Annotated in this window: 70 protein-coding genes (1 of these 70 cut by a window edge); 50 read left to right on the top strand and 20 right to left on the bottom strand. The window is 72.0% G+C overall.

Annotated features, from left to right (window positions below):
* On the top strand, nucleotides 1–964 hold the 3' portion of the coding sequence (locus ACIOJE_RS27415; RefSeq protein WP_400779588.1) for an HNH endonuclease. 575 nt of this gene lie to the left of the window's left edge; the window shows 964 of its 1,539 coding nt (coding positions 576–1,539); the start codon falls outside the window, past its left edge; the stop codon is at nucleotides 962–964.
* A gap of 44 nt (nucleotides 965–1,008) precedes the next feature.
* Here ACIOJE_RS27415 and ACIOJE_RS27410 read toward each other — a convergent pair whose 3' ends face one another.
* From ACIOJE_RS27410 to ACIOJE_RS27370, 9 genes are all read right to left on the bottom strand, one after another.
* The gene (locus tag ACIOJE_RS27410) at nucleotides 1,009–1,671 is read right to left on the bottom strand and encodes a DciA family protein (protein ID WP_400779586.1); all 663 of its coding nucleotides are present in this window, start codon (nucleotides 1,669–1,671) and stop codon (nucleotides 1,009–1,011) included.
* A 687-nt stretch (nucleotides 1,672–2,358) separates the two neighbouring features.
* A complete protein-coding gene (locus ACIOJE_RS27405) occupies nucleotides 2,359–2,733 on the bottom strand; it encodes a transglycosylase SLT domain-containing protein (RefSeq protein ID WP_400779584.1) in 375 nt (124 codons plus the stop codon).
* A gap of 618 nt (nucleotides 2,734–3,351) precedes the next feature.
* On the bottom strand, nucleotides 3,352–3,639 hold the full coding sequence (locus ACIOJE_RS27400; RefSeq protein ID WP_400779582.1) for a hypothetical protein: 288 nt from the start codon (nucleotides 3,637–3,639) through the stop codon (nucleotides 3,352–3,354).
* 219 nt (nucleotides 3,640–3,858) lie between these two features.
* The gene (locus ACIOJE_RS27395; RefSeq protein ID WP_400779580.1) at nucleotides 3,859–4,404 is read right to left on the bottom strand and encodes a hypothetical protein; all 546 of its coding nucleotides are present in this window, start codon (nucleotides 4,402–4,404) and stop codon (nucleotides 3,859–3,861) included.
* 185 nt (nucleotides 4,405–4,589) lie between these two features.
* Nucleotides 4,590–5,264, bottom strand: coding sequence for a hypothetical protein (locus tag ACIOJE_RS27390; RefSeq protein WP_400779578.1), 675 nt, complete (start codon nucleotides 5,262–5,264; stop codon nucleotides 4,590–4,592).
* Between the two features lie 76 nt (nucleotides 5,265–5,340).
* Entirely contained in the window at nucleotides 5,341–5,880 is a 540-nt protein-coding gene (locus ACIOJE_RS27385) for a hypothetical protein (RefSeq protein WP_400779576.1), read from the bottom strand.
* Between the two features lie 45 nt (nucleotides 5,881–5,925).
* Entirely contained in the window at nucleotides 5,926–7,422 is a 1,497-nt protein-coding gene (dnaB, locus tag ACIOJE_RS27380; RefSeq protein WP_400779746.1) for a replicative DNA helicase, read from the bottom strand.
* Between the two features lie 90 nt (nucleotides 7,423–7,512).
* Nucleotides 7,513–8,337: a DciA family protein gene (locus ACIOJE_RS27375; RefSeq protein WP_400779574.1), complete on the bottom strand. Its 825-nt coding sequence runs from the start codon at nucleotides 8,335–8,337 to the stop codon at nucleotides 7,513–7,515.
* Nucleotides 8,337–8,684, bottom strand: coding sequence for a hypothetical protein (locus ACIOJE_RS27370; RefSeq protein ID WP_400779572.1), 348 nt, complete (start codon nucleotides 8,682–8,684; stop codon nucleotides 8,337–8,339). Before ACIOJE_RS27370 ends, ACIOJE_RS27375 begins: the two co-directional genes overlap by 1 nt.
* A gap of 562 nt (nucleotides 8,685–9,246) precedes the next feature.
* Here ACIOJE_RS27370 and ACIOJE_RS27365 point away from each other — a divergent pair.
* Both ACIOJE_RS27365 and ACIOJE_RS27360 read left to right on the top strand, forming a co-directional pair.
* Complete coding sequence (locus ACIOJE_RS27365; RefSeq protein WP_400779570.1) at nucleotides 9,247–9,831, top strand: hypothetical protein; 585 nt, start codon at nucleotides 9,247–9,249, stop codon at nucleotides 9,829–9,831.
* A 363-nt stretch (nucleotides 9,832–10,194) separates the two neighbouring features.
* Nucleotides 10,195–10,530: a hypothetical protein gene (locus tag ACIOJE_RS27360; RefSeq protein ID WP_400779568.1), complete on the top strand. Its 336-nt coding sequence runs from the start codon at nucleotides 10,195–10,197 to the stop codon at nucleotides 10,528–10,530.
* 99 nt (nucleotides 10,531–10,629) lie between these two features.
* Here ACIOJE_RS27360 and ACIOJE_RS27355 read toward each other — a convergent pair whose 3' ends face one another.
* From ACIOJE_RS27355 to ACIOJE_RS27330, 6 genes are all read right to left on the bottom strand, one after another.
* Nucleotides 10,630–11,478 (bottom strand): GIY-YIG nuclease family protein, encoded by an 849-nt coding sequence (locus ACIOJE_RS27355; RefSeq protein WP_400779566.1) that lies wholly within the window; start codon nucleotides 11,476–11,478, stop codon nucleotides 10,630–10,632.
* 129 nt (nucleotides 11,479–11,607) lie between these two features.
* The gene (locus ACIOJE_RS27350; RefSeq protein WP_400779564.1) at nucleotides 11,608–12,456 is read right to left on the bottom strand and encodes a DciA family protein; all 849 of its coding nucleotides are present in this window, start codon (nucleotides 12,454–12,456) and stop codon (nucleotides 11,608–11,610) included.
* Nucleotides 12,453–13,085, bottom strand: a complete 633-nt coding sequence (locus ACIOJE_RS27345) for an NAD(P)-dependent oxidoreductase (protein WP_400779562.1) — start codon at nucleotides 13,083–13,085, stop codon at nucleotides 12,453–12,455. Before ACIOJE_RS27345 ends, ACIOJE_RS27350 begins: the two co-directional genes overlap by 4 nt.
* Complete coding sequence (locus ACIOJE_RS27340; protein ID WP_400779560.1) at nucleotides 13,082–14,347, bottom strand: hypothetical protein; 1,266 nt, start codon at nucleotides 14,345–14,347, stop codon at nucleotides 13,082–13,084. Before ACIOJE_RS27340 ends, ACIOJE_RS27345 begins: the two co-directional genes overlap by 4 nt.
* 1,137 nt (nucleotides 14,348–15,484) lie before the next feature.
* Entirely contained in the window at nucleotides 15,485–16,024 is a 540-nt protein-coding gene (locus ACIOJE_RS27335; protein WP_400779558.1) for a GNAT family N-acetyltransferase, read from the bottom strand.
* Nucleotides 16,021–16,800 carry a GntR family transcriptional regulator gene (locus tag ACIOJE_RS27330; RefSeq protein WP_400779556.1) on the bottom strand — a complete coding sequence of 260 codons (780 nt, stop codon included), beginning with the start codon at nucleotides 16,798–16,800 and terminating at the stop codon, nucleotides 16,021–16,023. Before ACIOJE_RS27330 ends, ACIOJE_RS27335 begins: the two co-directional genes overlap by 4 nt.
* A gap of 359 nt (nucleotides 16,801–17,159) precedes the next feature.
* Between ACIOJE_RS27330 and ACIOJE_RS27325 the strand changes: the two genes are divergently transcribed.
* From ACIOJE_RS27325 to ACIOJE_RS27150, 36 genes are all read left to right on the top strand, one after another.
* Nucleotides 17,160–17,747, top strand: coding sequence for a hypothetical protein (locus ACIOJE_RS27325; RefSeq protein ID WP_400779554.1), 588 nt, complete (start codon nucleotides 17,160–17,162; stop codon nucleotides 17,745–17,747).
* Between the two features lie 122 nt (nucleotides 17,748–17,869).
* Nucleotides 17,870–18,235 carry a hypothetical protein gene (locus tag ACIOJE_RS27320; protein WP_400779552.1) on the top strand — a complete coding sequence of 122 codons (366 nt, stop codon included), beginning with the start codon at nucleotides 17,870–17,872 and terminating at the stop codon, nucleotides 18,233–18,235.
* Nucleotides 18,235–18,429: a hypothetical protein gene (locus tag ACIOJE_RS27315; protein ID WP_400779550.1), complete on the top strand. Its 195-nt coding sequence runs from the start codon at nucleotides 18,235–18,237 to the stop codon at nucleotides 18,427–18,429. Before ACIOJE_RS27320 ends, ACIOJE_RS27315 begins: the two co-directional genes overlap by 1 nt.
* Before the next feature lie 173 nt (nucleotides 18,430–18,602).
* The gene (locus ACIOJE_RS27310) at nucleotides 18,603–19,016 is read left to right on the top strand and encodes a hypothetical protein (protein ID WP_400779548.1); all 414 of its coding nucleotides are present in this window, start codon (nucleotides 18,603–18,605) and stop codon (nucleotides 19,014–19,016) included.
* 5 nt (nucleotides 19,017–19,021) lie between these two features.
* A complete protein-coding gene (locus ACIOJE_RS27305; RefSeq protein WP_400779546.1) occupies nucleotides 19,022–19,150 on the top strand; it encodes a hypothetical protein in 129 nt (42 codons plus the stop codon).
* Between the two features lie 249 nt (nucleotides 19,151–19,399).
* Nucleotides 19,400–19,654 (top strand): hypothetical protein, encoded by a 255-nt coding sequence (locus ACIOJE_RS27300; protein ID WP_400779544.1) that lies wholly within the window; start codon nucleotides 19,400–19,402, stop codon nucleotides 19,652–19,654.
* A 109-nt stretch (nucleotides 19,655–19,763) separates the two neighbouring features.
* Nucleotides 19,764–20,039 (top strand): hypothetical protein, encoded by a 276-nt coding sequence (locus ACIOJE_RS27295; protein ID WP_400779542.1) that lies wholly within the window; start codon nucleotides 19,764–19,766, stop codon nucleotides 20,037–20,039.
* 128 nt (nucleotides 20,040–20,167) lie between these two features.
* Nucleotides 20,168–20,425 carry a hypothetical protein gene (locus ACIOJE_RS27290; protein WP_400779540.1) on the top strand — a complete coding sequence of 86 codons (258 nt, stop codon included), beginning with the start codon at nucleotides 20,168–20,170 and terminating at the stop codon, nucleotides 20,423–20,425.
* Between the two features lie 118 nt (nucleotides 20,426–20,543).
* Nucleotides 20,544–21,140 (top strand): hypothetical protein, encoded by a 597-nt coding sequence (locus ACIOJE_RS27285; RefSeq protein WP_400779538.1) that lies wholly within the window; start codon nucleotides 20,544–20,546, stop codon nucleotides 21,138–21,140.
* 141 nt (nucleotides 21,141–21,281) lie between these two features.
* Entirely contained in the window at nucleotides 21,282–21,875 is a 594-nt protein-coding gene (locus ACIOJE_RS27280; RefSeq protein ID WP_400779536.1) for a hypothetical protein, read from the top strand.
* A gap of 134 nt (nucleotides 21,876–22,009) precedes the next feature.
* Nucleotides 22,010–23,689: a hypothetical protein gene (locus ACIOJE_RS27275; RefSeq protein WP_400779534.1), complete on the top strand. Its 1,680-nt coding sequence runs from the start codon at nucleotides 22,010–22,012 to the stop codon at nucleotides 23,687–23,689.
* A gap of 112 nt (nucleotides 23,690–23,801) precedes the next feature.
* Nucleotides 23,802–23,957 (top strand): hypothetical protein, encoded by a 156-nt coding sequence (locus ACIOJE_RS27270; RefSeq protein ID WP_400779532.1) that lies wholly within the window; start codon nucleotides 23,802–23,804, stop codon nucleotides 23,955–23,957.
* 124 nt (nucleotides 23,958–24,081) lie between these two features.
* Nucleotides 24,082–24,654 (top strand): hypothetical protein, encoded by a 573-nt coding sequence (locus tag ACIOJE_RS27265; RefSeq protein WP_400779530.1) that lies wholly within the window; start codon nucleotides 24,082–24,084, stop codon nucleotides 24,652–24,654.
* Nucleotides 24,655–24,795: 141 nt separating this feature from the next.
* A complete protein-coding gene (locus tag ACIOJE_RS27260; RefSeq protein ID WP_400779528.1) occupies nucleotides 24,796–26,964 on the top strand; it encodes a hypothetical protein in 2,169 nt (722 codons plus the stop codon).
* Between the two features lie 3 nt (nucleotides 26,965–26,967).
* Nucleotides 26,968–27,342, top strand: a complete 375-nt coding sequence (locus ACIOJE_RS27255; protein ID WP_400779526.1) for a hypothetical protein — start codon at nucleotides 26,968–26,970, stop codon at nucleotides 27,340–27,342.
* A 9-nt stretch (nucleotides 27,343–27,351) separates the two neighbouring features.
* Nucleotides 27,352–29,616, top strand: coding sequence for a type IV secretory system conjugative DNA transfer family protein (locus ACIOJE_RS27250; protein ID WP_400779524.1), 2,265 nt, complete (start codon nucleotides 27,352–27,354; stop codon nucleotides 29,614–29,616).
* Nucleotides 29,617–29,673: 57 nt separating this feature from the next.
* On the top strand, nucleotides 29,674–30,210 hold the full coding sequence (locus ACIOJE_RS27245) for a hypothetical protein (protein WP_400779522.1): 537 nt from the start codon (nucleotides 29,674–29,676) through the stop codon (nucleotides 30,208–30,210).
* 153 nt (nucleotides 30,211–30,363) lie between these two features.
* Nucleotides 30,364–30,882 (top strand): AAA family ATPase, encoded by a 519-nt coding sequence (locus ACIOJE_RS27240; protein ID WP_400779520.1) that lies wholly within the window; start codon nucleotides 30,364–30,366, stop codon nucleotides 30,880–30,882.
* Between the two features lie 120 nt (nucleotides 30,883–31,002).
* Nucleotides 31,003–31,407: a hypothetical protein gene (locus tag ACIOJE_RS27235; protein WP_400779518.1), complete on the top strand. Its 405-nt coding sequence runs from the start codon at nucleotides 31,003–31,005 to the stop codon at nucleotides 31,405–31,407.
* A gap of 78 nt (nucleotides 31,408–31,485) precedes the next feature.
* Nucleotides 31,486–31,833: a hypothetical protein gene (locus ACIOJE_RS27230; protein ID WP_400779516.1), complete on the top strand. Its 348-nt coding sequence runs from the start codon at nucleotides 31,486–31,488 to the stop codon at nucleotides 31,831–31,833.
* Between the two features lie 125 nt (nucleotides 31,834–31,958).
* Nucleotides 31,959–32,582, top strand: coding sequence for a hypothetical protein (locus ACIOJE_RS27225; RefSeq protein ID WP_400779514.1), 624 nt, complete (start codon nucleotides 31,959–31,961; stop codon nucleotides 32,580–32,582).
* A 64-nt stretch (nucleotides 32,583–32,646) separates the two neighbouring features.
* On the top strand, nucleotides 32,647–33,837 hold the full coding sequence (gene dnaN, locus ACIOJE_RS27220; RefSeq protein WP_400779512.1) for a DNA polymerase III subunit beta: 1,191 nt from the start codon (nucleotides 32,647–32,649) through the stop codon (nucleotides 33,835–33,837).
* A gap of 84 nt (nucleotides 33,838–33,921) precedes the next feature.
* The gene (locus tag ACIOJE_RS27215) at nucleotides 33,922–34,281 is read left to right on the top strand and encodes a hypothetical protein (protein WP_400779511.1); all 360 of its coding nucleotides are present in this window, start codon (nucleotides 33,922–33,924) and stop codon (nucleotides 34,279–34,281) included.
* 41 nt (nucleotides 34,282–34,322) lie between these two features.
* A complete protein-coding gene (locus tag ACIOJE_RS27210; protein WP_400779509.1) occupies nucleotides 34,323–34,655 on the top strand; it encodes a hypothetical protein in 333 nt (110 codons plus the stop codon).
* Between the two features lie 11 nt (nucleotides 34,656–34,666).
* Complete coding sequence (locus ACIOJE_RS27205) at nucleotides 34,667–34,918, top strand: hypothetical protein (protein ID WP_400779507.1); 252 nt, start codon at nucleotides 34,667–34,669, stop codon at nucleotides 34,916–34,918.
* 102 nt (nucleotides 34,919–35,020) lie between these two features.
* The gene (locus ACIOJE_RS27200; RefSeq protein ID WP_400779505.1) at nucleotides 35,021–35,341 is read left to right on the top strand and encodes a hypothetical protein; all 321 of its coding nucleotides are present in this window, start codon (nucleotides 35,021–35,023) and stop codon (nucleotides 35,339–35,341) included.
* A 401-nt stretch (nucleotides 35,342–35,742) separates the two neighbouring features.
* A complete protein-coding gene (locus ACIOJE_RS27195; protein WP_400779503.1) occupies nucleotides 35,743–36,504 on the top strand; it encodes a hypothetical protein in 762 nt (253 codons plus the stop codon).
* Between the two features lie 40 nt (nucleotides 36,505–36,544).
* Nucleotides 36,545–37,144: a hypothetical protein gene (locus tag ACIOJE_RS27190; RefSeq protein ID WP_400779501.1), complete on the top strand. Its 600-nt coding sequence runs from the start codon at nucleotides 36,545–36,547 to the stop codon at nucleotides 37,142–37,144.
* Nucleotides 37,145–37,503: 359 nt separating this feature from the next.
* Nucleotides 37,504–37,938, top strand: a complete 435-nt coding sequence (locus ACIOJE_RS27185) for a DUF3307 domain-containing protein (protein WP_400779499.1) — start codon at nucleotides 37,504–37,506, stop codon at nucleotides 37,936–37,938.
* Between the two features lie 16 nt (nucleotides 37,939–37,954).
* Nucleotides 37,955–38,374, top strand: coding sequence for a hypothetical protein (locus ACIOJE_RS27180; protein WP_400779497.1), 420 nt, complete (start codon nucleotides 37,955–37,957; stop codon nucleotides 38,372–38,374).
* Between the two features lie 100 nt (nucleotides 38,375–38,474).
* A complete protein-coding gene (locus ACIOJE_RS27175; protein WP_400779495.1) occupies nucleotides 38,475–38,984 on the top strand; it encodes an AAA family ATPase in 510 nt (169 codons plus the stop codon).
* A gap of 128 nt (nucleotides 38,985–39,112) precedes the next feature.
* Entirely contained in the window at nucleotides 39,113–39,568 is a 456-nt protein-coding gene (locus tag ACIOJE_RS27170) for an NUDIX domain-containing protein (protein WP_400779493.1), read from the top strand.
* 123 nt (nucleotides 39,569–39,691) lie between these two features.
* Entirely contained in the window at nucleotides 39,692–40,441 is a 750-nt protein-coding gene (locus ACIOJE_RS27165; protein ID WP_400779491.1) for a hypothetical protein, read from the top strand.
* Nucleotides 40,442–40,537: 96 nt separating this feature from the next.
* Nucleotides 40,538–40,795, top strand: coding sequence for a hypothetical protein (locus ACIOJE_RS27160; protein WP_400779489.1), 258 nt, complete (start codon nucleotides 40,538–40,540; stop codon nucleotides 40,793–40,795).
* A gap of 73 nt (nucleotides 40,796–40,868) precedes the next feature.
* A complete protein-coding gene (locus ACIOJE_RS27155) occupies nucleotides 40,869–41,402 on the top strand; it encodes a hypothetical protein (protein WP_400779487.1) in 534 nt (177 codons plus the stop codon).
* A gap of 25 nt (nucleotides 41,403–41,427) precedes the next feature.
* Complete coding sequence (locus ACIOJE_RS27150) at nucleotides 41,428–41,865, top strand: hypothetical protein (protein ID WP_400779485.1); 438 nt, start codon at nucleotides 41,428–41,430, stop codon at nucleotides 41,863–41,865.
* A gap of 96 nt (nucleotides 41,866–41,961) precedes the next feature.
* Here ACIOJE_RS27150 and ACIOJE_RS27145 read toward each other — a convergent pair whose 3' ends face one another.
* Nucleotides 41,962–42,927, bottom strand: a complete 966-nt coding sequence (locus tag ACIOJE_RS27145) for a hypothetical protein (protein ID WP_400779483.1) — start codon at nucleotides 42,925–42,927, stop codon at nucleotides 41,962–41,964.
* Nucleotides 42,927–43,727 (bottom strand): ParA family protein, encoded by an 801-nt coding sequence (locus ACIOJE_RS27140; protein ID WP_400779481.1) that lies wholly within the window; start codon nucleotides 43,725–43,727, stop codon nucleotides 42,927–42,929. Before ACIOJE_RS27140 ends, ACIOJE_RS27145 begins: the two co-directional genes overlap by 1 nt.
* 367 nt (nucleotides 43,728–44,094) lie before the next feature.
* Here ACIOJE_RS27140 and ACIOJE_RS27135 point away from each other — a divergent pair, with 367 nt between their 5' ends.
* From ACIOJE_RS27135 to ACIOJE_RS27115, 5 genes are all read left to right on the top strand, one after another.
* Complete coding sequence (locus ACIOJE_RS27135; RefSeq protein ID WP_400779479.1) at nucleotides 44,095–44,358, top strand: hypothetical protein; 264 nt, start codon at nucleotides 44,095–44,097, stop codon at nucleotides 44,356–44,358.
* Entirely contained in the window at nucleotides 44,333–44,857 is a 525-nt protein-coding gene (locus ACIOJE_RS27130) for a DUF6879 family protein (RefSeq protein ID WP_400779477.1), read from the top strand. The genes ACIOJE_RS27135 and ACIOJE_RS27130 overlap by 26 nt, the downstream gene beginning before the upstream one ends.
* A gap of 24 nt (nucleotides 44,858–44,881) precedes the next feature.
* Nucleotides 44,882–45,730 (top strand): helix-turn-helix domain-containing protein, encoded by an 849-nt coding sequence (locus ACIOJE_RS27125; protein WP_400779475.1) that lies wholly within the window; start codon nucleotides 44,882–44,884, stop codon nucleotides 45,728–45,730.
* Nucleotides 45,731–45,992: 262 nt separating this feature from the next.
* Nucleotides 45,993–46,427, top strand: a complete 435-nt coding sequence (locus ACIOJE_RS27120; RefSeq protein WP_400779473.1) for an ATP-binding protein — start codon at nucleotides 45,993–45,995, stop codon at nucleotides 46,425–46,427.
* Nucleotides 46,428–46,651: 224 nt separating this feature from the next.
* On the top strand, nucleotides 46,652–47,785 hold the full coding sequence (locus ACIOJE_RS27115; protein ID WP_400779471.1) for a methyltransferase domain-containing protein: 1,134 nt from the start codon (nucleotides 46,652–46,654) through the stop codon (nucleotides 47,783–47,785).
* Nucleotides 47,786–47,932: 147 nt separating this feature from the next.
* Here ACIOJE_RS27115 and ACIOJE_RS27110 read toward each other — a convergent pair whose 3' ends face one another.
* Nucleotides 47,933–48,352, bottom strand: a complete 420-nt coding sequence (locus ACIOJE_RS27110) for a hypothetical protein (protein WP_400779469.1) — start codon at nucleotides 48,350–48,352, stop codon at nucleotides 47,933–47,935.
* A gap of 165 nt (nucleotides 48,353–48,517) precedes the next feature.
* On the opposite strand from ACIOJE_RS27110, the gene ACIOJE_RS27105 reads away from it, so the two are divergent.
* The 6 genes from ACIOJE_RS27105 (at nucleotide 48,518) to ACIOJE_RS27080 (ending at nucleotide 52,843) form a co-directional block, all read left to right on the top strand.
* Complete coding sequence (locus tag ACIOJE_RS27105) at nucleotides 48,518–49,201, top strand: hypothetical protein (protein WP_400779467.1); 684 nt, start codon at nucleotides 48,518–48,520, stop codon at nucleotides 49,199–49,201.
* Nucleotides 49,198–49,974: a hypothetical protein gene (locus ACIOJE_RS27100; RefSeq protein ID WP_400779465.1), complete on the top strand. Its 777-nt coding sequence runs from the start codon at nucleotides 49,198–49,200 to the stop codon at nucleotides 49,972–49,974. The genes ACIOJE_RS27105 and ACIOJE_RS27100 overlap by 4 nt, the downstream gene beginning before the upstream one ends.
* Before the next feature lie 456 nt (nucleotides 49,975–50,430).
* Nucleotides 50,431–50,709 carry a hypothetical protein gene (locus ACIOJE_RS27095; RefSeq protein ID WP_400779463.1) on the top strand — a complete coding sequence of 93 codons (279 nt, stop codon included), beginning with the start codon at nucleotides 50,431–50,433 and terminating at the stop codon, nucleotides 50,707–50,709.
* A 159-nt stretch (nucleotides 50,710–50,868) separates the two neighbouring features.
* Nucleotides 50,869–52,062 (top strand): helix-turn-helix domain-containing protein, encoded by a 1,194-nt coding sequence (locus tag ACIOJE_RS27090; RefSeq protein WP_400779461.1) that lies wholly within the window; start codon nucleotides 50,869–50,871, stop codon nucleotides 52,060–52,062.
* A 62-nt stretch (nucleotides 52,063–52,124) separates the two neighbouring features.
* Entirely contained in the window at nucleotides 52,125–52,526 is a 402-nt protein-coding gene (locus ACIOJE_RS27085; RefSeq protein WP_400779459.1) for a hypothetical protein, read from the top strand.
* Nucleotides 52,527–52,570: 44 nt separating this feature from the next.
* The gene (locus ACIOJE_RS27080) at nucleotides 52,571–52,843 is read left to right on the top strand and encodes a hypothetical protein (protein WP_400779457.1); all 273 of its coding nucleotides are present in this window, start codon (nucleotides 52,571–52,573) and stop codon (nucleotides 52,841–52,843) included.
* 133 nt (nucleotides 52,844–52,976) lie between these two features.
* Here ACIOJE_RS27080 and ACIOJE_RS27075 read toward each other — a convergent pair whose 3' ends face one another.
* The gene (locus ACIOJE_RS27075) at nucleotides 52,977–53,222 is read right to left on the bottom strand and encodes a hypothetical protein (protein ID WP_400779455.1); all 246 of its coding nucleotides are present in this window, start codon (nucleotides 53,220–53,222) and stop codon (nucleotides 52,977–52,979) included.
* A gap of 408 nt (nucleotides 53,223–53,630) precedes the next feature.
* Nucleotides 53,631–53,933 carry a hypothetical protein gene (locus tag ACIOJE_RS27070; protein ID WP_400779453.1) on the bottom strand — a complete coding sequence of 101 codons (303 nt, stop codon included), beginning with the start codon at nucleotides 53,931–53,933 and terminating at the stop codon, nucleotides 53,631–53,633.
* Nucleotides 53,934–54,115: the final 182 nt, after the last annotated feature.

Genomic DNA, 54,115 nt, shown 5'->3' with positions numbered 1-54,115 from the left:
CTTGGCGACCGTGGCTGCCCGTGTGAACGGTGGCACCATGACGAGTCCCCAGTCCGTCACCGCCTGGGCGCCGGACGGCTTTTCCCTGTACGTGAACGCCTACGACGGCAGCACCAGGAAGCCGGTGGTATGGGCTTACCTGACAGCCGATGGCAAGCCGACGGCGCCGCAGTTGGAAGTGATGGCGGCACTGGGCGAGGACGTGCGATCGGCGGCGGCGCTCATTGGCACCAGGCTGTCGTGGAATCCGGAGCGCAAGTTCAGTGTGTCGGCCAACTGCCCTGTCCCGGCCGTCGGCAGGTTCCCCGACGGCTCGGAGGCCGTGGCTGACGACGCCATCGAGTGGGCTGTCCGTACGGTCGAAGGCATCCAGCGTCACCTCCTCGGTCCGATCGCTTCGGGAACCCTCGAGCCCGCCTGCACACCGAAGCCCGGAACACGGCCGGCCGCACCTGCAGCCCCTCGCGATCCCGCGCCAGCGGTGCCGGTGCAGGTGCCTTCGTCCCCGGAAGCGCCACCGACGGCTCGGTACGGGCCCGCCGCCGTCCTGCTGGAGGCCGGCGACTACCGGGAGAAAACCGCCGCCTTGGAGTACACCCAGGCCGGGCGCTCCCGACGTCGCCGCGCTGCCGTTGTCCTGCGCCCGGTCCGCTCACCCGTCGCACGTGCGCTGGTCGTCGCCCGGTCCGAGCGCTCCTGTGAGAACCCGGCGTGCCTCAGTCCGGGGTTCCGTGCGATGACCGACGACGGGGATCCGATCGTGGAGGTCGACCACATCATCGGTTTGGCCGACGGCGGAGAAGACCACCCCGCCAACATGATCGCCCTCTGCCCCAACTGCCACGCTCTGAAGACCCGAGGTCGAGGCCGGGAGGCCATGCAAGAGTCCCTGCGGGAGGTCGCCCGCACCCGGCACGCCGAGGCCATGGAGGGGCGCCTCGGCATCGTGCAAGCGGGTCCGTAGCGACCATGCCGCCGCTATCGGCCCGAGGCCGGGGCGAGCGGCCGTCACGCAGCACCACTGTGGGGCATCGGCTGGCGGGTGGGGCGCAGCGGGATCGCGTCGGAGTTGGCGGTGCGTGCGGTGGCGAGGGCTGCGCGGTGGGACTCGCGCAGGCAAAGGGCGCGGGCAGCGTCGGCCAGGGCGAGCTTGTCCTCCACGTACGGCCGGTGGGCGCTCTCCGGCTCCCGGATCCGGTTGTAGTGGTCGAGGAGGATCTGCTCGCGGCGGGCGGCTTCCTCTTCGCGGGCGGCCTGGCGGGCCTGGGCCTGCTCGCGCATCTGCTGGCGGAGCTGCTGGTAGGCGGGGCTGCCGGCGAGCGGCGACGCGATCGGATCGGCGGCCTGCTCGCCCTGTCGCTGGGCCGGGACGGCCGGGTCGCTCTCGGTCGCCGGGGCGGTAGCGACCGGTCCGACGCGGATCTCCAGGGCGCGGACGGTGTCCGGGCGGACCCGGTTGAGGCGGCCGAGGATCTGGCGCTGTTCCAGGTGGAGCTTGGTGGTCCAGGCCGGGGAGTCGCAGGTGATGCGCAGGGTGCGGGTGTCCGGGTTGAAGCCGGCCAGGAACCAGTGGAGGGCGGCCTCGGTGCCGACGAGCTGAGCCCGGTTGTCGCGCATCGTGCCCCGGGCGGTGCCGAGCGCCCCGCCCTGCGAGGCGGTCATCGCAGGCACGACGGCGGCCAGGTTGGAGGGTTCGCGGGCGTCCCGGCCGCCACGTCTCTGCCGGTCGCGACGCCATCACCCAGCAGCGAGCCGCCCAGCTCGACATCGGTGCGCTCGCCCTCGAGGTCGTCCCTGCCTACATCTCCGACCGCCAGGCCGAGGACAACGGTCTCGCCCGCCTCGCCAACGACATCGGCATCACCACCGAGGAGATCCTCGCCTGCCGCCGCTACGCCCTCTCCGGGAACGTCCGGGCGATGGACGGCTGGTAGAACCGCAGGCCAGAGGGACGCGGTCGGCGGGCCGGGGATTTGTACCCGCCGCAGGACAATCGCTGGACACTCCCTTGCGGCTTTGAATGGTCCAAATTCTGACGGCCCGCCACGACCTGCCGCCTGAGTACCCGTGCCCAGAGGGGACCGGTATGGCTGGATCCAGAGTCGGAGATCCAGTCGTTGCGAGGGCGGAGTCGAGTAGTGACGGCCGCGGTGCGGGCAGCGGCCTCCTCCTGGTCGGCCTTCTCCGCGAGGCCCTGGGCGAACTCGTCCTCGGGTTCCAGGACAGATCGCGCGGCGTGGTCCCAGCAGGCCTGGAAACAGCACGAGGGCCTGTGTCCGCGCGTTCGCGCGGGCACAGGCCCTCGTGGGTCACCCCGGTGGTCCCTGTCCGGCCCCCGAGGCACGGGGGATGGTCGGCTTAGTACCAGTGGTGGGTCTGCCAGAACGCCCAGGCGGCGTTGGGGCTGCCGTAGCGGGAGTTCATGTAGTCCAGCGCCCACTTGATCTGGGTGCTCGGGTTGGTCTTCCAGTCCGCACCGGCCGAGGCCATCTTGGAGGCCGGCAGCGCCTGGCCCAGACCGTACGAGCCCGAGCTCGGGTTGGTCGCGGTCACGCTCCAGCCGGACTCGTGGGAGACGATCTGGCTGAACGAGGCCAGCTGGTCCGCCGGCACCATCTGGGCGGCGATCGCCTGCGGGGAAGCATCCGCAGCCGAGGCCACGGCGGGGACCACGGCGGCACCCAGGGCGGTCACACCGGCGGCGCCGGCGAGAATCGCGGCGGAGGTACGCATACGGAGCTTGAAAGCGGGCATGTAGAGCAAGACCTCAATCGGGTTGGGCCGGTGTCACGCCCCGTCTCGACCGTGGCCGGACAGGGGCCGAACGGTCGCGGGGTGTGACTCGGCGGTGAGCCGTTCACCGGCGGGACAGGAGCCGGTGTGGCTGACGACGAATGCCAAGTTGCCAGAGCGGATCGGCGGTCGCCAAGACCCCTCGTTACGATCCGCGGTCGTAGCCGAAGAGACCGGCACTGATTCGAGGGACGCGCCGCCGGAGCACGCCGATCCCCGCCGACCCCTCTCGGCCTGCGCAAACACCCCCAGCCGCCGGGCAAATACCATTAAAAGGGTGCAAAACGGACACTACTATCCGTCGTCGTGCACCACATCCGCGTGTGAGCGCACTCACGGCACAGGCCCCGGCGACATCACCGACCGGCCCACCGCCATTACGCTGAGTCAATACCAGGTGGCCGTCATTGAGACCCCCACCACACCTGGCTGGCAGGAGCGGCAGGGCGCGGGCTTGGGGTAGGCCAGGCCGATGATGGTCACGGGTTCCGTCCCAACCTCCCGGGTGCCGCCCTGTTGTTCCCGGCGCGGTAGTGGAGCGGGACGGCGCGGCGCGGCTCAGTCCTGCCGGGCGAGGTAGAAACCGAGCTCGAGGGTGTTCTGCTCGGCCAGGGCAGTCAGCGGTTCCATCAGGTTGTCCCACAGGGGGTCGATGTCCGGGTCGTCGGCCTCCGTCAGCCGGCACGCGGCCGCCTCTTCCCGGCCCAACGGCTTGTCCCGGACGGCGTCGGCAAGGCTGAAATAGACGCCCTCCACCGTGGTGAGCAGCTCCTTCTGTTCCTGCTGCTCGGAGGCCTGGAACCCGGCAGAGCGGGCGCGCCGCATGGAGGCGACGGGGATGGACAAGGCGGACTGGAGCTGGGAGAGGGGCGGTCCGCCGGGCGCTGGCTACGGGTGCGGGGGCGGAGCACGCCGCGCCTAGCCACCCACGCGGCCGCGGTCCGCATCGGTTCGCAGTTGCCGCCCGATCCCGGCCTGGTCGGCAGGGCAGGGGGCGGGCGTCCGGGGTGGGGAAGAGCGAAGGGGAGGCCGGCGCTCGCTCCCCTCGCGTGGCTCCGACGACTGCTACTCGCCGGCTTCGGCCTGCTCCCCGACGGCCGGGTACTCCTCCAGCAGGCGCTCGTACAGTGCGGACCGCCGGATCTGCTCCAGCACGATGTCGGCGACCGGCTTGGCCGCCTTATAGGCGCTGCGGCCCTTGTCCTGCTTGTCGAATGGCATGCCGCCGGGGCTCCCGATCTCGCGACGGCCGAGGTTGGCCATCACCTGCACCGCCGCGCGGGCCCTCACCGGGCCGCGGCCTTGCGGGTCTGCCGGGAGAACGAATTCGGCGAGCTGCGGGTTGGTGACCCAGGCGCCGGGCGTACTGCAGATCCGCCAGGCCGCGGCAAGCTGCTCGGTGTTGCGCAGCAGTTCCACCCAGCGGTGCAGCATCTCCGTGTCCCAGTGCTGGATGAACCAGCCACCGTGGTGGCTCCACACGGCCTGTGCCGACGTCCCGTTCACGGATACGCCTGGGGGCTCCTGGAGGTCCCCGAGGCCGTAGGCGGCGCGGACCACGGCCATGGCCTCTTCGAAGGTGCTCTGCGTGGTGTCGATGATGATCTGCACGACCGGCCTCCCCGTGCCTCTGCTTTCGTCCCCGAGGTCACCGTAGCGAGCGGGGGTGGGAGCGGGGCCCAGTTCGGCGGGTTCGCCGGCGGCGAGGGACGGGAGGGTGCGAACGTACGCTGATGCCCGGGCCCCTCGCGATTCGAGCGGTTTCTAGGGGCCCGGCCATCTTCCTCGGGCTGCTCTCAGGTGCGGGTGGCGAAGGCGATCTCGTACGGCATCTGAGTCGCCATCGCGAGGACGCCGTCGAGCAGCGCGATCCAAGGGGCGTCGCAGCCCTCGATCGCGGCAACGGACAGCTGGGACCCTGCCGCCGTCGACCGGTCGAGCCGCTCCTCGATCATGTCGTCGGTGAGAATTCCGTACGCCACCTCTACGCCGTCGAGCAGCCGCTGACGGCGCTCGTTCGCTCGGGCGAGCGCGTCGGCGTCGCGGGCGCCCAGCAGCTGGTCGACCGGAACCCTGAGCAGCGCCTCCAGCTCGGCCAGGGTCGGTTCCTCGCACAGCCGCTTGAGGCTCTCCTGGTCCAGCGGAGGCTTCCCGGTGGCCACGCGATCCAGCATGGTGATGCCCAAGGCCGCGCCTGCGCTGGCGTACCGCCACAGCAGTGCCTCGACTCCCCGCCCGTACACGAACGCGTGGTGGTAGAGCCCGCTCAGCGCTTGCGCGTGGGAGTTGAATGACGCCCCGTCGAGTCGGCGCTCGGCGCTGTCGCCCAGCGAACGGGCCCGGCGCTCGACCGCGATCGCCGAATGCCACTCGTGTGCGAGGTCGCCGACCGCCTCGTTTATCGTGGCCAGGGCCTCCAGTTCCAGCTTGCTCAGCACGCTGAGCTGGTCCTTGCTCGGGAACTCCGACATGGCCGTCTCCTTCTGTCACAACGGCGGGGCACGGTGGGGTGGTGGCCCCGCACAGGCAGGGCCACCACCGGGCGGTTCAGTTCAGGCGCCAGCCGTCGCGGAAGTCCTCCACCTGCTCGGTGTTCCTGGGGAGCTGCGAGGCGACCACCGCCGACAGCGCGGCCTGTTCGACGGCGGCGATCCACAGGTGCCCGGCTTGGGCACCCACACCGAGCCGCTCGCCGACGAGCTTGGCGAGGGCCTCCCGCCGGTCGTCGGGCACCTCGTCGAACCCGGAGAGCAGGAGCCCGGCGAGCGCCGTCTCGGTGGTGTGAGCGTAGGTGAGGCGCACGGAGTTCTGGAGGTTGCCCAGCAGGAAGTAGCCGTTGCCCGCTGCGGACCCGAAGGCCCGCCAGAACTCGGGGTCGTCCTTCGGAGTGGGCAGCGCGGCGAAGAGGGCCAGAAGCCGCTGGTTGGCGGCGTGGACAGTGGGCTGGGCGGCGGTGACGGCGGCGAACTGCAGGGCGTGGTCGACCGTCAGCTCCGACAACGCACAGTCCTCCGGGCAGTTCAGCTCCCGCCGGATGTACTCCTGGCGGAGCTCGTGGCCGTCGTCGTAGTGGTAGTTCGTGAGCATGGTGATCCCCTCGTTGGTGATCCGCCGCCGCAGGGCGGCGGTTCGTTATTCTCCGGCTGGCTCGGGCTGCGCGGAGGTGGTCGCCTCGTCGTTCCCGGGCACGGCCGGCTGCTGGTGCGGCACCGGTGTGCCCGGGCTGAAATCGACGAAGCGGGAGTAGTGGCCCTGGAAGGCGACGGTGATGGTGGCCGTGGGGCCTGCGCGGTGCTTGGCGACGATCAGGTCGGCCTCGCCGGCTCTGGGGGATTCCTTCTCGTAGGCGTCTTCCCGGTGCAGGAGGATAACCAGGTCGGCGTCGTCTTCGAGGGTGCCGGAGTCCCGAAGGTCGAACAGCTGTGGGCGCTTGTCGGTGCGGTGCTCGATTCCCCGGTTGAGCTGGGACAGCGCGATGATCGGGATCTCGAGTTCGCGGGCGAGGATCTTCAGGTGCCGGGAGATCTCGTTGATCTCCTCGTAGCGGCTCTGGAAGCGGCGGTGCCCGTAGTCGAGGAGCTGGACGTAGTCGATGACGGCCAGCTTGATGTCGTTGCGCTGCTTGAGCCGGCGGCACTTCGAGCGGATCTCGGTGAGCGTCAGTTTCGGGGCGTCGTCGATGAACAGCAGGGCTTCGGAGACGTCTGGCATGCGCCGGGCGAGCCGTGTCCAGCCGTCGTTGGTCATGTTGCCCGAGCGCATGTGGTGGAGCGGCACCCGGGCCTCGGCGCTGAGCAGCCGCATGGCGACCTCGTTGCGGCCGGTCTCGGTGCTGAACAGGACGGCGGGCAGGCCGTGGTGGATGGCGCTGCTGCGCAGGATGTCCAGGGCGAGGGTGCTCTTGCCCATGGCTGGGCGGGAGGCGATCACGATGAGCTGCCCGGGGCGTAGGCCGTTGGTCAGCTTGTCCAGGTCCTCGAAGCCGGTTGGCACCCCGAGGATGGTCTGGGAGGTGCCGATGGCTTCGATCTCGTCGAGGGTGCCCTCCATGACGTCGGCGAGGCTGTCCACGGCCGGCTGTTGGCTGGTGACGGCGAGGATCTCCGCCATGCAGTCCGCGAGGACATGGTCGATCGGGGCTTCGCTGTGCGCGAGCTGGTCGATCCGCAGGGCGGTCTCGATGAGTCGGCGACGCAGCGCGGTCTCGCGGACATGGTCGAGCATCGAGCCTGCGGCGGCGATGCTCCTGACGCCGTTGACCAGGGAGTGCAGGTAGGTGGCACCTCCGCACCGGGCGAGTTCGCCGCGTTTGGCGAGTTCGGCGGCGGTGGTGATCGGGTCGGCGGGCTCGCCCGCCGCATACAGGCTGAGGATCGCGCTGTGGATCAGTTCGTGCGCGGGCCGGTAGTAGTCGGCTGGTTGGATCGTCTCGACGACGTCGGCGATGAAGTCCTTGGAGCGCATCATCGCGCCGAGGACGGTCTGCTCTGCGGCCAGGTCGTGCGGCACATCGAAGATGACGCTGGCCGGCTCCGGAGCCAGCTCGTTCTCGCTCAACTTCTGGTTCTCCCCGTCGGGTTTCTGCCGGGGCTGTCCCCTGTACCCGGCATGCGCGAAAGGATCGCTGATCCGGTGGCGCTGTGTCTGGTGAATGGCGACATCGGCGCGGATCGATCGGGCACGATGGACCCGGCGTCTGCCGAGGCCCTGGTGCAGGGCTTACGCGGCCCCCGCGCGCGGCGGGACCGTCCGTGCCGGCTGCAGGGGGATCGCTCCGGCCCGGTAGGCACGGGCGACGGCGAGCGCGGCACGGTGTCGCTCGCGCTGTTCCTGGGCCCGGGCGCTGTCCGCGGTCTGGACGCGCTCGTCGGGCGTGGGGCGGTGTGTGGTCTCGGGTTCGCGCAGCCGGTTGTAGTGCCGGCGCAGGATGGCTTCCCGTTCGGCAGCGGCCTCGTCGAGGGCGGTCTGGCGGGCGGCGGCGGCCTCGCGCATCTGGCGGCGCAGCTCCTGGTAGGCGTGGTGCTCGGCGAGCGGGGGCCGGGCCGGCTGCGTGGTGGTCCGGACATCGGGTCGGGTGGGCCGGTCGTCGGGGTCCTGATCGTGCTGCGCCACCGGGGCGGGGCCGACGCGGACGTCGATGGCCATCACGGTGCCGGGGCGCAGCTGGTCGAGGGCGGCGAGGACGCGGCGGGTCTCGTAGCGCAGTTGGGCGGCCCGGGTCGGGGAGTCGGCGACCACGCGCAGGCGGCGGGTGGTCGGGTCGTAGCCGGCGAGGTGCCAGTGGGCGGCGGCGTCGGGGCCGACGATCGAGGGCCAGCGGTCGCGCAGGCCTCCGCCGGCGGTGCCGAGCGTCCAGCCGTGGGCGGCGACCAGGGCGAGGAACACGTCCGCGACCGGCATCGGCTCACGCGGCCCGCGGTCGCGCGGCGCGGCCGGCCGGACGGTGCGGGTGCGCTGAGCGGGGGCATTGCCGCTGGTGCGGGCGGCCTGGCGGGCAGCGCGCAGGGCGATGCGGGCCAGATCGGCACCGGTGGTCGCGGTCATCAGCGGCTCCCGGCGAGTGCACGCTCACGGCGGCGGGCGGCCAACTGCTCGCGGAAGGCGATGCCCTCGGAGTGGTCCTCGGTCATCCAGGCCGGCACCGTGACCGGGCGCAGTTCGGTGCCGCGGATCGCCCGGGGGACCTCGAGCACGGCGGGCTGGTCCAGCAGCGGCGCGCACAGGCCGCACGGCAGTACGGCCCGCACGTGCCGGTCGCAGTACGCCGGGCGCTGCTGCTCGACCTGGTCGACGAGGCCGAGGGCGTCCGCCGTCACCGGGGCCGAGGTGGTGCCGGACTCGGTGCGGGCCCCGCTTGGCCTGGCGGCGCATCGCGTGCCGGTGCTGGGCACCCTCGATGTGGTACGCGCAGGTCTGGCACTCACCGCCGAGCTCCACGTCCGTGCCGGACTCGCAGCTGGGCAGGTGGCAGCCGCGCCGGGGCAGGCCGCGGTTGCGTCCCGGGGCGGCGAGCCAGGCGTCACGGATCTCGTCGCGATCCAAGACGTACCAGCGCTCGAGCCGCTGGATGCGCTCGACGTCGCCGCCGACCTCACGGATCGCCTGACCGATTGCCCGGGCCACCTCCCGCTGCCCCAGCGGTTCATCCGGTCCACCAGGTCCGGCACCAGGCGCAGGACCTGGTGAACATTCGGCGCTTATGGGGCGCCGTCGGCGGTGGAGGTGGCCGGTACGTTGGCCGGGGCCTGCGGCGCGGGCACCACCGTCCCGCCGGGCGGCGGGCTCTCACCGTGGCGGCCCGTCCCGGGGCCGCCCGAAGGGGCCCTCCTGGTGTCCCAGGCCCCGCGACGTCCCGGGACACCGCCGTCGGGGTCGGTCCGTTCTCACCGGAGATTGACCGGTCATCGGACGCCCGAAATGCTGGGTCCCATCGATTACAACTGTGGGGACCGCATGCTGAGCTTCACCTTGGACACCAACTGCCTCATAGCGCTAGAAGAAGGCCGGCCTGCGGCATCCGGGGTGCTCGCTCTACTCGACCGGCACACCCGCGGGTCGGCCACCGTTCGACTCGCGGCGACGACTGCAGCGGAGTCTCAGCGCGACGGCACCGCCCCGCCAAGCTTCGAGATCTTCCAGTCAAGGCTGAGGGCCGTGGGCCTGAGCTGCCTCAGCATCCTTAAGCCGGTTGCGATCTTCGACTTGGTCTACTTCGACTGGGCTGAATGGCCGGAGGAGTCGAGTGATGCCGAGCTGCGCCGGATCCACCAGGTCCTGTTCCCCAGCTTCGCCTTCGAGTACGACCGGGCGGTACCTGAATCCCTGACCGAGGAACAGAAGGACAAGGCCGAACGGAAGTGGCGGAACTACCGGCTGGACGGCCTCGGACTGCACACCCACATCCGCGCGGGCGCAGACGTCTACGTCACGTCCGACAGGAACTTCTTCAAGCAGGCCAAGAAGGCTCAGCTTGCACAGCTCGGCGCGCCGGTCATCCTTCCGCCCGACGAAGCCGAGTCGTACGCGGCTTCGCGCTGAAGCCGCAAGGGACCGCCAGCTGCGCTGCAAGCACCAGTCAGCGGTCAGTCCTCGCCTGCTCGAGTCGGACAGCGAGATCGTTGAGATCGGAGAACTCCTCAACAGTCAGCCCTCGCGTGCCCAGGTCGGACTCACCACCACCATTGTGGCCAGACGGTCTCTCGGTCAGCCCTCGCGTGCCCGGGTCGGCCTCGCGGCGGTATGCGTGGGCAAGGTGCCCGGTCGGTCAGCCCTCGTGTGCCCGGGGCGGCCGTCCACACCGGCTGCCGCACGTCGCCCCAGGTCATTCCTGGCGGTGAAGGAGCCTCAGGTCGATTGACGGCCGGCTGTAGGTGAAGGCCGCCTACCACTACGGTGCGTGGCATGACGATGGAAGCGCATCCCTGTGCGGCGTGCTCATCACCGTGTGAGCATGTCCGCTTCTGTCATCGGTGCGACCTCTGCCAGGAAGAGATTGCCAACCTGCAGTTTGCAGTGAAAGTCGCGGTTCTGTTCGGGGGCAGCCAGAGCAAGGCGCTGGACGTCTGCGAGGGCTGCTTCGTCTTCCAGCCGGTGATTCTCGGAGACCTGGTCCACGGCGGATTTGAGGCCGATGAGGACGGCAAGGAAGGCGGGACCGGTTCCCATGCTGCGCTTCTCCTGCACCGGATCCGCAGTCTTCCCCGCCGCTTCGGGCCACGGTCCGCCAAGCAGGTGTAGGGCCGGCAGACGAGGGGACCGGCAGGTCGATGCCATGAGGGTTCGGCTTGTCCCCGCGCAGCGGGCCACCCGCACCACCACCGACGGTTCGGGCGCTCGTCAGCTCGGATTCGGGGCCGGGCACAGCAGGTCCTGCTCGAGGAGGGCGTCCAGCTCGGCTTGGACGGCCTCGATGGGCAGACGCCCGCCGATCGCCTCGGCGACTTCGGTTGCGCTCGTCGAGCCGTTGGCCTCGACCAGGTTGAGGGCGGTGAGGTAGAGGCCGAGGTCCCGCAGGACGAGCGTGCGGCCCTCGGGGTAGGCGCTCGGATCACCCAGCATGAGGCGGGCCAGCGCCGGACGCAGTGGTGAGGCGAGCCGGATTTCCTTGGGGAAGAAGGCCGGATGGCAGACCGCGTAGTCTGCCCGAATTCCGGTTTCGCGCCACTTTTCCATGGTCATCGGCTCCGGGTCGTATCCCATGCAAATACAGTCGAACCCGTATTCGACGGTTGCCGCGCAAAGGTACGGCGGGTCGTTTCTGACGTTCGGCCCCGAGTGCCGCAGGACGGAGTGGCCGCAGTTGCAGTCTGGGGAATTGCTGTCGAGGCCCGGCGCTACGGGGTGCTCCATTGGTTCGTCGGACTGCTGCACAGGCAGGCTGGCCTCCAGGTGGAGGACCGCGCCGTCCAGGGCCTGGCCTGCTGCGAGACCGCTGAGGTCGAACCATTCGCCGTGCTTCCTGCGGTCGGCGAAGTGCCGGTGGAGCTTGTTCTCGAGCTGTAGATCTTCCGTCTCGTGCTGCCAGATGACCGACAGGAGCAACGGGGACATCGTGCGAATCTGCAGCAGCCGCCGCGACAAATTCTTCGTGATTCCGATTTTCACCAGCGGCGAGGAGCTGCTGCCGATCGCGTAGACGATCCGCTTCATTGATGGAGTCGTCTCTGCGACGTCCTGTTCGTTCACGCGCATCCACCTCGCTGCTGATCTGGCGCGGCCCGGTTGGGGCCGACGAACGGGTTGGTCGCGGTCACTCTGCCGCCACCGCCACACGGTTGTCCCGCCTTTCCCCGAACGAGCGAGGGCAACTGCAGCTCATGCTGCTCCAGCCCGCCTCGGGGTCGGGCCGGCGGTGCGCAGCAAGAGCGCCCCGGTCCGGGTGGCGCGGGCGGCTGCGAGGGCGGCGTGGTGGCGGGCGAGCCGATCACGGGCGTGGACGCGGTCGGCGGCTTCTTGGTGTCGGATGTCTTCGGCGGTGGTGGGCAGGGTTCCCTCAGGCTCGCGCAGCCAGCCTCGGTGCCCGCGGAACCACTTGTCACGGTCGGCGGTGGCCTCGTCGAGCGTGACCTGGCGGGCAACGGCCTGGTCACGCATCTGTCGGCGGAGCTGCTGGTAGGTCGGGTTGTCGGCGACGGCCGGACCGTTGGGTGCCCAGGCCCGGCTGGCCTGCAGCTGGCCGGCTCCGGCGGCCTCGCTGGCCTCACCGGCTTCGGTCGGGGAGATGGCTCCGACACGGATGTCAATGGCGCGGACGGTGTCGGGCCGGGCGTGGTTGAGCTTGGCGAGGAGCTGGCGTTGCTCGAGGCGGAGTTTGGTGGTCCAGGCCGGGGAGTCGCAGGTGATGTGCAGGGTGCGGGTGTCCGGGTTGAAGCCGGCCGGGAACCAGTGGAGGGCGGCGTCGGTGCCGACAAGCTGGGCCCAGTTGTTGCGCATGGTGCCCTGGGCGGTGCCGAGGGCCCAGCCCTGGGCGGAGGCCATGGCGGGCATGACGAGGGCGATGGTGGAGGGTTCGCGGGCGTCCCGGCCGGCGCGTGCGATCTGCTGGCGGGTGGGCGGGATCTTCTTCGCGGGGGCGGTGCCGTTGAGGCGGGCGGTGCGGCGGGCGGCGCGCAGCGCGGTGCGGGCGAGGTCGGCGCCGGCGGTCTCCTTGGTGGTGCTGGTCATGCGGTGAACCTCCTGACGGGGATGCGGGCGTGCTCGGCGGCGTCGGCGATCTGCTCGTCCAGGGCACGGTTGTCGATGAAGGCGAGGACCAGGTCGGCGTCCGTGATAAGCCGGGCGATCAGTTCCTCGTCGGTGAGCGGCGGGTGGTGGTGGTCGGGGACGGGGCAGTCGCAGAGCCCTTCGCGGTAGACCGGTTCGGTCGGCTGGCCGTTGGCCTCGGCCCAGCGGCGGGCCAGGTCGCCGATCTCTCCGGCGGCCTCGACGTGGCGTACGGCCAGCAGGTGGAGCGGGCCGCGGTCCTGGACGATGTCGTGCCAGGTCTCCAGCAGCACGTCCTCGACCAGCTGCGGGTCGCTCCAGGTGGGCGGGCCGGTGACGACGACGCGGGCGGAGACGACCTTCGCGTGGAAGCCCGCGACCTCGGGTGCGCCGTCGAGCCGGTTGAGCTTGGTGAGCAGGGACCGGCCGACCAGCTTGACCATGGTCAGGTGGGCCGGGGTGCTGCACAGCAGCACCAGCTTGCGGGTCTCGCGGTCGTAGACGGGCACGGTGTGGGGCGCCAGCTTGGGGGCGACCATCCCCCACCAGGGAAACTCCCGCTGGAGTGCGGCGCGCAGGTCGTCGGTCATCGGGTCACTCCGAGCTGGATGTTCGGGTTGGCGGCGAGGGAGGCGTACTGGGCGACCAGGTCGGCGCCGAAGCGCCCGAAGGCCTCGTCGCCGGCGGCTTCCATCTGGGCGAGCGTGGCTGCGGGCATGTAGGCGGCTTGGAGCAGGTCCTGCCTGGTTGCCGGTGTGCTGGCGGCGGCCGCGCCGAACAGGCCGGCCAGGAACTTCAGCTCACCGGTTTGCTCGCGCACCGCGGCCACGGTGGTGTCCTCGACCCGGGCAGCCGCGTTCGCTGCCACCTGCTGGTCGTGCCGGTCCTGCTTGACGTCCTGGCGCAGGGCGTGGGCGATCAGGGAGTGAGGCCGCTCGGGACGCCACAGCAGGCCGGCGCACCCGTACTGACCTGCGATCTCACCCAGCCAGGCCATGACCCGGCCCTCGCTCCAGCCGCGTGCCACGACGTCGTTGAGGACCCAGCGCAGCTGGTCGTGGCTGGCCTGGCGTACCCACGGCACCCGCCGGTACGCGACCCGGGCGAGCTGGTCGCCGGCTGCCATCATCGCGGCCGTGACGACCTGCCCGAGCACCGTCCGGCGCCGCTCCCCGGCAGGCCTGCCCGCCTGCTTCCTCCTGGTGATCGAGCTCGTGTCACGGGCCGCGCCCGTAGTTTTTTGATCACCCATAGAGGAAGAGCCGACGTAGTGGGTGGTACCACCCCCCATTGGGGTGCAACGCGAGGTGCTGACGGGCTGTCCGGAGCGGCGGTGCCGAGCAGTACGGCGGGGGCGGCGGAGCTTCTTCGCAGCTTTCTGCCCGAGCTGCGCGATCAGGCTCCGACCCTCCTCCGAGATACCGGTCATCCGCCGCTCCAGACCCTCGCCCGCCGTGCGGATCCCGAGCGCCTGGTCGTAGGAGAGCGGGATCAGCCGCTCGTACTCGCTGGCGCGGCAGTCCACTCGGACCTGACCGGGCATCATCGGCAGCCTGGTGCCGACGGCGCGCCAGGCCAGCAGGCCCGTCGCCCGCAGGATCTCCAGGTGGTACTGCACCGTCCGCCGGCTGCACTGCATCGCGCGCATCAGGAAGGCGATGCCCGGCCGGCACGGAGTTAGCTCCGACAGGATCCGTGCGAGCCGCAGCGTCGTCTCGCTGAACTTCGGCCGACGCGACGGTGGGACGTATAGACCGGCACCGTGCACCCAGTGCACCGCCTGCATCCAGCTGTAGCCGTCCAGCACGATCCGCCCGGCCGTCCCCGACACCAGGTGCTGCTGCTCCGGCACCCATGCGGTCTTCTTCGCGGGGACCACTGCGGTGCTGGCTACCTCCTGGCGTTGGCCGGGAACCAGTGGAGCGGCCGGAACTACACCCGAAAGCCCGCCCACGGCACCCCCGACACCATCACCCGAACGTGTGATGTCCATCACAGACCTAGGTCTGGCGGCGGCCGTTCCGACAACCGGTCCCTGAACCGGTCCCTGGACAGAACCCAAGGCAGCACGGGGGGAGGAGAGATCTCCCCCCTCCCTCCCGGCATCCTCCGAGCTCAAACCGGGGACACCACCCGCCGCCACGGGGACACGGCGGGACTGGAACGGGCTCCTGACCTGCTGCAAAATGGCGTTGCTCCCTACAGCTACATGGGGACGCAGCGGCGCCCCCTCGGGGGTGTTCGTGAAAAGCACCCCTCGTGGGTGTTGGAAAGACCCCCTCCGGGGGGTGCCGAACTGCCTCCTCTCGGTCTCGTCTCGTGCGGGTCGTGGGTTGTCGTTCGGGTGCGGCCGAGGCCCCGGCAAGGGCCCCGACTGCGAACGGCTCCTGGCAAGGGAGCCGGGTACTGCGAGTGGCCCTTGGAAAGGGGCCGGTTGTGGTGCAACTGGGTAGTGCAGCTGGTGGTCGGTTGGAAGCCGATCTCCAGCGAGCCCCGCTCGACGGTTTGGAAGCCCGAGAGCGAGGTGGAGCAGGTGGCCGCGTTGATCCGGGTGGAAAGTCCGGGGAGCGGCCAGCGGAGCTAGACCCGTGGAACGGTCAGGCGCTGCAGACGAGGGCTAGGTCACGGAACACCCCCGCCTTGGGGGCCGCCGTGGCCGGCCACATACACGACGACGGCACCCCGCCGGAGCGAGACCCGGGAACTCCCGGTCGACTCCACGGCGGGGTGCCGCGCGTATGAGGGGGTGCCACTGCGGGTACCCTGCATCACGTCACCACCTCCTACGTGGCTGACCGGGACGGGCCCCTGGCAGGGGGCGCCGATCCACTTGAACGCCGTCCGGTCCCTCGGGTCCGGACGGCGAAGTGCATTTTGGATCACTGTCGGGGCAAGCGTACCCCTGCGGCCAACACTCGGAGTAGCGGCGAACGCACCGTGTCGATCTGATGTGCCAACGATCAGAAATGCCGACATGCTCGCCTGCTTCCTAGCCCGCTGTCCGGTCGTCGAGACCGTGAACGGTACGAAGAGCCTCGCGCTGTGCCAGCCAGCCGGAGACCCCCTGGTTTCCGATTCCGCCACCACTTACGGTCCGGACGTGGTGGTAGCCGTGGTTGAGCCAGAAGCGGTGTAGCTGGACGTTCGTGGTCCACGCGTTGATCCGAACCCATTGACCTCCGGCCCGTGCTGTTCGGTCGCCAGCCCAGTCGAGCAGTCGGCCGCCAAGGCCTTGGCCGGCGTAGGCTCGGGCGACTGTCAGCTTGTGCAGGTGCATGCACGGTTCCGCGAGTTCCTCCGGGGTCCAGAGGTTGGGCTCCGGGTTGTTGTCCAGCGTGACCGTCGCGGCTGGGGTGCCGTGGTCGTGAACCACGAAAACAGTGCCAGCCTCGATGCTCGCGAGCAGTACCTCTTCGGGGAAGGGATTGCTCCACTGGTCGATTCCTTGACCGGCAAGCCACTGCGCCGTCTCGCGACGGAACGCCAGAAGTAGAGCGAGGTCCGACGGGCGGGCTTGAGTGATGATCACTGGGCGTCGCCTCCTGGCGGCGTGTGGCGCGTGTCGATGTCGTACGTGACCTGATTTAGGTCGCCTCGGAAGGTGGTCACCGTGCTGCGGATGGCTCGGCCCGCGCTGGTGAAGCCGGTACGCGACCAGATCAGCACTGGAACCCCGGGTCCGACCTGCAACTCGCGCGCCTCAGTCGGCGTTGGCATCCGGGTCGACCACGTGTCGTGGTAACGCATCTGCTCTAGACCCAGGCCGTTGAGGTACCTCGTCGTCCCCTCGTCGATGTCCTGCGGTTCGGCGATCCGTGGGGCCTCACTCACCACCCAGGCCGGGTAGTGAGTCGCCTGCGTGCTCCACGGGACGCCGTCCACGTACCGGAGGCAGAAGCGGAGGATGGTCGACGACGTGACGTCGACCGACAATCGGGCGGCAACCTCGTCGGAGGCTGGCTGCAACTCGACGCGGAACTCCTGGTGTGGCCGGCGTCCTGCACGTCGCACCTCGTCCGAGTAGGCGTCGCCGTCCTGGTCTTCACCCAGCGTCAGGTTCTCGAACCGTGAGGCGTCCAGGGTGAAGAGGTCATGCGAGCGGACCTCATAGCCGCGTCCCTGGCTAGGAGCGATCAGACCCTCGGTGACCAGGACGTTCAAGCCTTGCCGCACGGTGTTGCGGGCGGCGTCGAACCGGATACTCAGCTCGCGTTCGGACGGCAGGGAGGCACCCGGCGGGTATACGCCAGCGTCGATCTCCGAGCGCAATCCGTCGGCGACTTGGCGGTACAACGGCTTTCTCATAGGGCCATCATGCCCTACATGCGCAACTGGTTCATACATGCCGTGTCCAATCGCTTGACGAGTGACGCTCTGCTGGTGCACGATCACTCTACAGCTGGTGCAGACAAGTTGCGCAAGAGGTACCACCTAAGCAACTTGCACCAGTTCCTCTGGGTGCTTTGTGCCCGGAAAAAACCACATAGCTCCACCTGACCGGGGCCCACCAAGGCACTGGGGTTGACGATCCACGAGGTCCCCCGCCGCCGGGCCACGGCAGTTCCTACGCAGCGGTTGCGCTGCCCGCTCTCCATGGCCCCTCCGGCCGTGGCGGTCGGAGAACTCAACCGCCCCCCGATGCTTCCGAGACCAGGGAGATCCCAATGCGTCACAACGGCAGGGCCGTCCTGAAGGCCTCACAGATCCCCGCCTCCAACATCACCCTCCACCCCGGCGAGCCCGTCACCGTGGTCTGCACCGACTGCCGCACCTGGCGCAAGCTCACCCGCTCGATGATCCCGGCGCACCGCTCCACCGACCTCGGCCGCGACCTGCGCGACGCCGACGGCAAGCAGATCAAGCGCGACACCCGCTGCCCCGGCAGCGGCCAGCGCATCGAGATCGACCTCACGCTCGCCCGGTGGGTGACGCGGATCGAGGACGGCCTCACCGAGACCGCGGCCTGCCGGCCGACCACCGTCCTGCGCAAGGTCAAGGCCCCGGCGCCCCGGGCGGTGCTCCACATCGCGCAGGACCGTCCGGCCGAGCCCACCGAGTCCGCCAGGCCGGCCGCGAGGAAGCGTGCCAAGGGCTGGGAGGCGGTCCGCGTCGGCGTGCTCGTCACGGACGCCCTGCGGGTGCAGCCGCTGTACGGCGCGCGCAGCCCGATCTTCTCGCTGCCTCTGCCCGATGGCGTGGCCACCGAGCCGCCCCGGAAGCACCGGAAGCGGAAGGGTCGCCTCGCCGCCTGACCCACCACCAGCAGCACGAACCACCACGGCCGCCGCCGACCCCGATCCGCGGGGTGGGCGGCGGCCGTCGTCTTGCCCCGTACATCAGCCCGTCCAGCGAGACCACCCCCGAGGAGACCTCGATGCCCGACACCCCCGCCGCCGTGCAGCTCGCTGAGGCCTACACCTGGTACGCGACCGGCCTGCGCGACCTGGTCCTGGAGCTGCTGGACGAGGCCGGCCTGGACACCGCCAGCGACACCGCCGAGGACCTGTGTGGCGACCTGTGGCTGCACGCGGCAGAGTTCACCGCCTCCCACAACCTCAGCTTCACCGAGGTCCTGGCTCTCCTGGACCGCAACGCCGACCTGCTGGTGAACCGCCTCCGCTACGGCCCGCCGGTGACCCCCGCGGGCCGGCTCGACACCGCACCCGGCACCGGCACCCAGCTGCTCCCCCGCTCGCGCCGCGCCGCCGAGAGCCCCCGCCCGCAGCGCGCGGCGGCCTGATGCGTACCCACCTGATCGCCTACCTGGCCCGCACCCGTGACGGGGCGCAGCAGGGTGTGGCCCGCGTCCTGTCGGCACGCGATCGGCCGTCGTGGCACGAGTGTGCGGCCGTCGTCCCCGGATACCTCATCGGGCAGTACCTCGGCGCCGCTCCCGGGCCGGACGAGACCCGGCGCGGGCGGCGCGCTGCCTGACCCGCCACCAGCAGGACGAACGACCACGGCCGCCGCCGACCCGGACCTTCGGGTGGGCGGCGGCCGTGGCTGCTCGTACGCAGCACAGAGCAGCAAGTAGGCCCCGGGGGCGCAATCCCCGGGGCCGAGCCGGTCGCACCACCCACCCCGCAGAGGACGAGAGGACCACGACCGTGGACACCATGATGGCACCCACCGCCACCCAGCCGAGCGTCGCCGATCTCGACGACCTGTACACGCGGTACGCCGGCCGACTGCGCGCCGCCGCCGCCGAACAGCTCGCCGACATCACCCCGGCCGCCGCCGACCTCGACGAGGACCTGGCCGACGCCGTCTGGGACGACGTCGCCACCGGCCACTACCCCGACGACGCCCGCGGCCTGGACGGCCTGCTCATCCTGCTCCGCGACAAGGTCCGCCGGGTCCGCGCCCGGGCCGCGGCCGCCAGCCGCGCGATCCGCGAGGTCGTCATCGACCTGGACGACCTCGCCGACGAGCCGATCACCGCGATCCGCACCATCCGGCCGCTCCCGGCCACCGTCTCCTCCGCCGTCGCCGACCTCCGCACCCTCCCCCTGGCCGGCTGACCCCGATGACCGATCAGGCCGCAGCCGAACTGCAGCGCCAGATCCAGGAGCAGCTCGCCCGCATCGAGGCGCAGCACGCCGCCGAGCGCCAGCTCGCCGAACAGCTCCGCCAGCAGCAGGGAGGACCGCAGTGACCATCACCCACGTCTGCCGCGCGTACGCCAACGGCAACGGCGGCGCGACCAAGCCGCCCGCGCCCCCGGCCCCGCCCACCCCGGCCGGCGGTGGCCGGTGAGCAGCCCCGAGGACCAGGCCTGGACCCAGCGGCAGATGGACGAGCTGCTCCGCCGGGCCCGCGAGATGCACGCTCGCGCCAAGGCCGATAAGGCCGGCGGCCAGCAGCAGTAGCCAGCACCAGCCACGACACGAGAGGGGAACGACCCGTGATGACGACCGAGGAGTACGACGCCTGGCAGGCCGACCTGGCCGCGATGCACGCCGCGTACGAGGAGGCCGACCAGGCCGAGCACGTGGCCTACATGGACGAGCTCGACGCCCGCGACGTCGCGGCCTGGGCCGACCCGGTCCTGGAGCAGCCGGCCGACGGTGGCGCGCTCCTGGAGCAGCGGCACGCCTTGCACGAGGCCGCCCACCCCGACCAGGTCGAGGCGCTGCGGCGCCTCGCCGCCCTGGCCTGATCGCCGCCGGACGCTGTCGTTCGCCGCCGCGCTCGCCCGTACACCGGGCCGAGCGCGGCGGCGTTCGTCGGTGCCCGACGCACCGCACCACGAGACGAGAGGACGTGTCATGGCCGAGGACCACTCCGCCGATCTGGAGAAGCTGGTCGCCGCGCTGGAGCGCGGACCCCTGGATGTCACCGACGAGGAGCGCGAGCTCCTCCAGCGCCTGCCGGAGACCATGCGGCTGGTGGCCCGCATGGTCTCCGGCAGGCGTTTCGACCGCGCCGTCGGGATGGCGCTGTCCGACGGCGCCATCGTGACCGAGCCGATGCTGGCCGGTCTCGGCGACTGGTTCGCGCAGGCTGCAGTGACCGCCGACGGCATGGCACTGCGGAGCCTGTGAGGCCTGACCGCGTCGGTCGGTTGTCGTTCGCCGCCGCGCCCCGCCCCGCACCGTCAGGGCCGGGCGCGGCGGTGTTCGACGGTGCCCGACGCACCGCCCATCCGCCCGGTTCACCGAGGAGTCCCCCGATGTCCCAGACCACGACCACCGCCACCCAGTCCAGCCGCCCCGCCGCCGAGCAGGGCACGCACTTCTACGTCCTGACCCTGCAGAAGCCGGACGGGTACGGCATGGCCACCGCCACCACCTCCGGCACCCACACCCCGCCCGCCGGGTGGACCACCTACGACTTCTACCTCGCCGTCCGCGCCGACCTGGAGCGCAACCAGCCCGAACTGCGCGGCGGCGTCGTCGTGCACTTCGACGTCCGGCCCAACCAGCTCTGAGCCGCCGGTTGCTGTCGTTCGCCGCCGCGCTCCGCCCCGGACCACCGGGTGCCGGGGCGCGGCGGTGTTCGACGGTGCCCGACGCACCCGTCCCTCTCCCCTATATAGGAGGACCCCCGTGAGCAAGCCGAACTGGATGGCCTCGCACCTCGGCGCGGAGCACTCCCCCGACCCGCTGGCGCAGCTGCTGGAGCTGGGCCGCTGGCTGGACGACCCGGCCCGGCGCTTCGCCTGGCGCACCGCCCGCAAGGCCTGCGAGGCCGCCGTCACCGACGCCGACCGCGCGCACGACGACGCCCAGCGCCCCAGCCGGTGCACCCCGGCCGCCCGGATCGCCGACCTGCACGAGCAGCTGGACCTGGCCCAGGGCCGCGCCGGCCTGCTCGCCCTGGTCGAGGAGCTCGCCGAGCGGACCCGGCTGCGGGCCACCACCACCGTCCTGTGGCCCAGCCCGTTCAAGGGCGCGTTCGACCCGCAGACGCTGCGCCTGCTGGCGACGCGCATCAGCACCGGCACCCAGCAACTGCTCACCGAGCTGGAGGCCGACTTCGTCTACCCCGACGAGGTGCACCGCAACGCGGAGGCCGCCCTCGCCATGCTCACCAGCCGCCGCCTGGCGGCGGAGGCCACCGGCGAGCCCGCCGTCCTGAGCGGCTGGGCCGAGGCGATCGAGTTCGCCCTGGCCGTCGTCCAGACCGCCTCCACCCGCGCCTGACCGGCACCGCCTGTCGCCGCCGTGCCCGCATGGACGGCGGCGGCAGCCGGCGCCCGACGTACCGCCCGCAGGCCGCGCCGAGCCGCCCACCACGGCAAACCCCGTTCCACCTGACGTCCCCTATAGAAGAGGAGAACTCCCGTGCTGACCATCGCGAGGACCACCGAGTTGGCGAAGCTGCGCGAGCAGGCCGCGCAGGCCAAGGACGCCGCCGCGCGTGAGAGCAGCGCGCGGCGCGAACTGGCGAAGCTTGGTGAGCAGCTGCGCGTCGCGCTTGTGGAGAAGAAGCAGGCCGAGGCCGAGACCGCGCGGGCCGAGGCCGAGGCGCGCGCGGTGCTGGAGCGAGTCCAGGCGGACCAGGTCGGTGTGTGCGCCGGACTGAGGTGCACGATCGCCGAGCTGCGCGCCGAGCTGCAGCAGCTCCGTAGCGCGCAGCCGACCGTCAGGGAGGAGCTGCCGGAGCACACGGTGCTCCGGTTCCGCACCGTCGGTGGCGGGACCACGGTGGTGACCGGGAAGCCGAGCACCTACTGGTCCTACTGCCAAGACAAGAACGTCCACGGCCACGACTACGCCTGGAAGTGCGTCACCTGCGGGGACGACAGCTCCTCCTACACGAGCCACGACCTGGCCGACATGCGTCGCCGGTCCAACGAGCACGCCGCCTCCTGCCGGGCGATCCCGGCCGGCCCCGGCGACACCGCCGACGCCGAGAAGACCGGCGCCCGCAGCTGACCGAGGCCGTGTTTCGGGCCCGGCCGCCTCTCCTTCGCCCCCAGCGGCGGCCGGTTTCGCAAGCGCGTGATCGCGTTTCGGGAGCACCGGCCGCCGTTTCGGAACCACCTGAACCGAGCCTTCCGGAGGCCCCTGTGACGATCACCGACCTGCCGCCGACGGCGGCCCCGCCCGGCCCGGCGCGCCCCGTGCCAGGCCCCGTTTCGGCTTCGCCCCGTCCCTCCCCGACACCGGCCGCCCCCGCCAGGGTGGCCCGGCACGTCATCACCCGCCAGGAATACGAAGCGGCAAAGACCGCCCTGGCCAAGCTGAAGAAGCTCGGCGACATGATCACCCGGTCGCTGATGTCGATCGGCGGCGGTGCGCTCGTTTTCACTTGCGCGAACGTCACGCTGTTCGCGATGAGCCACGACATCCCGGGCTGGATCGCCTGGATGCTCGACCCGATGGCCTCCCTCGCCCTGATCACCGTCCTGTACGTCGACGGGGTCCTGGCCGAGCAGGGCGGCGAGCGGGCCGGCACCTGGCCGTTCCTGCTGCGCTGGTTCGCCGGCATCAGCACCTGGCTGATGAACTCCTGGACGAGCCTGTACCCGGACGCGGTGTTCGCCCTGATCCCCGAGCACCCGGACGCCGGCGGCCTGCTGCTCCACAGTGTGGCTCCGTTCCTGCTCATCACGATGGCGGAGGCGTCCTCCGGCTACCGCAAGTACCTCGCGAAACGGCTCGGCGAACTGCGCGAGGTCATCCAGGCCTACGAGGACCAGCAGCAGGCGGCCAAGAAGGAGCGCGAAGACCGGGCGCTGGCCGAGCGCGAGAAGGCCGAGCAGGCCGCGCTCGATGCCGAGCGCGCCGAGCGCGAGGAGCAGCACGAGCGCGAGCGGGCGCAGGAGCGGGCCGCTGCGGCCGAGCGTGCCTCGAAGGCGGAGATCGAGCGGCTCCGCGAGCAGGGCCGGCTGGAGGCCGAGAAGGCCGAACGCGAGGACCGCAAGCTTCGCGAGGCCCGCGAGTTCGAGGCGCAGCAGCTGCTTCGCGAGAAGGAGCTGGAGGAAACCCGAGCGAAGAACGAGGCCGAGAAGCTCCAGCGCGAACGTGAGGCGGAAATCGAGCGCATCCGCGAGCAGCGCGAGCTGGAGAACGCGAGGACGCTTCGCGAGGCCGAGCAGGCCCGGATCGCCCAGGAAAACGAGGACGCGCGGGCCCGCCGCGAGCAGGAAACTGAGGCGGAGAAGCTGCGTCAGACCCGGGAAAACGAGGACGCCCGGCGGCGTTCGGAAGCCGAGCGCGAGGCGCTGCGGATCAAGGCCGAGGGTGAGGCCAAGGCGAAGATCCTGCTGGCGAACGAGCAGGTCAGGCAGCAGCAGGCGGCGGAGCAGGAGCGCCGGGAGAAGGAGGCCGCCGAGGCGGCCGACAAACGCCGCAAGGCCGAGGAGCGCGCGGCCGCGAGGCAGCAGCGCCTGACCTCGCAGACCGCTCGCACTCCCCGCACCGGCGCCTCGCGTGTCCCCTCGGAAATCGCCTCGCAGAACGGCGGCACGGTCCCTCGCGAACTGCGCTCGCGCCTTCGCGAGCAGGCCGAGCGCGAGGTCGCGCGGCTGATGCTGGAGGGCTCGGAGATCGACCAGAAGGCGATCGGCGAGCGCTACGAAAAGGGCGAGACATGGGTCGGAGACCGCATCCGGTCCGCGAAGAAGCGCCTCGCGAACGACCCGGACTTCGAGCTCGCGGTCATCTCCTCCGCGCTGGAGGACGAGATGCCGGTCTCCGAGGAGGCGCGCGACAGCGACACCCAGGCCGGCGACGAGGCGGCCTGACGAGAAGTCGGCCTCTCCGGTGGCCACCAGGTCGCGGATATCGCTCTGGTGACCGCCGAAGGTGCCGACGGCGCCTGCACCACCGTACCGAGCACGCCCGAAGGAGCCCCCCGTGAGCACCCTGGAGTACCTGATCGGCCTCGTGCTGGTCGTCCTGGCCGTCACCGCCACCGTGGCCACGCCGTTCGTGCTGGTCCACGCCCGCACCAGCCACGACCACGGCCCCGACTGCTGGTGGTGCCACCCCCGGCTGCGCCGCCGCCGCTGACGAGCCGTCCCACTCACCGAGATCCGGGCATCTCGGCTGGCCGCTGGGCCCCTGAACAGGGTTCCGGCGGTTGGCGAAGGCGTCCGGTCGGCGCCGAGTCCACCGAACAGAGAAGGAGCACGCCATGGCCGAGAGCGATTCGGTCTACAACGACCCCGCCTACGACATCAGCAGCATCCCGTCGTGGAAGCAGACGCCGCCGCTGCACGGCGCCTACGCCCCCAACGCCAGACTCTCCCCCCGTATGAAGGCGGGTGTGGCCTGCGGGGCGGTCGTCCTGGTCGCCACCGGGATGGTCGCCTGGTCGCAGTACGCCTCCGCCTCGGCCGACGCCGAGGTGAAGAGGGCGCAGATCGCCCTCGACAACTCCCGCCTCGAGCTGGAGAAGCAGAAGCAGGAGGCCTCGCTGGCGGCCGAAACCGCCAAGACCAGCGGTGTGGAAACCGACGCCCAGAAGGCCCGGAGGGAGGCCGTCCAGGCCTGCGTCGCGAAGGCCACCGGCGCCTACAACGCGATCGCCGACTGCGCCAAGGCGTACCCGGCGGTCGACTCTCCGGGCATGGTCAACACGGCCCAGAGGGTGGCCTCCGGTGGTGATGACGGCGGCTCGAACTCCGGTGTCGGCTTGGCCGTCCTCGGGGTCGCCGGTGTTGCCGTGGCCGGCGGCTGGCTGAAGAAACATCTCACCCGTAAGTAACCGTCAGTGACTTCCTTTCCTTTCCCTTCCCGGCCTGGGAACGGCGTCCCGCGTTCCCAGGCCCAGGTCATGCCCTCGGGAAGGGCATTCTCCGGGCGGGAAAGGAAAGGAAAGGAAGTCGCGGAGAGTAAGGATCTCGTGATGGTGACACCCTCCGCCGCAGCCGTCCCGCCCCGGCCCGAGCACCCGCCCGATGTGCCCGCGCCCACCGCCGGCGCGGCTCCCGCCCATGCCGCGGCCCCGGTCTCGGAGGCCGCTCCCGCCGCCGGACCGGAGCCCGCCAAACCCGCTGCGGCGCCCGGAACGGACGCCGCCCCCGGCGGCGTCGCCCACTTCCTCGCCCCCGTCCAGCCCGCCCGCTCCGTGCTCGGCACCACCGCCGACCTCGACCCCCAGGACGCCGCCGCCCCCGATGCCGGCGAGCCCGGTAAGAAGAGCGACGGCAAGAACGGTGCCACCGGATCCGACGGCAAGTCCGCCGGCGACGGCCCGCTCGGCGCCCTGGTCCGCGCCCTCGCCCAGCGGCTGGGCCGCACCGGCACCGCCACCACCATCAAGCGCAACCACGAGGTCAAGGAGACGAGGGTCTCCGGGAACTCGACCAACACCACCAACGCCAACAAGTCCGACCGGCTCGCGAAGAACGAGAACACGGCGCAGCACCGCTCCCAGCGCGACGCCAAGGTCGCCGACCTGAACAACAAGACCCACCAGCACCAGGGCAAGGACAACCGGGACGTCCGCAAGGCCGACAGCACCGACAGCAAGGCCGCGGCCAGCAAGGCCTCGAAGAACGACACGGCGTCGAAGACCGGCAAGGACAGCCGGGACAGCACCGACACCAAGTCCGCCGACAGCAAGGCCTCGAAGAACGACACGGCGTCGAAGACCGGCAAGGACAGCCGGGACAGCACCGACACCAAGTCCGCCGACACCAAGAGCTCCAAGAACGACACGGCGTCGAAGACCGGCAAGGACAGCCGGGACAGCACCGACACCAAGTCCGCCGACACCAAGAGCTCCAAGAGCTCCAAGAACGACAAGGACGACAAGCAGCACAGCGACGGCAAGTCCGCCAAGACGTCGGACGGCAAGGCGGCCGACGGCAAGGCGCCGAAGGACGATCAGGCCGGCGACGTGAAGGCCTTGAAACCGGAAAGCCCCGCCGGGGAGGCGAAAGCTGACACCAGCGGGAAGCCGGGCGGCGGGCCGGATCCGCGCAAGCGACCGGACGGCGGCAGTGACCCGAGGCCGGACAAGGGGCCCGCCGCTCCCAAGCCGGGCGGTCCAGTGGGCGCAGGCGGCGGCCAGGCGTCAGCGAAGACGGTCGACGCGAAAGGCAGCTACACCAAGTTCCGGGGCGCGAAGGTCAGCGGCCTGGTGGGCGCCGCGCCGGAGCCGGCCGCCCCGGCGGCGCCGCCGGACCGCAAGGGCCCGGACGACAAGTTCCGCACTCCCAAGACCACGCCGGACAAGCCGGTGAAGCCGGTGAAGCCGGTGAAGACCGGCGCCATGGTGGGGGACTCCGTCCTTATCAACACCGGTCCCCCGGGGCACCCCGGACCGGTGCGGCTGGTCGGCCACGAGGGCCGTCGGCCCGACAAGTTCCGCGCTGCCAGGGCCGGATCGGTCCCGGGTGCGAAGAATCCCCCTGTCCCTGTGAACGGTCCCGCCGCGCGGGACGGAAGGACGACGATGAACGACCCGAACACCGCAGCCGGGATGGTCCCGGTCAGCGGATCCACCGCCGACTTGGCGGACAAGAACCCACCTGGCGGGGCCGCGGCGCCGCCCCGCCCGGAGCAGCCGCCCGCGATCCCGGCCCAGGCTGGCCCCGCCGCGCCGACCGTGCCCGCGCGGGTCATGGCCGTCGGCAACGACGCGATCGTCTTCTCCGCGGACGGCGTCAAGAACAGCATGAGCCGCGGCGAGGTCCGCACGCTCAAGCAGTTCGAGCGCCGTATGGCCGCGAAGGGCGGGGTGCTGGCGAAGGTCGCCGAGGGCAGCAAGGACACCCGCGCCAAAGCCGTCGACCATGCGACCCGTGCCCGGCGCCTCGCGGAGGACGCCCGACAGGTCAAGGGCGGGGCCCGGCTTGTTGCCATCGTGCAGCGTCTGGCCGAGCGGGCGCAGACGCTGCGGGCCAAGGCGGAGCAGATCGAGAAGAACGCCAGCCGCGGCACGGAGGCCGTCAAGGTCCTGGCCGCCAACGCGGCCGTCCGACACGGCGTCATCTACAAGGCCGTCGTCGACAGCCCGCTGACCTCGCCCGCGGAGCGGGAGTTCTACCAGGACAAGCAGGGGAGCTGACCGATGGCGACGACGCTGACCTACCGCGAACTTCGCCGGCAGGTGCGGGCCCTGGCCAAGGAGGTCAGGCAGGCAACTGAGGCACACAAGAAGCTCGCGAGGACCCTCAACGCGGAGGCGAAGGACACCGGCCGGATCGCTGAGCAGATCGCCGCCCTCAAGGTCGACTCCTCCACGGTCGCCGAGACCCGCGAGGTGTCGCGGATCATGCAGGGCTTGTCTACCACCGCCCTCGCCTACTCGACCGCCGCCGACGAGGCCTCCCTCGCCGCCACCGCCGCCGACCAGGAGGCCGTGCGCCTGCACGACGGCATCCAGCAGGCCGCCGACCGCTCCCCCGTCCCCATGGCCAAGGCCAGCTGGTACACCCAGGAATAGGAGAAAGCCGTGACCACCCACCACACCACCCCCGCCGCCGAGGCGGTACGCAGTCCGTCCGTCGAGAAGGCCTTCGCCCTCGCGGAGGTGGCGGTGCCGGTGGCGACCGCCGCCCTCATGCCGCTGCTGCAGGCGCAGGCCATGACGACCGTGGACACGTTCCTCGCCGTGCCCATCGTGGTCGCCGGCGTGAACTACGCGGGTCTGATCGCCGACCGGACGCTGGAGGCGGTCCCGGGCGGCGACATCGTGCGCGCCCACCGCCGGCCCATGTTCGTGTCGGCGGTGGCCACCGCGACGGCGGCCGCCACCGCGACGGTCAGCGGCCTGCCCGGCATCGACGCCCTGGCCGCCGGGTGGATGGAGATGCCGTCCGTGTCCGGCGTGGTCTCCGTGGTGTGGTGGGGCAGCGTGGCGTTCGTCGGCTTCTCTCTGCGCCGGGTCCTTGGCGGCAGCCGCCGTCCCCGCCGCAAGACCGCCCCCGCCACCCAGCCCGCGCCGGACCAGCCCGCGCCTGCCGTCCGGAAGGTGCTGGAGTTGTGGCGCGCCCACATCTCCGGCGAGTACGGCGCGCACACCGGCGAGCAGCTCTCCCTCACCGCCCTCGGCCCGGCCGGGTGGGAGGGCATCATCGAGGCCCAGCCCGGACGGCCGATCACCGTCACCCCGGACACCATCTCCGGGGTGTACCGCATCCCCGCCGCCTGGGTGAGCATCAAGGAAGGCCCTCACACCAGCTCCAAGCACATCCACGTCGACCTCGTGCCCCCACCGGCCGGGCAGGCGCAGCACAGTGAGCTGGAGACGCTGTGGCTGCAGCGCGTGGCCCGCAAGGGCGGCTGCGTGCCCGGCACCCACCTGGAGGGCCTGGTCGACGACCCGGCCACCGGCGGTGTCGCCGCGTGGGTCGTCGCCGACGAGGACACCGACACCGTCACCGTCCCCGACACCTACCAGCTCGCCGGCGCTTTGCGGACCACGTCCCTGCTCGTGAGCTTCGAGCCGACGCAGGACCCGCGCCGCGCGAAGGTCCGCAAGATGCTGCGCTCGCCGCTGGAGGACGGCCGGCCTCTTCCCGGCGCGCAGGCGTTGCTCGCGAACAAGAACGGCTTCGTCGAGCTCGGCACCGGCATCTCCGGACGGCCCTCCCGCGTCCAGCTGTACGACCCCGCCGGCGGCGCCCGGCACGTGCTGGTCGTCGGTGTTACCGGCTCCGGCAAGGGCGGGGTGTTGCAACTCGTGTGCCTGTCGTACCACATCAACGGTGTCGCGATCATCTACGCCGACCCCAAGGGCTCCAGCAACCCTGACGTGGAGGACATGGCCGCCTACGCCGGCTGCGGCCGCGAAGGCGCCATGGGCGCCCTGCGCCTGGCGTACGCGATCCTCCAGCACCGCATCGCACAGTCTCAGGCGCTGAGGATGAAGAACTTCGTCCCCACGGACGAGATGCCGTTCATCGCGGTCGTCCTGGACGAGTTCGCCCAGCTCCTCGGCGACAAGTCCCCCTACCAGGACGAGGCGGCGACGATCATCGCCGCCTTTGCCGAGCAGGGCCGCTCCCTGGGCATGGCCCTGGTGCTGTGCGGGCAGATCCTCAACCTGGACAAGATGGGCGGCGACACCGCGATCCGCGACAACGTTTTCTACGGCGGCGCCCTCATCCTCCTGCGCTCCGACGGTGCGCAGAAACAGCGCCTCGACCTCCCCGACTCCTTCGACGGCATCGACCCCTCCCAGATCCCCGCGTTTTGGAGGGGCGCCGACGACTCGCTCATCTACGACCCGACCGTCCCCGAGGACGACCCCCGCCGCACGTTCGGCGTCGGCTACGTCGTCGGCCCCGACGAGCGCGCGGAGATGATGCGCGCCTGGATCCTCGAGTCCGCCGCCGGCCTCTTCGACCCGGCGAACATCGCCGTCCCGCTGGACTTCCCGGACTGGGACGACCGGGACCTGATCGCCGCCGCGCCCATCGACCCCACCGCCACCGGCGGCGGGGACAGCACCGGGTCGTGGGAGCCCGGTCCGGCACCGGCGGTCCTGACCAAGGAGCCCACCGCGAAGGAGAAGATCGTGCGCGCCCTGGAGGAGCAGCGCGACCCCATGAACGAGGAGATCGGCTACCTCAGCGTGGAGGCGATCACCACGATCGCCGGCGTCGCCCGCAAGACCGCCTTCAACGCCTGCTCCGAGCTCGCCCGCGACAAGACGCTGGTGCGCCGGGGCGCCGGCGAGTACGGATTGCCGCTGCACACGAGCGGCGACCACTGAGACCGGCGGCCGGTCGCTGAGCACCGCCCACGCTCCAGACGTAGAGGAGATCAAGAGATGCCTCACCGCGACGAATCCGAATCGGCAGTGCACGTCGCCTTGCTCGGCGGCACCACCGCATCCACGGCCCGGACGCTGCCCTTCGAACATCGGGAGCACGCCGAGCGCGTCGCAGCCCAGTGGGCGCAGGACCACAACCGGCCGGCCTCGGTCGAGGACTGGTCTCGGCAGCGCTGGCAGCAGTTCGGCCCCGGCGGGCTGTCGGCGATCCGGCTAACGGTGCCCGCGCGGCTGCGGGTGTTCGCCATGGGGCCGAGGTCGTGGGCGCCGGACGGCCGGGAGTTGCGGACGTGGATCAGCGACTTCGAAGGCTGGTCGTGGGCCTGGGAGTTCGAGACCGACAGCTACACGGACCAGCCGGTCGTCGAGCGCATCAAGTACCGCCCCGGCGCCAGCGCGCTGACCGAGGTCTCCGCCCGCGGCACCGACGAGGGCGCCGTCCGGGCCGCGTTCGCGCGAGCCTGCGCCGAGGCGCAGCGCACGTGCGGCCAGTCCCCGTACCGGGACCTGTGGGAGGCGGCCCGCAGCCGGTAGGCCCGTTCCGGACCGCAGCCATATGTCTGCAAGGGCTCCCCGGCCACGTCTCCGCCCGCCCCGCCATCTAGGCAGGGCGGGCGGACCGCGTCCCACACCCACCGACCATCCCGCCTGTCCGGCGGGACCACACCCCACCGAGAGGAACCCCGCATGTCCACGCACCTGATCATCGGCACCACCGGCTCCGGCAAGTCCCACACCCTCCAGCAGCTGATCACCCAGGCCGCCGACGACCCGGCCACCACCACCTGGGCCATCACCCCCCGCAGCGAACTGGACGCCGCCGACCGCCACACCACCCCCGACGGAGCCCAGCAGATGCTCAACCACGCCCTCGCCATCGTCGACCAGCGCAACACGGCCCTGCGCGACGCCCGCCAGCTCAACGAGGCCGAACCGCCCACCCACCAGCCCACCCGGACCGAGCCGCGCATCCGCCTGCTCATCGACGAGGCCGAACACCTCCTGCGCCGCAGGCCGCTCACCGAGCAGCTCTACCGCCTGGCCATCACCGGCCGCGCCGCCGCCGTCGAGACCGTCATCGCCGTGAGCGACCTGCGCCTCCTGCTCGACCTGCGCGAGCGCTACCTCGCCGGCACCGTCACCCAACTCCAGGACATCCGCACCGTGCCCGCCCACCAGGTGCTGGCCGACGTCACCCAGGACTGACCGGTCGCCCGGTCTCGCTCCCGGCCGCACACCGCCCGCCCCGCCGCCCGGGGCGGGCGGTGGCGCGTCCGGGGGCGGGGCCGGCCGACCGGCCGACACCACCACACCGTGGAGTACAGCATGGGCCGCCTGGACCCGAGCAACCCGTACGCCCTCGAAGAGATCATCCAGAACGCGATCAGGAACAAGCCCAAGCCGGGCTCCTACGTCCTCTACCGGGACATGGACCGCTACCTGACCGGCGAGGCCGGCCACACCATGGCCTGCCGCGTCCTGCCGCCCGACCACGGCGAGTACCTCGACCAGGCCAAGCTCCTCGTGCTGGCCACCAAGGAAGTCATCTCGTACGCGCCCGTCGCCCACATGCGGCACCTGGACCCGGCCGAGCTGATGCACGACATCGACACCGCCCCCCTCGCCCTGCTCGACGACGGACCCGCGATGACCGCCGCCGGCGCCTGGCTCCTCACCCAGCGCAGCGCCGCCGGCAACCCCAGGGCCCTGCAGCCCGCCACGCGCGACTGACCAGCCCCGCCCCCCCGCCCCGCCGTACGCCGCGGCCGGGGCGGGCGGGCCCGCATCAACCCGAAAGGAAGCACCCCAGTGACCACCACCCCGTCCGACCCTGCGGTATCGGCTCTCTGCCCGGACCTCCAGGTTGCCCCCGGTGAACTCCACCAGGACGGCTGCGACGTCGCGCTCTGCGCCCAGAACGGCCGCCAGTACCTGATGTGCGACCACGACGAGGACGACGAACGCTGCCGCAGCACCTGGACCGGCGAGTGGCCCGGCACGGCCGAGTGCCGCGAGTGGGGCTGGTACGTGCGCGACGTCCCCGGCCTGGGCCTGGTGCCCTGCCCCGCCGACGACCCCGACGCCGTCGAGGACCTCAACCGCTTGGTCACCGGCGCCCGCTGGGACGCCGGCACCCAGCGCTTCCAGCGCATCTGACCGGCCGACCGGCCTCGTTCCTGGCCACGCTCGCCCACCCCGCCGAACGTCGGCCGGGTGGGCGGAGCGCTTCCGGGGATGGGGCCGGCCGACCGGCCGACACCGCGATCCGCCTGGAGGACGTCGTGAGCATCACCGTCACCGTCACCGCCGACCCGGCCAGCCCTGAGGAGATGGGCGCCGCCGCGGTCACCGCCATCACCGAGACCATCCGTGCCGCGGCGAAGCGCCCGCAGATTGACCGTAGCGAGGGCTGGCGGATCGCCGGCACCCCCTACAGCGCCGCCCGCCTCACGGCGGGCGACCTCGCCGCCCGCATCGCCGACGTGCCCGACCAACTGCCGGTCGTCTTCGGTGTCCCGGACTGGAACTGCCGCGACATCGAGCCGGTGCGCTCCACCGTCTGGGACGGCGCGCTCGTTCTCAGCAGCGCCCCGGTCGAGCCCGACCCGCACGCCCTGGCCCTCGACCTCGCTCTGCCCGCACCCGCCTGCGCTTCCGGTGTAGCGCCGACCGCGCAGCCCGCCGCTCCTCGTCGTACGGCCCTGACCGGCGTGCTGACGGTCGGCGACCTCGCCGCGGTGCTGGCCGGCCTGCCCGACCACGCGCCGGTCATGGCCGTCGTCCACGGCTGGAACGGCACCGCCGAGCTCGTTCTGGACAGCGCCGACGACTACGGCGAGTGCCTGCTGCTGGACACCGACTACCCCACCTGCGACCCCGACTACATCGAGGACGCCGACGCCTGACCGGCCCGCCGCTCCACCGCCCGACCCGACATCAGCCCGGCCCCTCATCCTGAAAGGCACCACCGTGAAGCTTCGCCTGCCCGTCTCCGCCCTCGCCGACGCCGTCTCCTACACCGCCAAGGCCCTCCCGGCCAGCGCGCCGGTCCCGGTCATGCTCGGCATGCTCCTGGCCACCGGCGACGGCGGTCTGCGCCTGTCGGCCGCCGACGGCGAGGTCTACACGTCCGCCACCGTCTCCGCCGAGGTCGCCGACGACAGCACCGCGCTGGTCCCCGGCCGGCTCCTGAACGACATCTGCTCCCGCCTGCCCAAGACCGCCGACGTGGACCTGGAGCTCGTCGACAAGGGAGCCCGCCTGGTCGTCGGCTGCGGAGCGGCCCGCTTCACCCTCCCCGTCCTGCCGGTCGAGGAGTACCCGGCCACCGTCGCCCTGCCGGACGCAGTCGCCACCGTGCAGGCCGACGTCCTCGCCGAGGCCGTCGCCCAGGTCGCCGTCGCCGCGAGCACCGACACCGCCCTGCCCGCGCTGACCGGCATCAAGGTGCGCCTGGACGGCGAGCTGCTCCACCTGGACGCGACCGACCGCTACCGCATGGCCCACAAGGAGCTGACCATCCGTCCGACCGGCACCGTGCCCGCCCCGGCGAAGCGCGGCAGGAAGAAGGACGGCGACGACCAGGCCGCGGCGCTGGTGCCCGCCAGGAACCTCGCCGAGGCGGCGAAGGCGTTGGAGGGCGAGCACACCCTGACTCTGCACTGGTCGGAGGGCCTGCTGGGCCTGTCCATCCCGGGCGGGCGCACCTACATGACCCGCCTGCTGGACGGCTACGAGTTCCCGAAGATGGGCGGCTTCTTCGAAGGCGAGTGGCCGATCACGTTGAGCCTGCCGGTCGCCGAGGCCGTCGCCGCGATCCAGCGCGTCGCCCTGGTCGCCACCCGCAACACCCCCGTGCGCCTGGTCGTCGAACCCGGCGGCGAGCAGCTGCGCATCGAGGCCGGCTCCGGCGACGACGCGCAGGCCAGCGACCGCATCCCCGTCCACACCGCCGGCGCGGACGACGACGGTACCTGCGACGGCCTGGTCCTCGCCTTCAACCCGCAGTTCCTCGCCGACGGTCTCAAGGCGCTCGGCACCTCCGAGGCCGAGCTGCACGTCCGCCACCCGCACAAGCCCGCGTACCTGGCCGGCCGCCTCGGCGACGGCAACGACGCCACCTACCAGCACCTGGTCATGCCGGTCCGTCTCTCCGGCTGACCCATCCCGTCCTCTGCCGGTCCGGCCGCCTACCCCGCGCGGCCGGACCGGCCCCCGTTCGCACCCACCACGGAGGCACCCGCCGTGTACGACCCCTGGCCCGACGAGAGGCCCGTCAACGCGATGTGGCTGGACCTCGCCGACCGCGGCCTCCTCGGCTACGACCGCGACCGCTACCGCATCCACGGCGTCCCCAACAACGTCGTCGAACTCATCTGGGGCGGGCTGATCGCCGACCACCCCGACGGCCCCCGCCTCACCGACGCCGGCCGCGCCCGCCTCGCCCTCGAGCGCGCCCGAGACCACCACGACACCGGCGCCCGCCAAAGCGACGCCATGCCCCCACAGGCCGCCGCATGGGTGAGGGAGAACGTCGCGCCCGCCGACTCCCCCGGCCTGCCCGACCTCGCCCACGCGGAGCGCGAGCAGCTCGCCTTCTTCTGAACCAGCCCGCCCCGCCCCAAGCCGACCTTACGGAGACCACCGTGACCACCCCCGACATCATCCGCGCCCGACACGAGATCTTCCTCCGTCAGACCATCGCGCACAGCGTCGGCATCGCCCGCGGCCCGCGCGGCACCACCGGCGCCCATGCCGACGCGGCCGTCAACGCCTGGTGGGCGCACCGCCTTCTCGGGGCGCTCGCCGGCGTGATGCCAGCGGCCGACCTCTCGGTGTTGCTCGACGACATCAGCGAGGAGCTGGAGATGGGCGACGCGCATGAGGCCGCGTACGTCGACGCGGTCGGGATCGGGATCGACGTAGACGGGCTGACCGCGCACGCCGAGGCCAAGTTCACCACCCACCCCGCCGCCTGAGGAGTAGCACCGTGTCCCAGAACACCCCCGACCAGACCACCCGTACCGAAGGCCGCGCCCGCATCGCCGCGCTCAAGAAGACGCGCGACAAGATCCACGCCGATGCCGAGACGGCCAAGACCGAAGCGGACGCCGAGATGTGGTCCGCCATCGCGGAACTGATCCGCACCGGCCAGGTCCTCCAGGCCGACGCCGCCGCCGAGACCGGCTTCACCCGCGACCACGTCCTCAAGCAGACCAAGCGCTACAGCTCCGGCGACTGACCAGCCGCCAGCGCGTCCCGGCACCGGCCGGCGAGGGTTCACGACCCAGGCGCGCACCATCCGGGACACCGCGTCCCGGAGCAGCTCGGGGAGGGAAACCCGATGAGCAGCACCACCACCAGCACCGTGTGGACCGCCGCCTGGCCCGAGAACGTCCTCGCCCGCTACCTCACCGTCGGCGGCGCCCACGTCGACCTGACGAGCATCCGCTTCCGCACCAGGTTCCTCCCGAAGGGCCGCCCCTACGTCGGCGACACCTACCACGAGGTCGACGGCTTCACCTGGAAGTGCAACGGCTGCGGCACCACCGGCAGCGTGGGCTCCTTCGGCGACCCGTACCTGCCGAACGAGCGCCAGGACGCCCACCTGGACGCCAACGCCCACGCCAACGAGTGCCGCTCGATGCCTAAGCCCACCAGCTGACCCGCACCGCCGACAGGAAGGCACCACCATCGATGAGCTGGGCGATATCCCGCGAGGCCCGCATCGCAGCACTCTAGGAACGGCTCCACCACCGCTCCGCCATCCTGGCCGGCCTCACCCCCGGCAGCCCCTCCCACGCGGGCATCCAGGCCGAATGCGACGCCATCCACGCCGAGATCCGGCGCCTGGAAGCCGCCGTCAGCATCTCCCCCAAGGCCGTCCTGGCCATCATCGGCCTCATCCTGCTGATCGCCTGGAGCCTGCTCCACCACTGACGACCGGGCCCTGACGTTGCCCACCACGGCGCCCCGTTCCCCGCCCCAGCCAGGCAGCGGGGGCGGGGGCGCCGTGGTGCGCGGCGCGGCCGCCCGGCCGACACCACGAGCGAGAGGACCACCGCCGTGCGCACGAAGAAGCCCGCCACCCACTACCTGGCCACCGACGCGGACGGGATCATCCCGGCCAGCCTCGCCGCCGGCACCCCGGTCAACCTGGCCGACGCGGTCGGCACGACCATCGACCACCCCAACCCCTGCCAGAACCTCTGGTACGACGAGACCGCCTTCTCCTATTTCCGCACCGTCACCGCGCCCGGCGAGGTCCTGGCGGACGTGCCCGGCTGGCCCCGGCGGCTGTGGATCATCGAACCGCTCGGCACCACCGGCACCTGGGGCGGGCGCGACAGCGCGCACCGGCTGTTCGCCCACCGGATCCGCGTCGTACAGGAAACCGAGTCCTGGCAGGCGCTCGGCTCGCGCGGCCGCCAGGTCCTCGACCTGATCGACCACCAGCTCCCCGACCTCGCCCGCACCTGGGCCGCCACCCACACCGCCGACCCGGACCGCGTCCACCAGGCGTACGAGGACTGGCGGCTGTGCAACAGCCGCGAGCCCGAAGCCGCCAGCGGCATGAACGCCAAGCAGATGGCCCTCTCCGTCGCCGGCAGCTCCCGCTGCTCCGCCGCCCTCTGGACGGTCAGCCGGCTCGCCATCGACGCCGCCCACACCGCCGCCGACGAGTTCGGCCGCTCTGCGGCCCACTACGCCGCGATGCGCGCCGAGGCCCTCGCCTTCGCGGTCCTGCTGGAGAACCGGCTCCGCGACTACACGCTGACCGCGCTGCGCGGCGCCGCCCTCGACCAGGCCCTGACCGCCGCAGCCTGACCGGCCCGGGCGATCCCACAAGAACGGAAGGAGAGACACAGTGAGCAGCACCATGTCCGCCGAGCAGCAGCTGGCGCTGGCCGTGGAGTTCCGGGTGCCGATCCCGCAGGGCGAGGCCGGCGGCTACGGCGAGGTCGTCGTCCACCGGGACCAGGCCGGCGACGGCTGGGCGGTGACCAACGGCGCGATGGTCGGCCTGCGCGCCTGGATCGAGGACGAGGGCTGGCGACCCGTCAGGGACATCGGCCGCGCCGCCGCCTACAAGCACACCCGCGAGGAGGCGCTGGCCCTCGCCCACCAGGTCGCCGAGATCGAGGCCGCCTGCCACCAGGTGCTGCTCGCGGTCGCCGCCGACCCCCTCGGCCACGCCGTCCGCACCCGGCAGTACACGATCACCTGCCCGCGCTGCCAGACGCCGGGCGCCGAAGAGTACGGCGAGCCCATCCGCGACACGGACGACCACGCGGACTGCGCCCGCTGCCGCTCCTGCGGGCTCGAATGGGCCCTCGACCCCGGGGCCGACGCCTCCTGCACCACCTGCGGCGGCAGCGGCATCCCCGGCGCCGGACCCAGCCGTCGGCGCACCCCCGACGGCTGGCAGTCCGTCCCGAACTGCGAGTGCCACGAGTCCGGGCGCTGACCCCGCCCACCACCTCGTCCCGCCGCCGGGCCGCCCCCAGACCCGGCGGCGGGACGCCACCTGCCTGACCACGAAAAAAAGGGGCCCCGTGCTCGCCGCCACGTTCGCAGTCGTCTGGGTCCAGAGCTCCTGTCAGTCGGCCCGCAAGGGCATGCCCGGCCGGGCCAGCCGCTGGGCCTGCACCAAGCACGTCACCACTGTGCCCGCCAGCCAGGCCGGGACGGCAGGCGCCGCGGTGCACCAAGACCGCCATCGCCGTCCGGCCCGGGCCGGCCCCAACGAAGGCCGGTCCAGCGCTGGATTCGCCAGGCACCCCGCTCGTCCCTCATCAGCCGTCACCCGACAGGGAGGACCGACCGATGTTCGCAGACACCTTCGTCTTGCTGTTCGTCGCCCACTACCTGAGTGACTTCCCGCTTCAGACCGACCGCCTGGCCACCCGGAAGGCAGGGTGGACCGAGGGCGAAGAAGACCCGCACCCGGGCCGCCACCACCATGGATGGGGCGCCAACCTCGTCCACGCCGGCACCCATGTCGCCACCACCGCCGCCCTACTCGCCATCGGTGTCCTGGCCCTCGGCCTCGATGTGCGCCTGCCCGCTGCCGCCGCCGCCCTCGCCTGGGTCGGCCTGTCCCACTCCCTCATCGACCGCAGGATCGGCGTGCGGTGGTGGATGGAGCACACCGGCCAGAGCGGCTACCTCGAAACGGGCGGCGCCGCCCAGGTCGACCAGGCCGCGCACATCGGCCTCGGGCTGTTCCCGGCCGCCCTGCTGCTCACCGTCCTGAGCTGACCGCAGAAGGCGCGCCGTGATCCTGACCGACCCCGCTGGGCTGTTCGACGCCCTACGCGCCCTCGATCTTCCGCTGGGCCACTGGGTGGTGTGCGGGTCTGCCCCGCTGTACGCCCGAGGCCTGCGCTCCCGGCTGCACGACCTCGACATCCTCGCCTGCGGCCTCGCCTGGCAGCGCGCCCTCACCATCGCCCCGCCCCGGCCCGCCGAATCCGGACTCGGCCTGGCGATCCACCACCCCGAGGCCGCGATCGAGGTGTTCGACACCTGGCCCGCCGTCGACTGCGCGGACGTGATCGACCGCGCCGACCTGATCGACGGCATCCCGCTCCTGACCCTCGACGACACCGCGCACTGGAAAGCCACCGCCGCACGCCCCAAGGACGCCGCCGACGTCGAGGCCATCCGCAACCTGCAGAGCCGCTGGCAGGGCTGACCTGCCAGGCCCACACCAGCGTCCTCGCCGTTGTCACCGCTACGGCGGCCACCCCCACCGGCATCCGACCACCCACCAGACCACCCCGGAGACCACCGCCATGACCACCGCCATGACCACCGCCCAGACCCGAGTCCTCGAATCCGTCCGGCCCACCGGCGACCTGGTCGCGATGGTCGGACCCAGCGCCTCGGGCAAGACCACACTGCTCGCCGCCGTCCCGCCCCACCAGATCGTCTCCCTCGACCGGCTGCGCGCCGTCGTCTCCCAGCCGGGCGACCAGACCGCCACCCCCGACGCCGTCCTACTCCAGCACCAGATCCTCAGCATGCGGCTGCGCCGAGGTCTCACGACGTACGTCGACAACGTGAGCATCACCGCCCACCACCGAGCCCAGCTGGTGGAACTGGCGCACCAGCACGGCTGCCGCGCCGTCGCGATCCACCTGGACGTTCCGTTCCCGGACTGCCTCGCGCGGAACTCGCGGCGCCCCGCCGAGACGCGGGTGCCCGAGGACATCCTGCGCTACCAGCACCGCCTGGCCCGTGACACCCGCGAGCTCCTCACCTCCGAGGGCTGGGACGAGATCCACCACCTGCGCACCACCTGACCGGACCCCCGCGCTGCCCACCACCACGCCCCGCCACCCGGCCACCCAGGCCGGGCTGCGCCGGGCGTCGTGGTGCGTGGCGCGGCCGCCCGGCCGAACCCACCACACACCCACTCAGGAGAGTTGAGATGGCCGAAGAAGCCGTCGAGTCCATTCGCTACACCGCCGACGTGGTCACCACCACGCCGGACGGCCGCGTCCTGTTGATCGAGCGGGGCTGGCCGCCCTACGAGGGCGCCTGGGCTTTGCCCGGCGGTCACGTGGACCCCGGCGAGACGAGCCGCGACGCGGCCGCCCGGGAACTGGAGGAGGAGACCGGCGTTCGGGTGGACGCCGCGGACCTCCTCCAGCTCGGCGTCTGGGACAAGCCCGGCCGCGACCCCCGCGGCCGGTACGTCACCGTCGCCTACCTCGCCGTGATCCCGGCCGACACCCCGATCACCGCCGGAGACGATGCCCGCGCCGCCCGCTGGTGGCGGTTCGATGGCCTCCCGGAGCAGCTGGCGTTCGACCACGCCGCGATCCTCGCCACGGCCCTGCGCGGAGAGCCGGCCAATCCCGACCCCATCAGCACCGAACTCTGACCGGGCACTGACGCTGCCCACCACCGCGCCCGCCGCCCCCGAGCCATCCAGGCCGGGAGCGCCGGGCGTCGTGGTGCGCGGCGCGGCCGCCCGGCCCAACCCCACTCCCCTCGGAGGCACCTGATGACCGAGCAGACGACCCGCGCCCGCCTGCTGAGCAACGCCCTCGACACCGCCGACAACATCGCCATCGCCGCCGCGGCAGCCGCCGCCGGCCTCACCACCTACCGCACCCTCGCCGCCCGCCCCACCGAGACCCGCTTCACCCTCGCCGCAGCCGCCGCCGGCCTCGCCGCCTGCCTCGCCGACCAGGCCACCACCCAGCTCCGCCGACCGCTGCGCCACCGCCTCGGCGTCCCCGCCTACGGCTACGCCTCCGCCGCCGCAGCGCCGTCGAGGGAGCAGCTCCTCGCGGAGGTCGCCGCCGACGCCGCACACCGCGCGGCCGCCGGAGCCAACGGCCTCGACCGCATCGGCGGCAGCCTGACCGAGGCCGCCAACTGGGTCGGCGCGCAGGACGGCACCGCGACGTGCGAGCTGCCCGGCGGCGCTCACCTGCTGTGCGTTCCCTCCCCCGCCGACCAGCACGGCTACAGCACCCGCACCTACATGCTCGTGCGGGACGGCGAGCAGCAGATCCGGGTCAGCAGCATCAGCGAGCTGGTCGCGCTCCTGGACAGCCCCACGGCCGACGCGGCGCAGCCCGCCGACAACGAGGACCAGGCCGACGACCCGTGGTCCACCCTCGGCGAGGAACTCGCCATCGCCGAGCTCTGCCCCACCGCGGCCGCCGACGAGGACCAGGCCGCCGAGGACGACGAGGACGACAACCGCGACCAGGAGGCCGAGGCCCACGCCGCCGGCCTCCTGTAGTTCGACAGCAGCTCTCGGCGGCGGGCCGGCCTCCACCGAGGACCGGCCCGCCGCTCCCTCCCCCGCCCCGCTGTCCAGATCAGGGAGACCACAGCCATGGCCCGCACCGTCGCCCGCCGCCGTCCCGCCACCACCGACCACAAGCCGGTCCTGATCGCCCTCCCGATCGTCTCCTCGGACCCGTACGCCGGACCCGCCGGCCGTCGCCACTACACCTGCTCCTCCTGCGAGACCTCCTGGGCCGGCGGAGAACAGGACTGCTTCAACTGCGGCCAGCCAGCCACCGGCGAGCACCCCAACATCACCGCCGCCCTCCAGCTGCTCCTGCGCCGCCCCGCCGCCCGCCACGCCTGACCACCCGCCAGCACCCCAGCCCGGCCCTCGCACCCCAGCGAACCGGGCCGACCCGTCGAAGGAGACACACACCATGACGATCACGCCGATCCCCCGCCGCGGCCTCTACGCCACCAACCCCGACGAACGGCTGCGCCCCGGCACCCCGGACCAGCCCTGGGAGCTGTGGCTCACCGGCCCCAACGCCCTCCTGCCGATGCCCGACCTCGCCACCGCCCTGATGGCCGCCGCCGAACACAACGCCCTGTCCACCGACCTGGACGACGGCTCCCCGCTCCAACCCGTCAGCTACGCCGTCGTCCTCCAGAACGGCTACGCCTGGCGCCGTGAGGGCGCGGCCCGCTCTGGCGCCAGCATCGCCGTCCCGTCGCTGTGCTGGACCGCGAAGTGCTCGGTGTGCGGCGACCTGGTCGAGGACGAGTACATCCCCCACCACGCCAGCGCCGAGGACGCGGCCGCCGACGCCGTCGCCCGCGAGTGGCACGAGCTGCCCGACGGGCGCCTGGTCTGCGACCGCAGCGACGACGTCCACGACGACGCCCGCACCCAGGCCCGTGCCGAGGACACCCCTGAGCAGCCGGACGAGAACCAGCTCGCCTTCCTGTAGGCCCATCACCTCGATGGAGGACCACATGTACCGACCCGTCATCGCTCCCCGCCCCGACAGCCCGAGCAGCCAAGCTGTCGGGGTGGACTTCGACGAGACCCTGATGGCGATCGACGAGCGAGGATGGATGGGCGGCCAGGTGTACGGCGAGCCGATCCCCGGCGCCATCGAAGCGCTGCGCCTGCTCGCCCAGCACCGCGCCGTCTTCGTCTACACCGCCCGCCACCGTCGATTCCACGACGCCGTCGCCGGGTGGGTCACCCGACACAGCGGCCTGGTGACCCGGGTCAACGACGACCCCGACCGTGCCTACTGGACCGAGCACGGCACCGTCCTGGTGACCAACCTCAAACTCGGTGCAGCTGCGTACGTGTGCGACAAGGCCGTCTACTTCAACGGCGACTGGACCGCCACCCTCGCCACCGTCACCCGAGCGATCGGTCTGACTCAGGTCGCCGTCTGACAGCAGTACCCGAAGGGGCCCGTTCCTGGCGTGAGTAGCCAGGAACGGGCCCCTTCTGCGTTTCCGGGTGGACTAGCGCCCGTTACTGTCCGGGGGTCAGTCGACGATCTCCGCGTCCACTGGAGCTGCCGCCACTGCTGCCGCGGCCGTCTTTTTGGCGGTCGCCAAGCGCTTGCCTAGACGCTGCAGCTCGATGTCGAGGTCCTCGAGGTGCTGATGGGCTGCGGCCGGGTCAGCCTCCACTGCAGACTTCAACGCGCGGGGGGCAAGGAGTGAGGTCACCCGCTCTCGCAGTACGGCTGCAGAGCGGCTCAGGTCGCGCAGCTGGGCCACACCTGGCTGCTCCTCGTTCCCGAGGTCAGAAATTTCTGACCCCTGATCGCAGGGGGTGAGGTCAGAAATTTCTGACCCCGCCTTCTGCCCGGGAATGGATGGCGTCGTCAGCTCGGCGGCGAGCTCGACCAACCTGGATGCGGTAGGGCGCTTCTTGCCATGCTCGGCCGCTTCGGCGACGCCGAGCTCGACGACCGTGCGGGCCGTCTTCAGGTCATGCGAGGCGATGACCGCAGCCACCGCCTTGCGGGCCGAGGCGCGGCTCAGGTACTGGGTGAGTTCGGGCCCCAGCTCAGCGACCGCCCGCGCCCGAACCGCGTCCTGCATGAGCTCGAAGACGTACTTCTCGTCCACGTCCAGGACCCCAGACGCCCATACAGCGAAGTTCGAGTGGCCAGCGACCACGTGGAGTTCCCGCTCCTGCGCGGTCTCCAGCAGGACGCCCTTGTTGAGTACGACGAAGTCCTCGGCCCGCCGCCCGAGGCCATCGATCTCGATCAGCCGCTCAGTGACATATTCGAGCTGCTCCTTGGGAGTGCCCGTGATGTCCTCGGCGGTGAGCACCCGGCCGCCCGCGAAGACGCTCGGCGTGCCCTGGGCGTCCACAATCGCCGGCAGCGCAGAGGAGGCAGCCTGCTGCTGCAGCCCAGCCGGCACCGCCGGGTCGACTGCGGAGTCTGGGGCCTTCTTCAGTCGGCTAGTGCCAGCCTGGATCAGCTTGTTGGCCATTACAGGGATACTCCCGCTGCCGTGAGGATTCGGTCATAGGCACCTGTAAGCGCCTGAGCTTCCTTGCCGGAGGCCGCAGTGATCGGTACGCAGGCAAAACGCGTCTGCTGGCGCACCGAATGCCGGGGAATCGCGAGATCGTCGCGGTACAGATCCCCGTACGTCTCCGCCAGGTAAGCCCCTATGGCGTCCTTCAGGGTGCTGCGCCCGCCGGGAACGATGGAGGGGACGATGCCCACTACCCTCAGGTCCGGGTTCATGCCGAGGTCCCTGACCAGCTTGATGGTCGCGAGGGCCTCCTTGGCGCCGATACGCCCGTCCTCGTCGAGGGTCGCCGGGATGATCACGTCGGTCGCTGCGACGAGGGCCGAGGTCACGAGCTTGCCGCCAGCGCGCGGCGGCAAGTCGAGGACGCCGACCGAGCCAGGCTTTATGGCACCTTTCAGAGCAAGCCGCAGGCGGAACTCCAGTCCGACAGCGACGTTGTCAGTCTCCCGGTTAGCCAGGGCGCGCTCCGCTGCGATCACCTGGACTCCCGGCCACGCGTCGGACGCCGGGGCGAAGGCTTCGGTGGCCAGTCCGGTCTCGCCCTGAGGGTCGAGGGCGAGCAGGTCGTTCATGCTGAAGGCCGGGGCCTCGTCTTCGGAGATGCCAAGCTCAGCGGTGAAGGTGCCGCGGGGGTCGAGGTCTCCGGCAACGACGTCCAGGCCTCGCTTGCGGGCAGCGGCTGCCAGGCCGGCTGCCAAGGCGCTCTTGCCGACGCCGCCCTTCTCGCTGTAGACCGCGATCACTCTGCTCATGCCCGGCCCTTCTGACCGTCGAATGCCCAATACACGGAAGGAAGGCTATCTGGGGCCGAGTGCTGCAAAAAACACCACGGGCATGTCACCACGTTGGCGCTCACCGCCAGAGCGTCCACGCATGACCTGATCCTGCGGCTGGATCGGCAGGGCAGTGACTGGACCGACGCGGTACGGATCGGGAGGACGGCCTGCGCCAGCTGGAGGATGCCCCCGTGTCGGCGCTCTACCTGACGCTCACCAGTACCATCACGCGATTCTGGGCGGCTCCAGCCGCCCTGATGCACCCGCACGCCCTTGACGTGCCGTCACCTGTGGGTGGAGCGTCATGCAAAACTGCGCAACCGACTTGGTACGGGAGGGCATCATGACGCTACGGTTCGCCGGGGTGGACCCCAACACCGGCAAGGACGAGAGCCCGATGGTGTGGGTCGACGACGAGCAGAAGGAGTTGGTCGTCCAGGGCCTCAAGCCCGGCGACGCGCTTCTGACGGAGATCGGCACGACCGAGTGGGTGCCCGGCCACTCCGTCGGTACCCCCGACCACGAGAACGTGACCCGCATCCCGCTGCGCATGGCGGCGATCATCAGGAAGGCGCTCGACGATGCCGAACGTGACGGTCTTCTCTGAGCTGTTGGCCGGCGCCCGGCACTCCGCGGTGCACCTGGAGATGCGTGACTCCTACGGGATCGCCGGCGAGGCCGCCGAGTTCGAGCAGTTCCAGCGGACCGGTGTGCACCCAGACCTCGATCCCGATGGCGAGGGCTGGTCCGGCTGGGTGTCGATGGTGCGGGCCGCAGTTGCCCGTGGTGTCGTGGTGCGCCGCGCCCGGATCGTCTCCGAGCCGGTCACCGAGTACATCCGCTACGAGCATGCCGGGACCGTGGTCAACCTCGCGGCCGGCGAGCAGGTCCGCTGGCTCCCGCGCCGCCGGGCCTCCGACCTCGCGCTGCCCGGAAACGACTTATGGCTGTTCGACGGGACGACCGTCCGCTTCAACCACTTCACCGGCGACGGGGCCTCCGGCGGGCCGGAGATGTGCGAGGACCCCGCCGTCGCCAAGCTCTGCGCCGACGCGTTCGAGGCCGTCTGGGAGCGCGCCATCCCGCACGAGCAGTACACCGTCTGACGCCCGGACCGGACGACCAGCTCCATGCCCCCCTCCCCGTCCTCCAGCGCCCAGGAAGCCCGCCTGACCCTGGCCGCGCGCCTGCGCGAGATCATGCTGGACGCCGGCCTGCAAGGGCAGGAGCTGGCCGCCCGGTGCGGCTGGAACGGCGCCAAGACCTCCCGCATCATCAACGCCAAGACCGCGCCCTCAGACGCCGACATCCGCACCTGGTGCCGGGCTTGCGGAGCCGACGACCAGGCCGAGGACCTGATCGCCGCCAACCGCGCCGTGGACTCCATGTACGTCGAGTGGCGCCGCCTCACCCGCACCGGCCTGCGCCGCCTCCAGGAATCCGCGGCGCCCCTCTACGAGCGCACCCGGCACTTCCGCTCCTACTCCTCCCGCGTCGTGCCGGGCGTCCTGCAGACCGAGGCGTACGCCACCGCCCTGCTCGCCACGGTGGCCGACTTCCGCCGCACCCCCAACGACGTCGCCGACGCCGTGAAGGCACGCCTGGCCCGCTCCCGGGTCGTGCGCACCGGCCACCACCGCTTCGCGATCCTGGTGGAGGAGTCCGTCCTCTACTACCGCCTTGGCACCGTCGAGACGATGGCCGAGCAGCTGGAGCACCTGCGGGCCGCCATGGCACTGCCGGCCGTCTCGCTCGGCGTCATCCCGTTCACCGCGCAGCGCACCATGTGGCCGGTGGAAACGTTCAACATCTTCGACGACGCCGAGGCCGGTGTGGAACTGCTGTCCGCCCAGGTGACCGTCACCACGCCCAGCGAGCTCACGCTCTACGCCCAGGCGTTCGACCGGCTCAAGGACTTCGCGGTCTACGGCGCGCAGGCGAGGGCCCTGATCTCCAGGGCCGCTGACTCTCTGGGCTGAATTCCTGCAAACGCGTGCAAACACGTTGAGTGCCCGGCCGGCCACTCCCTACCGTCGATCCGTCGCCCGCCGTGACGGACCGGACACCCGGACCCCGGCGGGCGAGCTGGGGCCGCTGCGCGGGCCCGCCCCCCGTCGGGGCCGCGCAGCCGTCACCGCCGATGAGAGAGCGGAGTACCGCCGTGGCCGCGCACCCCGTACCCAGCCCGCCGGCCACGGTTGCGGCCGCAACCGGGCGGCGTCGGCGGGTGAGAGGTCCACGGTGACCGCGGACGTCGAGCCCCAGACGCAGCCCCCGGCCGCCGGCTCCGCGAAGGCGCTGCTGCCCTACGAGCCGCAGTCCGCCGCCGCGGCCCGCCGCCTCGTGCGCACCGCGCTGCGCGGGTGGGAGCTGGAGGACCTGGTCGAGGCCGGCGAACTCATCGTCAGCGAGCTGGCCGGCAACGCCGCGAAGACCGGCTGCCAGCGGGCCATGACCGTCACCGTCGACCGCGTCACCGACCGGTGCGTGCGGATCAGCGTCCGAGACGGCTCCCGCGCCCTGCCCTGTCTGATCGACGCGGGCCCCGCCGCCGAGTCGGGCCGCGGCCTGGCCCTGGTCCACGAACTCACCGGCGGGCACTGGGGCGTGACCCTGGAGACGTTCGGCAAGACCGTTCACGCGGATCTGCGCACCCGCGCTCCCGCCCCGGCATAGCCCCAGTGCGCCGGGGCGTCCCTCTACTCCTCCCAGGCTGCGGGAGGGCACCATCACAGCGACGACAAGGAGCTCGGTATGGACATTGACGGTGGCCACGGTGGCGGAGGCTCGGGCGGCGACGGGGGCGGGGGTGACGGGCACCCGGGGACTCCGTGGACGCCGCCGTCCGACCCGCCGTCTCCTGACGGCAGCACCCCGCCCGGGGATGGGGGACACCGCAAGTGACGCTCGCGCCTGAGCAGGAGGGCCGCCCCGCGCCGGGGCGGTCCTTCCCCGTTGCCGACGCGTGGGCGCCGGCCTTCGACGCGGTTCCGCGCTCGCTGTTCCTGCCGGACCTGGTGTGGGCGCACGACATGGCCACCGGGAAGAGCCGTCCCGTCGACCGCACCGCTGACGAAGCCTGCTGGCTGGCGGCGGCCGCCGCGGACATCCCGATCGTCACCCAGTGGGACGACGGCGAGCACCAGGGCGCCGAACCCGGCACGGTGCCGACCAGCTCGGCCTCGATGCCGTCGCTGGTCGCGTCGATGCTGGACGACCTGAAGGCCGAGCCGGGGATGCGGGTGCTGGAGCAGGGCACCGGCACCGGCTGGAACGCCGCCCTCCTCGCCCACCGGCTCGGCGACGCGAACGTGACCACGGTCGAGATCGACCCCCAGGTCTCGGCGCAGGCCCGCACCGCACTGGCCCGGGTCGGCTACCGGCCGCTGGTCGTCTGCGGGGACGGCGCGCTCGGCTTCCCGCCCGGGGCCCCGTTCGACCGGATCACCGCGACATACGGGCTGCGGGAGATCCCGCGGGCGTGGATCGCGCAGACCCGCCCTGGCGGCGTGATTCTGGCGCCGTTCGGCACGCACTACTCCAACGCCGACGCCCTGGTCCGCCTCACCGTCCAGGGCGACGGCACTGCGAGTGGCCCGTTCCTGAAGCCGGTGGAGTTCATGAAGATGCGCTCCCAGCGCCTCCTGTGGCCGGAGAACCCGCCGGACGGTGGCACCGTCGCCGAGTCCACCACCACCGCAGTCCTGCCGTCGCACGGCAAGTTCGACCCGTTCCCGCTCGCCGCCGGCCTGCGTCTGCGCGACGTCGTCCACGCCGTCCAGCCTCACCAGGACGGCGCCCGCACTCTGTGGCTTTACTCCCTCACCGCTCCGGCCTGGTCGGCGACGACCTTCCGGGCCGGCGAGGACGAGCACCTGGTCCGCCAGTACGGCGGCCGGCGCCTGTGGGAGGAGTTCGAGCGGACCCTCACCTGGTGGCACGACACGGGTGAGCCCGAAGTCGAGCGTCTCGGACTCACCGTCACCCCGCACGGCTGGCACGCCTGGCTGGACGACCCCGCCCAGGCGATCTGACCGGCCAGCCCGGTCCGGAGCCGCGAGTTCACCTCGCGGCGCCGGACCGGTGTCGAACACCGCCTGCCGCGACTCGTCGGGCGTAGCAGGTGCGGGCGCGCTTTCTGCTGTCACGGCGCTGCGCGGCGGGGCCAGGGGTGTTCGACGTCAGCGGACGTGGTTGATGAAGATCTGCGATCCGTCGTGGAAGTCGATCGTGGCGCCGTGGCCGACTGCCGGAGCGGTGGGCAGGCCGGAGTAGACCTCGACCGCGGCGATCTCGCCCGGGTCGGCGGCGAGGAGTGCGGCGACGAGTGCCCGCTCGACCGAGGCCAGGTCGTTGCCGGGGGCCGGTGCGTCCATCGGGGCGGGCTTGGTGCCGAGGACCGGGGCGGGTTCGGCGTCGTACCACTTTTCGCCGGGGGCGCCGACTCCGATCACCTGCCACAGGGAGGTCCGTCCGCCGGCCTCGACGGCGACGCCGAACGGGTGCCGGGTGTGGCCGGCGTCGGCGAACGTCTTCGCCGACACTCCGGGCAGTCCGGCTGCGGCATCGAGGAGCAGCTGCTGGAATCGGGCAGGGCGCACGGGTGTCCTTCGCCGGGGGAGGGGAGTGATTCACCGTATCCGGGCATGCCCCGGTGGTGACGCCCGCGACTCGGGCCGTTGGGCTGATCCCGGAAGGATCGGGCCCGTTCGGCGGCGGAGTAGCTGACGTTTGATCACTCGAACAAATGGTCGAATACTGAGTCTATGACCTCCGCCGTGCCGTTCTCCCGCCCCGTGCGCCCCGAACGACTGCCCGGGGACGCCGAGTGGGCGCCCCGGGAGCTGATGACGCTGCCCGGCCGCTCGCGGGACGTCCGCAGGTGGCGGCTGGTGGAGATCCGCCTGGGCGGCCGGTGGCGCCCGGCGCTGCTCACGGTGTGGCGCAGGCCTCCCGGGTCGACGGGCTGGGTCGTCCACGTGCGGTGGGACGATGACGCGGCCGAGGCCGGCCCCGGCACGGCCTGGGGCTGGTTCCTCTATTCCGGGGAGACGGTGCGCCCGCTGCCCGAGCCCGGCGGTCCGGCGCCCGCCCGGGCGCCGTTCCACGGAGTGTGGCGGGACGCCATCACGGTGCCCGGCGAGCTCGCGGGCACGCCCGACCCGGACGGCGCGGACCGGTGCTGGCGACTGGCGTGGGTGCGGGCCGGGGGCGGGTGGCGCTCGGGCGTGGTCACCGCCCGCCGCCGCCCGGGGCCGGACGTGCCGTGGATCGTGCACACGCGCTGGGGCGAGGACAAGCAGGCCGCCTGGGCGCTCTACGATCCGGCCGCGGTCCGGGTCCTGCCCCGGTCCGACGCCCCCGCCGACGGGCCCGCAGGGGCCGCGGAGTTCCTCGACGGGACCCCGGTCCGCGACCGTGGACACACGGCCCCGGAGACGGCCGGATGAGGCTCACCGCCGCCGCCCCGGACCGAGATCCCGACGCGTCCGGACCCTCGCTGCCCGAGCCGGACACAGACGAGCGGCGCCGACTGAAGCTGGCCGGCCTGATGGAAGAGACCGCCCCGGCAGCCCGCGCCCGCGAGGCCCGGGCGGCCGTCCTGCCGGTACTGAAGCCGCTGCGCCCGCTGCTGCCGCACGGCGGCCTCGCCAAGGGCACCGTCACCGAGGCCCCCGACATGAGCCTGCTGCTGGCCCTCGCCGCAGGTCCCGCGACCGCCGACCCGCACGCCTGGACCGCGGTGGTGGGCCTGCCCGACCTCGGCCTGGCCGCGGCCGCCGGCTACGGCCACGACCTGCGCCGCCTCGTCGTCGCCGACCACCCCGGTGACGACCACTACGCCGAGGTCCTCACCGCGCTCGCCGCAGCCTGCCCCGTGATCCTCGCCTCCGCCCCACCCCGCCGCCTGCCGCCCCGCACCGCGGACCGGCTCGCCGCCCACCTGCGCCGCGCCGGCACCATCCTCATCACCCCAGGCCCCTGGCCCGGAGCCCAGCTGCGCCTGGAGGTGACCGCGAAGGAGTGGATCGGTCTGGGGGACGGGTGGGGGCAACTGGACGGTCGCCGGGTCGAGGTGCGGGCGAGCGGCCGGGGCTCGGCGGCCCGGCCGCGCCGCGCGGAGCTGTGGCTGCCGGACGGGGCCGGGGGCGTCAGCCCGGCGACGGCCAGTCAGACCGTCGCCAGCGGGACGGTGTCCGGGGCCGTCGCCGCGCCGGCGTAGCCAGGTGCCGGACTCCGGCAGGCCGACGCGCGCTGGAATGCTCTGCCCGCCGGGGACCTCCTGCCGCAGGTGGCGTGCCGCGCTGCTCTGCCCGCGGCGGCTGTTCCCGGCGGCGTGATGCCGACGCCGCTCCCGGTGATCGGCGGCTTCGGCGGAGTACGGGCGGGCTCTGGGAAGGTCTCGCGGACTGTCGAGGGCATGGCGACCGGGAGTGACTGATGGTGTCTGGGGCTGTCGCCGGGAAAGCTGGTTTTGCCTGGATTTCCGGGACCTGTCGGTCGAAAGTTGGCGCAGGTTAACGGATATGACGCTGATTCGCATTTATGGCCTGCGCGGCTACCACTGTGCGTGTCCTTGCGGCTACTGTCGCCGTTTGCGGGCCCCGGCAGCCTGTCCTGGAAAAACCGTCTGCCGGGGGCCGCTTACCTATCCCTGCCACGCATTCCGGAGGACAGCATGACCTCTCAGCGCAGCAAGCCCATCGTCATGACGCCAGCGTCTGACGGTGGATCCGACCGTAACATCCCGCATCGCGCGGGTCTCCAAACCGCCGCCCGCCGGGCAGGGGTTGACCTGGTGGTCAACGCCCGTTTCAGGGCGCTGCCGCTGCTGGTCTCGACGGCGGCCTGGTGGCTCTTCGAGGCGGCCGCTCCGCTGCCCGGCCTGCTCGTGCCGGCTCTGCTGGCAGGCCTGAGCGGTTCCCACCTGCGCGTTCGCGCGAGCGCCCGGCTCTGACCCGCATCCCGGTGGCGTCGGGTCCGCCCGGCGCCACCGGGCTGTTCGTGCACACCTGCCGGAGGTGGCCGGATGCCGCCGCCGGCGTCACCCGTACGGGCGCCGACGCCCTGACGGCCCGGGTGCGGTGAAGGGTACCGCCCCGGCAAGGAGACCCCGATGATCACGAAGAACGTCCGGTGCCGCTCCTGCGGCTCCATGTTCCCGCGCCCGAGCAACCGCGGCCGCACTCCGCAGTACTGCGGCGACGACTGCCGCCGCAGGGGAGTGAGCACCAACCGGCGAGACAAGCGGATGGGCAAGGTGGTGACCACCCGCGCCGCGAACGCCGCCGCGATCGCCCACTCCCTGATCGACCACGCCGTGTGGATCGAGCGCCTGGCCCGGATGCAGAGCCCGCTGAAGGCACTGGAGGAGATCACCCACCTCAAGAACGAGATCGACGACTTCACGGCGTACACGGTGCGCCAGTGCCGCGACCAGAACCACACCTGGGAGGAGATCGGCGCCGCGCTGCACATGACGCCGAAGACCGCCGGACGGCGTTTCACCGAGGAATACCTGCGCCGGCGTCGACGCTCCAGAGGCCTGCGCGCGCGCTCCTCCTTCAGCGGGCTCCACCAGGCGCTCGAGGGAAGGCTGGCAGCCATCTTCCAGCACCCGGCCGCGCTCGAAGACGCCCCGGCGGTCGAAGCCGCCCAGGAGAATGACGGCGCGCCCGCCGACGACGACGGCACCGCTCCCACCGACGACGGCTCACCACCGGGCCGGCCCGGCGGGCGCCCCGACCCCGCGCAGCTCTCCCGAGCCCTGTCCCACCTCCAGCGCTGCTCCGGCGCCACCCTCAAAGCGCTGGCCCGGTCCGCCGGCGTCTCCCCCTCCTACATCTCCCGCGTCCTGTCGGGGGAGAAGATGCCGTCCTGGCCGGTCACCAAGGCCATGACCGACGCATGCGGGGGAAAACCCACGGACCTGAGGATCCTCTGGGAGACCGCCCGCGGTGCCCGCCCCCAGCCCCCGCTGATCCGCCACAGCACGTGCTCGCTGATCGCGGACGCCGAGGCGACCCTGCGCTCGACCCTGCGCGGCCTCCACCTGGCCGCCTTCAGCCCGCCGCCGGCCAAGATCTGCGAGCAAGCCGACGGACCCCTCTCCCCGAGCGACGTCAAAGGCCTCCTCGAAGACACCACCAGCCGGCCGGTACCGGACTGGACCGTCGTGGAGAAGGTCGTCGACGCCCTCAACGCCAACGAGGACGTGGTCCGCCCGCTCTGGGAGCACGTCCAGGTCGCCCGCGACCCGTACTGGACCCCCGAGAACGGCTGCTCCACGCTGGCCGCGGCCTTCGGCTGACCGCTCCGGGCCGGGCCGCCCACGCGGCCCGGCCCGCCCGCAGACCACCTGGGGAAAACTCGATGCCCAACCCCACCCGGGCCACCGGCCTGCACGCCCTGTACAGCCTCCACCGAGACCACTACCGGGCCTACGCCCACCTCCTCCTCGGCACCGCCGACGCCGACCTCGCACTCCTCGCCACCTACGACCACCTCGCCGACGCCTGGCCCGAGATCATCGCCGCCGCCAACCCCCAGGAACACGCCTGGCAGGCCCTGCGCCAGCGCGTACACCTCCTGGCCGGCCCCAAGCCCCTGCGCCCCGTGGCCCACCTCGACCCTCGGCTCCAGGACGTGCTCCTTCTTCACCATGTCCTCGGCCTTCCGGCCGACGACATCGCCACCCTCACGGGCAGCGAGACCGCGGACATCAACGCCCGCCTGCGCCAACTGAGCGTCGCGTCCGACTGCAGCAGGAGCTGAGGCAGCCGCCCGAGCTGTCAGTGCTGACTGGGAAGCTGACCACCATGGACGACGAGGCGCTGCTGCGAGGACGGGTCTACGGAGCCGACCACGACGACCCCGACCCAGGCCCGCGGCTGGGGCACGCGTACCGCGAGCTCGTCGGTGGCCCGCTCGACGGCCTCCTCCTGGATGTCACCGGCTGGGACACCGAACAGCTCGCTGACGGTGCCGCGCTCGCCACCGAGATCGGCAAGTACGGCGCTGGCGGCCGAGCCCACTACGAACCCCGGCCCGCCGACCCGGCCCGCTGGGACTGGGCCGGCGACACCCCCTAGCCACACCCGGACTTCCGGCCGGCTCTCGGCACTGCCCACCGGGCCGACGGGCCGGGTGGGCGCCGCGCACCCCATCCGGCCCGCTGCCGGCCGGACCGCCTGGAAGCGGCCCGGCCGGCAACGGTGCGACGGGTCAGTGCAGGATCACCTCGATGTGGTCGGCCAGGAAGCGCGCCACCTCTACAGCGGCCATGGTGCCGAGGCCCCCGGCGACGCGGGTCAGGATCTGGCCGCGCATCCGCTCCGGGGACAGCCAGGCCGACCACCTAGCCCGGTCCGGCACCGCCGCCCGCGGCGGAACAGCCCGGCGTTCAACGCCGTCCCACCCCGCCGCGCCCGCTCCCTCGCTGCGCGGCCCGCTGATCTTCTCCACGGTCATCCACTCCTTCGTCTCGTACGCCTGATGGACACGGGCCTGGTCGACGCGGTGGGCGCTCGGTGGCGCCTCGGGGCGTTGGCCGGGCCCGTCGGTGGTGGACCGTAGGCGGCTGAGAGCGCCGGTCAAGGGGCGCCGGACACGGATTTCCGGCGGGGCGGCAGGTGCGTCTGGGCGGCGAAAACGGCGGAGCCTACACGACCCTGTCGGCCGGTCAACCCCCGCTGACCTGTGGGGCTGGCCAGGAACACGATGGTGGCCTCCACCTCCTGAGCAGGGTGTGGAGGCCACGGGTTCGTGGTGCGACGGTCAGGGCGACGGCGGGCCGGGGCGCTACTGCGTGCGGCCGCGAGCACGCGCGGGCGGGCGTCGCCGTCCCGGGTGACCGGACCCCCGGGACGGCGCCATGGCCTACTGCCCGGTGCCGGCCGCGGGCGGCGCGACCGCTTCGCCGCCGGCGCGGACGGCGTCCAGGACACGCTGGTGATACTGGGCCAGGGATTCGCCGGCGGTCAGGGGAGCGGGTGTGCCGGTCAGGGTGTACCACTCGTCGGCGCCGCGGTACTGGACCGCGACCCACGCCTGCCCGTTCGGGAAGGCGGTGGTCACGACGGTCACCTCGCCGGTGATGCAGCCGACCTCCTCGGTCATCACCCCGCCGGGCCCGGCGGTCACGTGCGCCTGGTGGCGCTCGGCGTCCGGCGGGACGCTCACTGGCCGCAGGTGTCGAGCATGTCGGACAGAGCCCGCTTCTCCGGGCCGGTGACGTTCAGCTGGTAGTGGCTCTTCACCTCGACCCACGTTCTCTAGTGCTGTCAACCAATCTCCACTGGTCAGCGCGAAATGCGCCCATGAGGTACATGAGACACATGGCGGCGCACCTTCCGAGGGAGCTA

Source organism: Kitasatospora sp. NPDC087861 (assembly GCF_044742585.1).
Taxonomy (GTDB): Bacteria; Actinomycetota; Actinomycetes; order Streptomycetales; family Streptomycetaceae; genus Kitasatospora.
This window is presented reverse-complemented; position numbering and strand designations above follow the sequence as displayed.

Coding starts and splice junctions, on each gene's coding strand:
- ACIOJE_RS27240 (WP_400779520.1), top strand. CDS start 30,364: ATGTCCACGCACCTGATCATCGGCACCACCGGCTCCGGCAAGTCCCAC.
- ACIOJE_RS27390 (WP_400779578.1), bottom strand. CDS start 5,264: ATGTCGGAGTTCCCGAGCAAGGACCAGCTCAGCGTGCTGAGCAAGCTG.
- ACIOJE_RS27125 (WP_400779475.1), top strand. CDS start 44,882: ATGCCCCCCTCCCCGTCCTCCAGCGCCCAGGAAGCCCGCCTGACCCTG.
- ACIOJE_RS27385 (WP_400779576.1), bottom strand. CDS start 5,880: ATGCTCACGAACTACCACTACGACGACGGCCACGAGCTCCGCCAGGAG.
- ACIOJE_RS27075 (WP_400779455.1), bottom strand. CDS start 53,222: ATGACCGTGGAGAAGATCAGCGGGCCGCGCAGCGAGGGAGCGGGCGCG.
- ACIOJE_RS27175 (WP_400779495.1), top strand. CDS start 38,475: ATGACCACCGCCATGACCACCGCCCAGACCCGAGTCCTCGAATCCGTC.
- ACIOJE_RS27405 (WP_400779584.1), bottom strand. CDS start 2,733: ATGCGTACCTCCGCCGCGATTCTCGCCGGCGCCGCCGGTGTGACCGCC.
- ACIOJE_RS27170 (WP_400779493.1), top strand. CDS start 39,113: ATGGCCGAAGAAGCCGTCGAGTCCATTCGCTACACCGCCGACGTGGTC.
- ACIOJE_RS27130 (WP_400779477.1), top strand. CDS start 44,333: ATGCCGAACGTGACGGTCTTCTCTGAGCTGTTGGCCGGCGCCCGGCAC.
- ACIOJE_RS27330 (WP_400779556.1), bottom strand. CDS start 16,800: ATGAGAAAGCCGTTGTACCGCCAAGTCGCCGACGGATTGCGCTCGGAG.
- ACIOJE_RS27350 (WP_400779564.1), bottom strand. CDS start 12,456: ATGACCAGCACCACCAAGGAGACCGCCGGCGCCGACCTCGCCCGCACC.
- ACIOJE_RS27085 (WP_400779459.1), top strand. CDS start 52,125: ATGCCCAACCCCACCCGGGCCACCGGCCTGCACGCCCTGTACAGCCTC.
- ACIOJE_RS27365 (WP_400779570.1), top strand. CDS start 9,247: ATGCTGAGCTTCACCTTGGACACCAACTGCCTCATAGCGCTAGAAGAA.
- ACIOJE_RS27145 (WP_400779483.1), bottom strand. CDS start 42,927: ATGGCCAACAAGCTGATCCAGGCTGGCACTAGCCGACTGAAGAAGGCC.
- ACIOJE_RS27320 (WP_400779552.1), top strand. CDS start 17,870: ATGCCCGACACCCCCGCCGCCGTGCAGCTCGCTGAGGCCTACACCTGG.
- ACIOJE_RS27165 (WP_400779491.1), top strand. CDS start 39,692: ATGACCGAGCAGACGACCCGCGCCCGCCTGCTGAGCAACGCCCTCGAC.
- ACIOJE_RS27080 (WP_400779457.1), top strand. CDS start 52,571: ATGGACGACGAGGCGCTGCTGCGAGGACGGGTCTACGGAGCCGACCAC.
- ACIOJE_RS27150 (WP_400779485.1), top strand. CDS start 41,428: ATGTACCGACCCGTCATCGCTCCCCGCCCCGACAGCCCGAGCAGCCAA.
- ACIOJE_RS27315 (WP_400779550.1), top strand. CDS start 18,235: ATGCGTACCCACCTGATCGCCTACCTGGCCCGCACCCGTGACGGGGCG.
- ACIOJE_RS27255 (WP_400779526.1), top strand. CDS start 26,968: ATGGCGACGACGCTGACCTACCGCGAACTTCGCCGGCAGGTGCGGGCC.
- ACIOJE_RS27375 (WP_400779574.1), bottom strand. CDS start 8,337: ATGACCGCGACCACCGGTGCCGATCTGGCCCGCATCGCCCTGCGCGCT.
- ACIOJE_RS27325 (WP_400779554.1), top strand. CDS start 17,160: ATGCGTCACAACGGCAGGGCCGTCCTGAAGGCCTCACAGATCCCCGCC.
- ACIOJE_RS27235 (WP_400779518.1), top strand. CDS start 31,003: ATGGGCCGCCTGGACCCGAGCAACCCGTACGCCCTCGAAGAGATCATC.
- ACIOJE_RS27105 (WP_400779467.1), top strand. CDS start 48,518: ATGACCTCCGCCGTGCCGTTCTCCCGCCCCGTGCGCCCCGAACGACTG.
- ACIOJE_RS27360 (WP_400779568.1), top strand. CDS start 10,195: ATGACGATGGAAGCGCATCCCTGTGCGGCGTGCTCATCACCGTGTGAG.
- ACIOJE_RS27185 (WP_400779499.1), top strand. CDS start 37,504: ATGTTCGCAGACACCTTCGTCTTGCTGTTCGTCGCCCACTACCTGAGT.
- ACIOJE_RS27260 (WP_400779528.1), top strand. CDS start 24,796: ATGGTGACACCCTCCGCCGCAGCCGTCCCGCCCCGGCCCGAGCACCCG.
- ACIOJE_RS27345 (WP_400779562.1), bottom strand. CDS start 13,085: ATGACCGACGACCTGCGCGCCGCACTCCAGCGGGAGTTTCCCTGGTGG.
- ACIOJE_RS27095 (WP_400779463.1), top strand. CDS start 50,431: ATGACCTCTCAGCGCAGCAAGCCCATCGTCATGACGCCAGCGTCTGAC.
- ACIOJE_RS27090 (WP_400779461.1), top strand. CDS start 50,869: ATGATCACGAAGAACGTCCGGTGCCGCTCCTGCGGCTCCATGTTCCCG.
- ACIOJE_RS27160 (WP_400779489.1), top strand. CDS start 40,538: ATGGCCCGCACCGTCGCCCGCCGCCGTCCCGCCACCACCGACCACAAG.
- ACIOJE_RS27295 (WP_400779542.1), top strand. CDS start 19,764: ATGGCCGAGGACCACTCCGCCGATCTGGAGAAGCTGGTCGCCGCGCTG.
- ACIOJE_RS27305 (WP_400779546.1), top strand. CDS start 19,022: ATGACCGATCAGGCCGCAGCCGAACTGCAGCGCCAGATCCAGGAGCAG.
- ACIOJE_RS27140 (WP_400779481.1), bottom strand. CDS start 43,727: ATGAGCAGAGTGATCGCGGTCTACAGCGAGAAGGGCGGCGTCGGCAAG.
- ACIOJE_RS27245 (WP_400779522.1), top strand. CDS start 29,674: ATGCCTCACCGCGACGAATCCGAATCGGCAGTGCACGTCGCCTTGCTC.
- ACIOJE_RS27290 (WP_400779540.1), top strand. CDS start 20,168: ATGTCCCAGACCACGACCACCGCCACCCAGTCCAGCCGCCCCGCCGCC.
- ACIOJE_RS27200 (WP_400779505.1), top strand. CDS start 35,021: ATGAGCAGCACCACCACCAGCACCGTGTGGACCGCCGCCTGGCCCGAG.
- ACIOJE_RS27265 (WP_400779530.1), top strand. CDS start 24,082: ATGGCCGAGAGCGATTCGGTCTACAACGACCCCGCCTACGACATCAGC.
- ACIOJE_RS27100 (WP_400779465.1), top strand. CDS start 49,198: ATGAGGCTCACCGCCGCCGCCCCGGACCGAGATCCCGACGCGTCCGGA.
- ACIOJE_RS27155 (WP_400779487.1), top strand. CDS start 40,869: ATGACGATCACGCCGATCCCCCGCCGCGGCCTCTACGCCACCAACCCC.
- ACIOJE_RS27135 (WP_400779479.1), top strand. CDS start 44,095: ATGACGCTACGGTTCGCCGGGGTGGACCCCAACACCGGCAAGGACGAG.